The organism is Pseudomonas sp. 3JA, assembly GCF_036961705.1.
GTDB classification, from domain to species: Bacteria; Pseudomonadota; Gammaproteobacteria; order Pseudomonadales; family Pseudomonadaceae; genus Aquipseudomonas; species Aquipseudomonas fluorescens_Q.
Window position 1 is genome coordinate 1 of sequence record NZ_JBAMDJ010000007.1, and the last position, 57,671, is coordinate 57,671.

A 57,671-nucleotide genomic window follows, 5' to 3' on the forward strand; every position below is an offset into this window, starting at 1 on the left:
AGGGGGAGCGAATCTCTATCAATATGCCCCTAACCCATTGGGATGGATCGATCCATGGGGATGGGCACCATGCGGCTCAACGACTAAAAAGTTACAGGCTCACGCCAACGCAGCGAAAAAAGCCGTGTACCGTAACCCTCAACGCTCATTGACTTTAAAACAACGAGCGGCGGTCAAACGCGCCTATGACAGAGGCGACTTCGGACAGGCACGCTCTCGCTACCGGCGCTATGTAGGTCAAAGGATCGATGCCGAATTCAAACGTAGGGTGCTGGCAGATCCGTCGCTTGCACATCTGAATGTCGCGAAATCAGGACAACGCCTGCCCGATGTGTATGATCCGAAAAGCAAGTCCTGGTGGGACTTGACGACGAAGACTGATTGGAAAAAAGGCACCCATCAACGGCGTTATGGCGATTGGGGCAATGGTTATGAAGGAGTGTTGTGGTGAGTGACAGAATCCCATCAAAAACATTATCTGGCATTGAGCAGGACGGCCTCGTCCTACCTGAGAAAACGCTTTTCAAAAATGAGTTCATTGGTGCCACCAAATTAAAGAACTCAACACTTTCCTACCCGATTTTTGACAACTGTCTATTGGAAAATTGCGAATTCGAGAAAACCGACTTCTCCAACTCAAGATTTTTCAACACAACAACCGTAGTCCAATGCACATTCAGCAATGTCGACTTTCGGGCAACAGGTCTAAGTGACAGCAGATTTGAAAACTGCACCTTCCTGAAGTGCGATTTTCGACAAACCGCACTGGTCGATTGCCACTTCAGCAACTGCACATTCAGCCAATGCAAAATCATTGACAACTCGCTCAACGCAAAAAAAATGACCCATGTTAAGTTCGCTGGAAAGCTCCAAGAAGTGAGCTTCATATCCGACCAGCCGAACACCCCACTGCTTGTCGATTTTGAGCTTTGCAAACTGGATTACGTCATCTTTCAAAACTGCGACCTTGAGAGCATCGTCCCACCTACTGATGCCCAACACATTTTCTTCAAGGACGTGTCAGCACGTGCGAAAAAGGCGCTCGATCACCTATCGTCTCAACCAGACAGCCCGATCAATAAGCTACTGAAGCGACGCTTGCAAAAGCTCACAACACAACGAGGGGCCCTTTTCAATATCAAAAATCTGGAAAGCTATGAAGGCTTGGAGTTTTCATCGCTTTTTATTTCCCATCTCAAGGGCTCTGAATAGCCCCCCGACAGCCGCCCCCGCACTGGAAAGGCTTAAATAACTTACCCACGAGCCTGTGAAGCGATTGCCTCACGAGGCTCGCTCAGGTCTACGTATGAGTATTGGATTTCAAGAGGACGTTACGAATCCAGAGTCATCAAAAAGGAGCCGGCCGGCCCAGTTGCTCGTTGGAACGTCGAGATTTTGAGCGAAGAAACGCGAATCGACGCAGGCAGGAACTAGACCCAGCGAGGCATTCAAGACCATGATCTTAAAAGAAATTTACCTTTATCCCGACCCGGGCGAATTTAGCGACGAAATCATTCATCCGTTTCGCGACCAAAGCCGATCGATTTGCAATTTCCTTGAGCGCCGGCTGAGTGCAGAAAAATTCGAAACGCCGAACTTCAAGAAAATCTGCTTTGTCGGAACACGCCAAGCCGTCAATGAGCCCTATGTAAACTCCAGCGGCGCGCTCATCGTCAACGTCAGCTTGGATACCGAGCATTATAAAAAATGCACATCGGTAAACGAGCTCAATGAATTCTTTATGAAACTGTTGCTGGAAGGCCTGGAGAAATGCCGCCCGCACATCACCTTGCCCGACGATCTGCTGAAAAACGCGATGGATGAGTTCCGCGGGAACCACTATAAAAACGAGTGGACCTTCAAGCAGAAAAAAATAAAAGGGTCGGACTATGTCTGCGCCCTGGAATGCCAGTTAACCCTCGACTGCTTCCTCATGAACCTTAAGGTCTTGAGGAAAGACACACCGGTACTCGACAAAGAGATTCTGCGAACCGCGCCCGACGAAATAGCGTTCGGTCCGTACCTCAAAGACCTCAAGGAAGAAGGCGGCAGAATAAAAGTCATCGACAAGTCGGGCGTGGCCTTCTACACCACCACGGTTTCTAGCCTGGACAAACTTTGACAGCTCTTCAAAGGGCGAAATACCGATCGAGCCAACACCACAGGGCCTGATCCGAAACGCAGATCCCGTGGCCAGAGACTGCTCCCGCTGGGCGGCGAAGCCGCCCAAAAAGGCCGGCGCACTCCTACAGAAAAACCGCGGTGCCACCGAGCGAGAACAAGCTCCTTTGCCCCGAATCCTGAGCATTACGAAGGCTTGTTTATTCTCCTTCCGCAACGCCTCCACCAAGCTACGAATCCTTGCGCCATTGCCTACAACTACGCCAGAATCCGCCCGCTTGTGCGCCTTGCCTATGGCTTCTATCGTTTCCCTGCCACTGCCCATCAGTGGTCGGGCTTGGCGGCCCGGTACACGAAAGGCGCAACAGCCCCTCAATATGACTGCGATGCCTCTGGCATTGGCACTCCTATGTTATGGCGGGTTGCGCAAGGATCCCTTCGGGGATGCCGGGTTCCTTTCGTTCCGGTCCGCCAACCTTGTGTAATCCGTCACCCCATCTGCTTGGCGGCAGACGGTGATGGTTCCTCTTACGAAAGGAGCTCCACAATGTTCAAAATTACACCAAATCCCCCCGAAACAGATCGCACCTCTGCGTCCACTCAATCCAAAACGAAGAAACAAAACGAAGCAGAAAAGCGCGCCCTGGATTACTACCTGCTACCGAAACCGGAAAAGTCCGAAGATGCATCCCAACCGGGCCAGCTCTTCACCGTGGTAAAAAACACCGACAACGAATGCCTGCTCGCCAACCTCAGCGAAAACCTGGCGTCCGCCGACGCGATGATCAGCAACCTGGCCTTCGACCTGGAAGGCCCCCGCCGCCACATCGCCCTCGGCGTCCAACAACTGATTGAACTGAGTTCATTGCTGGCGAACCGAGTACTGGACAACGTCGATCCACGCTGACGCCAAGGGCCATTCATCAGATTTAATTGCCGGTCCACTCAAAGGCGAATAGCCTTATCCCTGAGCGCGAAACCAGTTGCCTCCCAGCGGCTATAACTGGCGTAGGAACCCCGTCGATGGTTGGGACATCAGCGTAGGGTGAGACCTCCACACCCCTGCTTGAGGGTGTGTATATGAATATCAAGCTAAAAATTCGAGGGCTACTGTCACCAGTAGCCCTTTTCTTTGCCTGTCACAAAAGCGTCTAGCGCTTGTGCAGCAGTTCGCCATGGAGAAAGTTGTTCGCAACAGTCCGGCTCAACCGATAAGACCAGATAGGCCGGGTAGGTGATGCCCGGCCCACGCTGAGAGGAAACGCAAAACTGTCGCAACCGACGCAGCTCATCGTCACATCGCTATTCGGGACTACGCCCGTAGGAGCTGTCGAGTACAACGAGGCTGCGATCTTTCTCTAGACACTTGAGTCTCAAGCGAAAGATCAAAAGATCGCAGGCTTCGCCAGTTCCTACAGAGCCGGGCGGGAGCAAGCTCCCTCGCCACGGACCGCGTACATCTTGGGGCCAGGCATGTAATATGCTGCTGCCTTCGCGAGCAAGCTCGCTCCCACAGAGAAAATGTCACCACCAGGACGACACACCCCCTAAGGCATCACGTAACTGAGCCGCCTCCATACGCCGCTGCCCCGGATCAAACGCCAGCGCCATTCGCAGCGCCGGCCAGCAACGCCGGGGCAGGTTGTGCGGCGCCTTGAGCGCGCGCTCCAACCGGGCATCGCGAGCCTGGGTGGAAGGTAACCGCTGGAATGGGTGTTTGCCGCTTGCCAGCTCATACAACACGCAAGCCACAGCGTAGACATCGGCACCCGCTGAAAGGGGCTCACCTTCAAGCAGTTCAGGCGCCGCGTAACCAGGGGTCCATGCGTTAAGGCGTTCACGGTTCAGGTTTGGCAGGTACTGAGAAGGCCCTTCTTCAGCCAGACCCAAACCGAAATCGAACAGGCGCAGGCCTTCTTCGCTCAACATGATGTTGCTTGGCTTCACGTCGCCATGCAGTACGCCACGGCCGTGGGCGTACGCCAGGGCATCCAGCAGCGGCACGGCGATAGCCTTGAGTTCGGGCCAAGGCAGCCCGAGGGGCCTTTCGCAAAGCAGTTTGTCCAAGGTCAGGCCACGCATCAGCTCCATGGTGATAAAGGCCCGTCGTTGGGCTGTATCCACTTCGAAGGTGTAGGGGCGCAAGATATTCGGGTGGTGCAATCGCCGCGTCAGGGCGAACTCGCTGTAAAGCAGCGCACTCGCATCGGGTGCCACGTCGAATGCCTCGCTGAGCATCTTCACGGCAAGGTACGGATCGGGATCAGCGAATTGTTCGTGCAGCAGATCCCGCGCGCGGTAAACAACCGCCATGCCGCCCGCCCCAAGCAAGCGTTCAAGGCGATAGCGTCCTGCGAGTATGCCCGGTGTTTCGCTGACGCAAAGCTGGCTGGATGTCACAGTCGGCACAGCGTTGGCGAAGGTGGAATACGTCGGTTGGTTACCCTCTTCATTCACGGGCGGACCACCACGGCCGTCAGGTTATCCCGTGCCGGGCCACGCAGAACGTCGTCGAAAAGATGCTCCAACACCACACGTGGCGAAGCCAGGTCCAAGGCACTGCCGAGGGCTTGCGCGCCAAGGCCTTGGTACAAGCCGTCACTGCACAGCAAAAACGTATCGCCCGGGTGAACATCCAGCTCCAACACCTCCAGGGTCAACTCTGGGGCGGCACCGACCGCGCGTGTCAGTGCCTTGGCCGCAGGATGGGCACATGCCTCATCGCGGCTGATGTGTTGCGTGTCGATCAGTTGCTGTTGCAGTGAGTGGTCCTTGGTCAGTTGGTACAGTCGTCGACCGCGCCACAGATAACAACGGCTGTCGCCCGCCCAGATGCAGACCCCGCGATTTCCTTCCAACAACAGCGCCACCACAGTGCTGCCGATAATGCCGGGATGATCTTCGGTGACGGTCAGCTCCTGGCTCAGTCGTCGGTTGGTCCAGCGCAGGCATTGGCGCACCGCTTTCGAACGTTCAGCCAAGTCCCGGTAAAGCGGCAGCTCCGTCAGGTTGGCAACGATCAGTTGGCTGGCAATGTCACCCCCCGAGTGGCCGCCCATGCCGTCGGCCACTGCCCACACCCCCTGTTGTGGGCAGTCGAGAAAAGCATCCTCATTACGTGGTCGGGTCTTGCCAGGGTCCGTGCGCGCGGCGCTGTACCAGGGACCGGCCTCCATCAAAGCTGCACCGGCAGGCGAAATGTGCGCAGCACGCTCATGTCGAAAGGGTTCGGCGTACGTTGGCTCGTCAGCAAATAGTTGGCGCGCAGGCCACCCAGGTCCGCCTTCAATACCCGGACATCGCGCCCGGTAAGGTATTCGCTCTGCATCAAGTCGAACAACCGAAACAACGACCACGGCCCGGTATTTTTCTCGATGCCCACGCCTCGCCCAACCATTTTGTCCAGCACTAGGGCGGTTCGACCATTCTGCGCGTCGCTTGGCCAGGTAAAAGCTACCGGCAGGATCGGACCGTGGCGGTATTCAAGCATCTGGTCACCGAAACGGAATTCAGCACGGCTTACCGCCGGGTCCAGAGTGTACGGCTCAAGCTTGAACTGTACTTGCGGCTCGGTCGGGTTTTCGGCGAAAAAGCTCCGGCGAATGGTGTGCGCTGTTGCCATTTGATCGAGATAGACCCGGGACATCGGCAAGCTCTGACCTTCGATGCTGCGCAGACGGTAGTGTCCCGCGGAGCCGCTGATGAAGGGTTGCAGGTAATTGTCGAAGAATCGATCGACTATGCCCTGGTCCTTGAAAAACTCCCGGAAGTCATTGAGCGCGACGTCGCTGGCACTGTGGGCACTGAACGGGTATCGCTTGTTGATCGCCTTGCCGTAAAAGCTGTACAGCTCGCTCTGATAACGTTGGTTCAGGTAACGATAAGAATCATTGAGTACCAAGCGCCAGCTGTCCTCAGCCATCACGTTGAACCAAGCACTGAGCGGCCGCGGCAGGCGGGCAGACGCACCGCGCAGGTGACTCAGCGCATCGCGCTGGCCGCCCATGCGGTGCCTGGCCAGCTCGAACGCCGCTTGTTCCGGGGCACTGGCGCGAGCCAGGTTCGCCAGTTGCAATTGCACCTCATCAATGGCCCGCAAGGCCTGGACCAGATCAGCCGTCGGACCATTGTCCGGGTCCAGCAGGCGATGCAGCGGCTCGAAACGTCGTCGCAAGGATTTTTGCGCGGTGTCCGGCAGGTTTTCGGCCAAGGACGCAGAGGCTTTCCCAGCCACGGCGGCGAGTTTTGTAACGGCATGTCCAGCATTCCCTGCCGCTCGCGTCAGGTCGTCGATTTGCTCGGCAACAGCCTGGATTCGAGTGTGGTCGCGCACTTGCACCAGCATCCGTAGAATCGGCGAGTGAGCCGAGGTCAGCCCCGCAAGTTGCTCGGCGCCCTCACCTGCATTACTGATGGTTTGCAGAGCGACCTGGCCGACCGCTTCGCTCCAGTGGTCGGCATAATCACGAAAATACAGCTGTTCGAGTTCGACCATCAGGCGACGCATGTCCATGCGGCTGAGGCCCTCGCCTTCACCCAGGACCCAGTTGTCCCGCAGTAATTCGGTGACCAAGGCCGCGCCTTGAACCGAAAAGTAGCGTTCGTAACCCTGACGGGTATAGAAACCGGGAATCACACGGTCCGTGCCGACCAACAACGCACCTTGCGAGCCCAGGTGTTGGCTGAGTCGATATTGCGGCAGATGGCTGGCCTGTTCGTGCAGCATTCTGTACACGACGGTTGCCAGGGACTCACGGCGCAAGGCTTCCCGGGCCTGGGCCACCAGCGGTTCGTTGAGAGCATGGATAAAAGGCAGCTCCAACAGGCGCTCGAGGTGGGCATTCAGGCCCTCCTGTAGCGCCGTGTTGCCGGGGTAACGAAGCGACCCATCGTTGGCCAGCCAGTCCTTGAGCCAGGCAACATCGCGACGCTCTTGCAGGCCCAGCATCAAGTACGCGCGCAAGCTGTTGAGCAGTTGCTCACGGTCATTCCAGTTGTTACGAACATGCGCCTCCAGCCTCTGCGCAACCTTCGGCAACAGTCGCTCCTGTAAATCACGCTCATAGGCGTTAGTCACTGCAGGATTGCTCGCCTCGCCCTGGTATAGGCCGACGCGTTCATGCAACGGCACCGCCCTGTAGGGTGGGAAAACCTGGGTGGCCTCGAAACGGATATCCAGTGATTCGAGCATCGAGGTCCAGTCATCAGCATTCGCCTGGACCGATTGCTGCTGGTCCCAGCGTTGCGTCAGCGTACGCAGACTGTCCAGTCGCTCGTGGTTGGCCGAAAAACCGTGCGCCCACAACAGCCCACACAGGCCAATGACCGTCAGCGCCCCGAAATACATAACTCGCTGCCCCCAATGGAGACGACGGCGCTCGCGCTGAACGAGGTCGGTCAGATCGGCTTCCGGAAAAATCACCCGACTGATCAAATGCTTAATGAACCGTGAGCGCCCACCAGGCGCGGTATTGGTTCGACCCGATGACGATGCGCTAGTCAGATAGAAACCCCGCAACGTACCGACGCTACCGGTAAACGCTTGCTCAACCAGCAGACACAGGCCGGTGCCGAGTTGTCCAAGTTGGTGAGGAAAATCAAGCATGCAGCTACGGCGCAGCGGGTCGCGCTCCTGATGCATGCGCATGATCACCTGGCTGTTGAGGCGATGCAGCAGCGCCTCGAACTCGGCACGTAACACGGCCACATCACAGCCACGCTGGTCCCGACTGAAACTTGCACCCAATACCTGGTCGTTTTCCTCGCGAGTCAGTGAGTCAAAGAACTCGTTGAAACCGGGCACGTTGTCCGCTTTGCTCAGGACCAGATAAACCGGGACATCGACGTGCAGTCGCTGTTGCAGTTCCTGCAGGCGGCCACGAATCTGGCGGGCCAGCGTAGTCACTTCGTCCTCGCTGCCGAGCAACAGGACCTCGGTCGGTACCGTCACCAGTACACCGTTCAACGGACGACTGCGGCGACGCTTGCGCAGCAGTTCGAGCAATACGGCCCAGACGCTGCTGTCGACATCACTGTCCGTTTGGGTCAGGTAGCGCCCGGCAGTGTCGACCAACACGGCGTGCTCGGCAAAATACCAATCGCAATAACGGGTCCCCGATGTGTCGCCGATTGGCTTGCGCTCAAGCTTGTTGAGGGGAAACTCCAGGCCCGAGCGGTCCAGCAGACGGGTCTTTCCGCTGGCAGGCGGGCCGATCATCAGATACCACGGCAGATCGTTGCGCCAGCGTTCGCTGCGGCCGGGATAAAGGCTCGATGACCTTAGCGTGGATAATGCCTGCTTGAAGCGCGAGCGCACTTCGCGCTGCTCATCCTCAATCCTGGCCAGATGCAGGGCCCGAGCCTGCTCGGGGGCGTTTTGCTGGAGATTCGTGCTTGAACCGCCGCGCCCACTGACGAAAACCATGGCCAGGCCCCAGCCCAGCAGAAGCACGCTGACAGTCAGCAACCGCGCCGTCGGGCTTGCCCAGAACTTGTAGTCATTGACGGCCAGGAGTGGCCCGGCGAACCACACCAGCAACGCGATACAAAGCACCGCCAGCAGCGTCCAAATCCACGTCTGGCGCCCCCAGGCACCGGCTTTCCTGAAAAGCAATTTCATGACACGTCCCTGTTTACGGCAGCGGCTGAGCGGCGACCGACTCTGACAGTTGATAAGGTTGCAGTACGCTTCGGCGTTGCTCGTCCAATACCCAGGCGAAACTCGAGTACATCACCCCCAGGCAGACCAGCGTAAAAACCGCCACCGTCCAGGCCGGGACAATGCGCACCGGGTTGCGTCGCGCGCCATCGTAGCCTTCCCAGCGAGGCGACAGTTCACGAGGGATGTCGCCGCGTGCCTGGCAGATCAGCCGATACAGAGCATCGCGCCGACTTTCGAGTTCGAGCATCCCACGGGTCTGTACCCGATACTTGCCCTCGAAGCCCAGGGACAGGCACAGATACAACAACTCGAGCATCGACAGGTGCTTGATGGGGTTTTTCGACAAGCGCTCAAGCAATTGAAAAACCTTCTCGCCGCCGAAGGTTTCGTTGTGGAAAGTGCTGAGCAGGCTTATCTGTGACCAACCACCTCCACGGCCCCACGGCGTGGTGACGATCGCCTCGTCGATCGCTGAGCAGAGCACGTACCGCGCTGCGATCAACTGACTGTTTTCAACACCGCCCTGCAAGGCACAGGCTTCGAACTGCTCCAGGCCTCGCCTCAACTCCCCTTTAAGAGCTTGCAGGTCCTCGCGTTCGCGGCCGTGCTTGAGTTGCACCATTTGCGACAATAATCCGGAAGCCGCCGCGACCAGCGGATTAAGGCTGACATTGAAGGCCTGGGACCGCGGCAAGTGCGCGGCGTAGATCATTCGCTCTTGTAACTGTTCGAAACGCGGCGGCGCAGCAGCGTTGGTCAAGGGGCCGGAAGCAGGACGTTGCCCATGGTGGTCGAGCAGGACGGTTGTTTCGTCCTGGGGATTTTCCTTATCCATTTCGTTCAATTCCTGATGGCCCAAAAATTCAGTTCAAGCTCGGCGAAATCACCGCATACATGGAATGCGAAGCCTGCCGAGCGCTTAAGTTGCGCCAGGTCTTCGGAGCTGGGCTCCAGGATGAAATAGGTTTTGTTGGCATGGAATGCGATCTGCCGCGGAGCCACAGGCAAAGGCCTGATCTTGATACCGGGCAGATGCAGGTTGACCAACTGGCGGATGCGCTCCACCGAGCCAACCTTGAGGTTCGACGGCAGTCGATGGCGCAACTCTTCGCTGTCACAGTTGGCGCTAGCCGCCAGTACGAATGAAGCCGTATCCAGCAGGGTGAGGTCCTGCATCGGCGAGACGGTGATTCCATATTGGCGCGGCTGCAATTGCAGTTCGATAGCGTGCTGCTCGAGCACCATCGATAGCACCTGGCGGATCGCTTGCATCAGGCTGCGAAAACATGCGCCCTGGTCGCTATGCTGGTAGCGGTTGGTGCGTGGTGGGCGCTTGCTGTCACTGGAGAACGTCGCCAGTTCACCCAACAGGGCCAGTAGCATTCGGTAGAGCGTTTCGGGATGTACTTGCTCCAGGTCCAGATAATGACGCAGCAACAGTTCGCTACGGTTGATAAGCTGCAGCATCATGAAATCGCCGACTTGCGCACCACCGGCCTTGCCATTGAAACGGATCCGCTCGGCAAGGCTGTCACCCCGATGGGCAAGCATGCCGATGATCTCCTTGAGACACGACAACAAATAATGGGATGAACGAGCCTGGATGAAGGTCGGCACAAAGTCCGGGTCGAGCCTGATCACCCCATCGGCCGTGGTATCGAGCACCTCACAGAGCTTGAGCTTCACAAACGCATGGTCGCTCTGTTGCTCGCCCAACAGCAGGCGCAGGTTTGGCCGGCCACAACTGATCTGGCTCCCGCCGGAATCGCCGGCATTGGAGTCGGTCACCTGCGCGTCGTAGATGGTGTAGCGCGCCAGCACGTCAGATTGCTCCGGACGACGGGACTCGATGTGATTGCCGGTCACCAATGGCAGCGCGAGGTAGATCGGTGCATTGCTGGTATTGGACGGTACCTCCAGGACCAACGGCTCGGTGTTGCCACCGAGCTCGAACAGACTGCCGTCCGGCAGGACCCCACTGGCCTGGCTGACCACCAGTTGGCCCATGTTGAGAAATTGCAGGTCGATTTCCAGCGCCAGGAATCCCCAGGCGTAACTGGCCAGCAACCGGGTACGAACCTTCAACTGGTGATCGAAATAACGATCGTTGTGTTGCAGATGTTGTGGACGCAACAACATGCCTTCTTGCCAGATGACTTTATCGTGATTCATCGGTCATCTACCTTGGCCTGTCTTTCAAGCATGTTGGCGATCCCATCCTGGTCGAGAGTCAGGTTCGCTTCGGTCAACTGCGTCGCAGCCACTGGCAGTGTGTAGCGCCAGCGGGCGTGTGACAGGTCTCGGTACGCCGCGAGTATGCCGACGTAACGGCCATCCCCAGTGATACCGAGCCTGAGCTCGACGGTTTCACCTGGGCGCAATTCCAGCTCTTCGCTGGAAATCAGGTCGGGGGCCAATGTTTCCCTCCCGCGCTCATAGAGGCTGAAGAAATCCGAATTTTCAAAGGCTACCGGATGCCTGAGTGCGAACAACCGCACCACCACTGGCGATGGCCGCCCATTGAGGTCGGGGTTGAGCTGATCACTGGCCGTCAGAGTGAGGTTGAGCTTGGTCATCGTCGAAAAGGGCGACAACGTGGTGCACCCCCCCAGCAGCAGGGTCATGGCCAGCGCCGTCAAAGTCTTGAACAAGTGCATCGTGCAGTGCGACATGGACGTCATCCGTGGTGATCGATTTGCAGGCTGGCAATCAAACGAACCTGTTCTTCATAGGTCTGGGCCAAGCACAGTTCGCCTTTCAACTCCGAGCGAGTGCGCAAGCGCTGCTGCAAACCATGGATGCTCTGCTTGAGCAGCAGCGCGGCGTTGATCGCCAGAGTTTCGCGGGCCTCCCTATCAAGGCTGTCGTGATCCACGCCCAGGGCAATAGCGAAGCGCTCCCAAAAATCTTCTCCAGGGTGATCAATAGCGTTGGCGGGCGGGATGGGCGCAGGCCTTGGTTCAACGAGCTCTTCGACCAACTCCGGCACCAGCAGGCTTTCCGTGTCGATACGTGCATAATCTGGGCGCCCAAGGGTGTCTGGTGGTACGGCAGTGGGATTGATCAGCTCATCGATGTCCAGCAGGACCCGCTCCTGTTGGTCCAGTGCTTTCAGCGGGTCGAGCTCCAGAAAAGCATCGTCCGGAATGAGACTGTCGACCGGCGTTGAGCAACCGGCTTCGACACCGCTGTTCGACGGCCCGACGACCAGCCGCGCCAGGACCTCGAATTCGCCCATGATGTAGGCGTCTCCGTCCTGTATCCGTACCGGTTCGCCCTTGGGCAGGCGTACGCCGCTTTCGCGGTGGGTCGTACCGTTGCCACTGGTATCGGTCAGGAAAAACGCACCCTCACGGAAGCTGACCTGCGCGTGACACTTGGACAGCAGGCGGTCGCGGTCAGGGATCATCCAATGGCAACCCTCGCCCCGACCGATCACTCCGCCGGCCGGTCCGAAGGTCTTGTGAAACAGCCGTACAGGGACGAACTGGTTGGCGTTCAGCATTTCGAAAACAAGATCCATCTATTAAAGGCTCCTTGGATCACTTACCGCGATTGACCGCCTGTGGATCACCCAGGGGGCGATAATCACTGTCGTTGAATTTGTAGTTGCCACTACAACCGCCGAGGGCAGATGACACGAAGAGCGTCAGCAGGACGGCTCGCCAGGGGAAAACAGGCATCCAAATTTCTCCAGAAATGAAAGGGCCGGGCTGGAATGGCTACGAACAAGGTAAGGATCAATCATTGAAATCACTACGCTGAACGTTCAGGCGCGTAAGGCGATAGATCAGCGTGCGTAGCGGCAAGCCAAGTTCACGGGCGGCACGCGCCTTGTTGCCTGAACTCTCACGCAGGCCATCGATCAGCAGGCCACGTTCGATCTGCTCCATCCTTTCACGTAGGCTCACGCGGCCCCGTTCGGCTGGGGTCTGGATGTGTAGCGCAAAATGCTCGACAAACAGTTCGCCGCCCTCGCACAAGAGCACGGCCCTTTCTACGATGCTCTTGAGTTCACGGACGTTTCCTGGGAAGTCGTAGGCGGCCAGGTGATCGAGCGCAGCGTCTGACCAGCGCACCGGATCACGCTGCAGGAGTGTGCAAGCCTTGTCGGCAAAATGCCGCGCCAGCTCAATGATGTCGCCGTCGCGCTGGCGCAACGCCGGTAGCGGAATTGGAAACTGCGCAAGACGGTAATACAGGTCTTCGCGGAACTTGCCCTCCTCCATCAGTTGCTTCAGGTCGCGGTGGGTGGCGGCAATGATGCGCACGTCGACATGGTGAGTGACGTTGGACCCCAACGGCCGGATTTCGCCTTCCTGCAACACTCGCAACAACTTGGCCTGCAGGGATAACGGCATATCGCCGATTTCATCGAGCAGCAGCGTGCCGCCGTTGGCCGCATCGAACAGCCCGGCGCGGTCCCGGTCGGCACCGGTGAACGCCCCCTTGCGATAGCCGAAAAGCTCACTCTCCAGCAAGTTCTCGGGGACCGCTGCACAGTTCTGCACGATAAACGCCTTGGATCGACGCGGGCCGTAATCGTGAAGGACCCGGGCCACCACCTCCTTGCCGGTACCGGTTTCACCCCGCAGCAGGACGGTGTAGGGGCTGTGCAGTACTTTGCTGAGCAATGAGCAGGTCTTGCGCATGGCCATGCTCTTACCAATCAGGCCGTAACTGATGGCGCTCGGCAGGCTTGTGGTATCAGGTATCGACTCGTCGACAGGACCGCGCAGGCGCTGTAACAGATGCATCTGGCCAAGCGCGAAGGTTCCAAGATGTCCCAGGGACTCAGCGATCCCTTGCAGGTCGAGGTGCTGATTGCTGGCGCATAGCAACAAGCCTCCGACCCCATCCTGCGGATTGCCCAGGGGAACGCAAAGCAACGACTGCCAGGGTGTGGCCCGCGGCGGCAGGAAACCGGTTTCGTGCACGCTGTCGCTTAACGCATCGAGGCACACCACACGGTTCTGGCACAGGGAAAACTGCAACAATTGCTCAGCGTGGTAGTCGGAAGGCAGGTTTTGCGGGTCACGAAATTGCAACTGGCCATCCAGGCTCTCGGTATTCATTTCCAGACGGGTGCGAGTGACATCGAGCAGGTACAACTGCACCAGTTCACAGCCACTGAGCCGCGCTACGCCCTGGATGAACTTCCCCACCAGCTCAGCACCGTCCGCCAAGCGCGAAAGATCGGAAAACTGCGCCAGAAGCGCTTCGGCATAGTCCAACGGTTGCGAAAGTTTCTTGAACATGGCGCCCACCTCAGGAGAACTCACACGCGACGCAGGCATCGCCGTTGAGCACGGCGTGTACGTGCCGTAGCCGTTCACCACCGGCCATGGCGGCGAGCAACCGGTCGACAATCAGCGGCATCAGGTGCAGGTCAAGCAATTGGTCAATCAGTCGTGCGCCACGATCATTACGACTGCAACGCTCAACCAGGTGGTTCACAAGGTGCCCGCAATAACTGAAACCCAATTGACGACGGTGCAGCCGCTCGCCCAAGCGGTCGAGTTTGACTTCCACCAGTTCACGTAACACCGGCCCGTTGACCGGGTAGTACGGCACCACACACATGCGCGCCAACAGCGCGGGCTTGAAATGTTGACTGAGTATCGGGCGAATGGATTCTTCAAGGCATTCGGCACTTGGTTTTGCGCCGTTTTCGCACAGCTCGTTGATGCGTTCGCTGCCCAAGTTCGACGTCATCAGGATCAGCGTGTTGCGAAAATCAATTTCCCGCCCTTCTCCGTCGTTGGCCAAGCCCTTGTCGAAGATCTGGTAGAAAAGATTCAACACATCCGGGTCGGCTTTTTCGACCTCATCGAGCAACACCACTGAATAGGGCTTTTGCCGCACGGCTTCGGTGAGCATGCCGCCTTCGCCAAAACCGACGTAGCCCGGCGGCGCGCCAATCAGCCGGGAAACCGTATGCTTTTCCTGGAATTCGGCCATGTTGAGCGTGGTGATAAAGCGATCACCGCCATAGAGCAGGTCGGCCAGGCCATGCGCCGTTTCAGTCTTGCCGACGCCACTGGGTCCCACCAACAGAAATACCCCCACCGGGGCGTCGGGTTTGCTCAGGCCCGCAGCGGCAGCACGCATCGCGCGATCAAGCGCCCGCACAGCCGGCTCCTGGCCACGAATACGAGCACGCAGTTCCGTCGCGAAACTGGCGACTTTCAAATTGTGCTCTCGCGCCAGTTGTGCCAGCGGCACACCGGTCCAAGCACTGATGACCTCGGCTACCAGTCGCGGGCAAACTTCGAAGCTAACCAGGCGTTCATGGACTTGCGCAGCCACCAACGTGCCGTATGTTTCATGCAGCGCCGCTTCCAGGGCTTCGACGCTGAGGGGGTGATCCACCGAGGCTTCCCGGGCCTTGGCCAATTGCTGACGAAGCGACAGCAGGCGTTCCGCAAGAATGCGTTGCTCGGTCCATTGGATTTCCAGCGTTCGGCGCTCGTCTTCGATGGCCTCCAGACGTACCTCCAGCGCTTCCAGCGCCTGAAGATCAATCGATAGGCCTGCCTGCGCATCACGACGCAGCGCTTGGCGCTGGCGCTCGCCTTCGGCCAACTCGCCGCGCAACCGCTCCAGGCTTTGCGGCGCAGCGGCCAGGCCGATGCGCACGCGGGCGCAGGCAGTGTCCAGCACATCCACAGCCTTGTCTGGCAACTGACGACCAGTCAGGTATCGGGCCGACAATTGCGCCGCCGCGACCACCGCATCATCACGCAGGTAAATGCCGTGACTGTTCTCGTAGACCCGCGCCAGGCCACGCAGGATGGTTACTGCCTCACCGACGGTCGGTTCGTGCAATTGCACCGGTTGGAAGCGACGGGCCAGGGCCGGGTCCTTTTCAAAATATTTTTTGTATTCCGCCCAAGTGGTGGCCGCGATAGTACGCAGCTCGCCCCGGGCCAAGGCCGGCTTGAGCAGGTTGGCCGCATCGGCGCCCCCGGCATTGCCACCCGCGCCAATCAAGGTGTGAGCCTCATCAATGAACAGGATGATGGATTTTGGCGAAGCCTTGACCTCGTCGATCACCCCTTTGAGACGACGTTCGAATTCACCTTTTATGCTGGCGCCGGCCTGCAGGAGCCCCATATCCAGCGAAAGTAGCTCGACGCCCTCGAGCGCTGAAGGTACTTCTGCGGCGGCGATGCGCAACGCCAGTCCCTCGACGATGGCGGTCTTGCCCACCCCTGCTTCGCCTACCACAATTGGATTGTTTTTGCGGCGACGGACGAGAATATCGATCATCTGCCTGATCTCACCGTCGCGACAAAGCACCGGGTCGAGTTGACCCTCACGAGCCTGCCGGGTCAGGTCATGGGTAAAACGCGCCAGTAGGGAATCGCCCGGCTTGGCGGAGTGATCGACGATCGATTGAGTCTGTTGCGACAAGGCGAAATTTCTCAACCGATCGACATTCAGTCGGGTGAGCAACGCCTGGTAAGCACTCCCTGCATAGCGAAGAGGGTTGCGCAGCAACGCCAGGATCAACGCGGCTTGTCCGACCTGGCTGCAGCCCAACTCGAGATTGGCCACCAGCAATGCATCCTGCAACCATTGCACCAGCTCTGGGGCGAATACCGGATTGCGTGAAGCACTGTGCCCCATCCGTGGTTGCAGCGCAGCGCTCAGTTCATCTGCGTTTACCTGGGCATCCTGCAAGGCTCGCGCTAGCAGCCCCTGCGGACGCTCCAGCAAGCCCAGCATCAAGTCTTCCACCAGGACTTTATCTGCGCCACGGGCGACGCATCGCTCGGCCGAGCGCTCCAGATCGCTTCTGGTTTCGGCATCCAACGCCTGAATCAGTTGCTGAAGGTCTACGTTGATCATGTCATTCATTCCTAATGAATTTTGCTGCCGAGGGTCACCACGCCATCGGCGCGCTCGTGCCCCAACCAACTGGTCCATCCCAGGCGGCAGATGTTCTGTTCTCCAATGCACAGCTCACGAATGTCCTGCCGGCGCAGGACCAGGCGAATGTCATATTCGAGGGGATCACGCAGGGTGAAACGCACCAGCGAGCACAACGGCTGGTAACCGATGCCGATGGGCAGGAATTCGTGAAAACGCTGCCAGTCCAGTTCGCTGATATGGATCCGGAACTTGCCGCTGCGATCGCGCACCTGTTCACCCAACACCAGGTCTTGGCTCAGCAGACTATTGGCACTCCCGAGGCGGTTGCGCTGTTCGCTAAGGACTTCCACACGCCGCTCGATGCACTGCTCAAGGTTCAGTTCGGCGTGCTTGAAGTAATAACGCAGCACGGCCTCGATCAGAGCTGCCGAATGAGCACGAAGACTCAGCAGCCCCAGATACGGCAGCAGACGCTTCCAGTTCAGTTGACTGGCCTTGCGAATGTCTTCGCCGCCCAGGCCGATCAGCGCAAACAACTGCTCGGAAAACGGGTCTCTAGCTCCGCTCTGAAAACTTGCGCAGTAACGATACTTGCGCCAGATCGGCAGCATCAGCCGTTGAAGACGGTGATGGAAGACGTCGAGGAAGTCGCGCGTCGGATTGCCGTCCTCCTCCCCCAGGGCCTGCTCACCATAGAACGCCGGTAGCGGCGACCCTGCCCCTACCAGGCTGATCAGGTTCATGCGCAGGCGCGCTCGCACCTGGCCGTGTTCTTCAAAAAACTCCACCCGATCAATGTCGCTGGCGGGGAACCCCAGGCTTGGGTTGGCCTGGAACTCCAGTCGGTCATACAGCGCCTCATCATCCAGGTCTGGGTGAGCCTCGCGCAGTCGATCAACGACCAACAACACGGCCTGAAATAGCGAGTACTCGCGTATCCCTCGCGTCAGAACGCTTATAGAAGCGGCTGCTGGCCCATGCGGGGTGTCCATTGATAGACCTCTCCTTGTGTGCTGTTCACCCGCAGTTCGTGGTACGAATTGAGGCTGGCATAAAGCGCGAAGAATTCGTTGAGAACCGAAGCGAAGACGAACAAGTCGCCCTCGCCGATGTAGCCCTGGGGGTCGATGGTCAGTTCGGTGCGCAAGCCACGAACTGGCAAGCCTCGATGCAGGCGGTCGACATGCTGGTGCCTGATCGACTTGAGCCCGTCCAGCAAACGCTTGCTGACCTTCTCTGTCTGCTCGTCGTAGTAGCGCGGAAAATCATAGGTTTCGAGAATCACCTTGAGCGCATTGACGTCCGCCAGCGACAGGTAGTTGAGTGACATGTTGCTGATCAGCTTCCAGAGGAAATCGCGATTGAGCGGGGGAGCGAAGCTCGACGTGACCGGCCCGATGTTGCGGAAACTCAGCGACTCAGGGCTTTTTTCACCAGGCTGGTCGATGTCACCCGACTTGAGCTGGCGCGGCAGGTTCTGGTTGGTGCACATCAACTCGATCGACAGGGTTTCATGAGGGTGAGTGTGCCGGACACCGAAGCCCAGGCAGGTGTCCAGGCCACCGTGCCGCAATGAAGGGCGCTGACGAACGCTGTAGTAGGGTCGGCTGTGGGGCACATCGAAGCTTGAATCGTGCTCGAAGGATTCGAACGGCACATAGGCCTGATAACCCAAGCCGCCGGGGTTCCAGCCGGTGACACTTTCGACTGAGAACACGCCGCAATGCTCCTGGGCATAATCGGCCGGCAGCAACAGGTATTCGTCCTGTTTGCTGTCCAGGCGGATTGGCTGGGCGTCATGCTTGAACAGATTGACGATCGGCGTGCAGTGAAGTTTTATGTTGTCCAGTGTCGGGCGCATCCGCTGGATACCGCTTTTGCCAATATCGAAGCGCAGTTCCAGGCCCCGCATCTGTTCGACGCTGCCGCGCGGAGCAGCGTTGATCACGTCCAGGCCATTGACGTCGACGAACAGGAACTTGTCCTGGAAGGCGAAGTATTCCTGCAGGTAGCGATAGCCGCGAAAGGTATTCAGCGGATACGGGATCAGCGCTTCCTCTTCAGCAAACCCTACCGGCTGGACACGATCGGAGGGCATCCTGAACATCATAGGGCTGCCATCTGCAGCCCGCAGGGCATCGCCGGAGCCGTCCAGTGGGATCAGCTCGATACCTTCAAGGTTACGCAAGAGGCTGAGGTAGAGCATCTGGCTGATGTAACGCTCGCCGGTCAAGTGCAGACGCAATTGGCTCAGTTGCAGTTCGCCCAAATGACCGTCGCAACACATCTCCAGGCGCAGGCTCAACAGCGACCCATCCCCTTTCACTGAATAACTCAACCTGGTCAGATCAAGCGCCAGCACTTCGGTTGAGTAACACGTCAGGAAACGGCAACGCACCTGCTGTACAGGCTTGCTTTCGACCGGTGTATCACGTTCCACCCGCAGTGCGGGGCCGGACCGCTGTAGTGGATCGAACTGCAAGATGCTGAAGGCCGGCAATGGCCGCATGTAGTTCGGCCACAACAGCTGCATCAGCGAATGGCTCAGCTCCGGCAATTGGTCATCGAGCTTCTGGCGCAGCCGCCCGGTCAGGAATGCGAACCCCTCCAGCAGGCGCTCCACATCCGGGTCCCGTCCGGCCTGCCCCAGAAAGGGGGCCAACGCCGGGTTACGCTCGGCGAAATGTCGACCCAGCTGCCGGAGTGCCGTCAGCTCGCTCTGGTAGTAATGATTGAACGACATGTATGGCTATCCTTGTCTGACCTTGACCTGACCGCTGCCGTCCAGGCACGCGGAAAAACTGACCTGTCGCCTGACCCCCTCCACATCCAGCAAAGCGTCGATGCTGAAGGACAGGCGAAGCGGATCGGCATGACTTGGTATTGAAACGACACAGACGTTCCTGAGGCGTGGCTCGTAGACCTTGATGAACGCCTCGATCGCCTTGCGGGCCTGGCTTCCTGCGTCGTGCAAGCTCAAGCGCGTGTCATTAAGATCCGGCAGCCCATAATCGGATAGCGTCTGCACGCTACCCGCCCGGGTACTGAGCATCTTGGCCAGATGCGCAGCCACCGATGTCACGACACACATCTCACGACTCAAACCCGTGCGCTTATCTAAATCACCGGCCAGGCGCTCGAAAAGGCTGCCATACATCATCAGCGCGCCTACGCCTTGTCCAGCTTGCCAACCAACGACAGCGTGAAATCGGCCCCCATGTACTTGAAGTGAGGCCGTACGTTCAGGCCTACGCGATACCAACCTGGTTCACCTTCAACGTCGCTGACAATGATCTTCGCTGCGCGCAGCGGACGGCGGCCACGAACTTCGGCGCTAGGGTTCTCCTGGTCGGCCACGTATTGGCGAATCCAGTTATTGAGTTCACGCTCCAGGTCCGTGCGCTCCTTCCATGACCCCAGTTGCTCGCGCTGCAGAACCTTCAAGTAGTGAGCCAGTCGATTGACGATCATCATGTAGGGCAACTGGGTGCCAAGCTTGTAATTCAGCTCGGCATGCTTATCCTCGGCGCCGTTACCAAAGAACTTCGGCTTCTGCACGGAACTGGCGGAGAAAAACGCGGCATTGTCACTACCTTTGCGCATGGTCAGGGAGATGAAGCCTTCCTCGGCCAACTCGTATTCGCGTCGGTCGGACACCAGCACTTCGGTCGGGATCTTGGTTTCGATCTCACCCATGCTTTCGAAGTGGTGCAACGGCAGGTCTTCAACCGCGCCACCGCTTTGGGGGCCAACGATATTCGGGCACCAGCGGAATTTGGCAAAGCTGTCGGTCAGTCTCGTACCGAACGCGTATGCCGTATTGCCCCACAAGTAGTGCTCGTGGCTATTGGCAACGGTTTCCTTGTAGACGAATGACTTGACCGGGTTCTCTTGCGGATCATAGGGGGTGCGCAACAAGAAGCGCGGTACGGTCAGCCCAAAATAGCGAGCATCTTCCGATTGACGGAAGCTCTGCCACTTGGCGAACTGCGGACCTTCGAAGTGGTCCTTCAAGTCCTTGAGGTCCGGCAGGCCAGTAAAGCTTTCCAGACCAAAGAATGTCGGACCGGCCGCGGCGATGAACGGCGCATGGGACATGCAGGCGACACTGGACACGTACTGCATCAACTTCACGTCCGGCGAGCTTGGCGACATGAAGTAGTTAGCGATGACCGCACCCACCGGCTGCCCGCCAAACTGACCGTATTCAGCGGTGTAGATATGCTTGTAAAGGCCTGACTGCATGACTTCTGGCGAATCCTCGAAGTCGTCCAGCAAATCGTCCTTGGAGACGTTGAGCATTTCTATCTTGATGTTTTCGCGGAAGTTGGTGCGGTCCACCAGCAACTGCAAACCGCGCCATGCCGACTCCAAGGCCTGGAACTGTGGGTGGTGGAGGATTTCGTCCATCTGGCGACTGAGCTTGGCGTCGATCTCGGCGATCATGCGATCAACCATGGCCTTCTTGACCGGCTCGCCGCTGTTTTGCGGCTTGAGCAACTCTTCGATGAACGCAGACACGCCTCGCCTGGCAATGTCGTAGGCGTCATCGTCCGGGGTCAGGCGAGTCTGGGCGATGATGTTCTCAAGAATGCTGTAATCAGCGCTGTCCGGGCTTTGCTGCTGTAGGGCATGAGTACTCATGTCTCGGCTTCCTTGGCTGAAATAATCAAGCGTTCTTCGCTGCGGAGTTCAGACCCAGCTCATCCAGTACGCGACGGCGGGAATCGTCATTGCCGAGTACGCCTTCGATGGCCTTGCGAAACGCTGGCGCGTTACCCAATGGCCCTTTGAGCGCCACCAGGGCGTCACGCAACTCCATCAGTTTGCTGAGCTCCGGCACTTGCTCGACCAGACTCGCCGGATTGAAATCCTTCATCGAGTTCACACGCAGCTGTACTGCCAGCTCTTCAGTTTCGCTTTCTTCCTGAAGACGATTCGGTACGCTGAGGGTCAGGTTCAGCTCCTGCTTGGCCAACACTTCGTCGAAGGTCATCTTGTCGATGCCAATCGGCTTGCGATCCTCGATCTTGCGTTCATCCCTGCGGTGGGTGTAATCACCGATCGCCAATAGTTTCAACGGCAGTTCAATGTCTTCCTGGGCACCGCCGGTGGCAGGTTTGAAGGTGACGTTGATGCGTTCCTTGGGGGCGATCGAGCCTTCTTTGGCCATGACTTTCTCCTGACAATTTTGGACCCGAAGGCCTATTCAATGACCCGTTCCAGGTCGAGGTGACACAACCTGCGATAGGTCTCTTCCTTGCACTCGCGTATGACGTGGTTCTGAGGCAATAACTCGCAGCAGCTGTGCAACAAATGCAGCACCTGTAACTCCAGGGTGGGCTCCCAGGTATTCAGACCGGCGTGTTGCAATGTCTGGTCGAGGACCTCGAGCTGGACTTTCGCGAGTTCGTATTTCCTCGCCGAGAAGCACAAGCGAGCCATCGCGAACCGCCAGAGGAAACACTCGCGTGCCCCACGAGCGTTTTGCATGCCTTGCTTGAGTAACTGGACGGCGGGTTTGAGGCCATCCGTGGACAGGATCGACTGGGCCTCTTCCAGTGTCAGTTCCCAAGGCGCATCGTTGTGGGTGGTATCGATTTCGGGCGCCGCGCCAGGTTTTTGCAGGTGAGGCATGACCTGGGACGCTATCCACGCCCGCGTGGCGGGATCGGCGAACGGCGTACCGTCATGCCAGCGCAATTCGATAACCCCCGGCAGGCGCTGGATGAATAGCGCGAAATGAACCTCCACTTCACCCATGGCCAACTCGGCGTTCAACCCTTGTAAGCACTCCCAGGCAAGCCGCTGACCGTCGAGCCAGAACGGAGCCTTCGCCAGGCTGGCCTCGATCTCCACCAACAGGTTCGCGTAATCGCCTTGGTGGAGACTGTCCTGATAAGTCTTGAGTTTGTCCGCCGGCACCCCACGCAGCTGCGTGATCTGCTCGGCGTTGCGCTCGGGCATGACGTCAATGGTCAGCCAGGTCAACGTACGATTCAGGCGCAGGGCCCGAACGTCGGTAGCTTTTTGTTTGAGCCACCAGTTGCATAACGACCCCGCGTTCTCCTGCTGGGCACGCAGGGCCTTGTGGGCTTCTTTTTCGTTTTCAATCGGAGCACCAGGCATGAGCAGTTGGCTAGCAACTTGCTTCACCTGAGCCACTACCGTCCCAATGGCACCCGCCTGCGGCAGGTTGTCAGTGGCACGCTGGATCATCGTGTTGAGGCGCCGACACAACGGGAGCAGCAAAGGCGCGTCGTCACCCAAGTGGGCGGTGCAAACGGTATCGAGTCCTTCAAGTTGCTCTGTCAGAAGGCGGAACAGCGGCAGTTGCTCCTTGATCGCAATGTCATCACCCAACGCCTGCTCCAGGCGAGGCACCAACCAATTGATGCTGGCGGCACGGGTTCGATTTTTGATCGGATGAATGTCAGGCCAATGGTTTTTACACAAGTGGTGCAAAAGACAGAGACCTGCCAGCAGCCCTTGGAAAGATTCGCGCTGATACAGCGCCCAAACCAGCCAGGCCGCCACCCGCAAGTCCTTCGACTGGCTACGCAGTAGCGCTTCACTTCCTTCACGGATCTTCAGCCAGTCGACCTGACCGCTTTCGTGCATCGACTGGGCTTTGCCCAGCTCGCTTTCCAACGCCTCGTATTCATTCGAAAAACGCACGTCCGCACCCGCAAAACCCTCTTTGGAGATGGGCGTTTTGGCGAGAGCCAGATAATGGGCGGACAGCTTTCCGGAATACGACATTCACGACCCTGTTAAGAAAATTCAATTTGTGACATGGGCAGTTTTGGCAATATGGTTATTCAAGGTAAATATTCGATTTCGCTTGTAGGAAGTTTTACCAAATGCAATCCGGCACAACTCAAAACTCACACCCCCAACCAGCGGAACGCAGCGAAGAATGCCAAAGCTTTAAAAATAAAAAAGTAGGATCTTTCCTTTTTTTTCAAAAAATTAGCCATACTGAAACTCCCAATGCAAATTTTCTCTGTCAAGTTCCAAACTCCATCGACCCAACTAAAATCACTTCAAATCATTTCATTCTCAAGTCCCTACTTGCTGCGAAGAAAACTCCTACATCCTTTTCTTTTTTTACAAGTCTCTGCACGTTCCCCCCATCAAGACTGCTTCAATGCAATCAGGAGTCAAAGCCAACGCCCAAGGACCTGCGAATGTTCCACACTTCTGATTTGCGAAACTTTCATCTCACAATTCCTGACCTCGAACATGACCTCCAAGTGTTGGCCTTCGAAGGCTTCGAAGCCATTAGCACACCTTATTCGTTTGATATCGAACTCGTCAGCGAACAAAGCGATATGGATCTGGAATGCTTGTTAAACCAGCAGGCATTTCTTGCATTCAACAAACAGGGAAGCGGTGTTCACGGGCTGATCTATCGTGTTGTACAAGGAGACACCGGAAAACGCCTGACGCATTACAAGATAAGACTGGTTCCACGATTGGCTTACTTGGAACACCGCACCAACCAACGCATTTTTCAACACGTCAGTGTGCCGCAGATCATCACATCGATCCTCAAGGAGCACGGTATTCTCACCGACGCCCATCGCTTCCAGTTAAGTGCAAGTTATTCGCCTCGTGACTACTGCGTGCAGTATCGCGAATCCGACTTGCACTTCATTGAACGCCTGTGTCACGAAGAAGGCCTGCATTATCATTTCCAGCACAGTGAATCGAGCCATCACCTGGTATTTGGTGATGACCAGACCGTATTTCCCCGACTTGAGCACCGCACTGTTTATAAACACGGCAGCGGCATGGTTGACGACGAGCCGGTTATTCATCGATTTGGCCTGCGACTGGAGACCCGGACCAGCCGCGTCACGTGCCGTGATTACGACTTCAAGAAGTCGACATTCCTGCTGGAGAGCAGCTGTCAGCCCGGCATCGAAAAAATCCGACCAGACTTGGAGGCCTATGATTATCCGGGCGACTTTACCCAGGAAAAACGCGGCAGGTTATTGAGCCGGCGAGCCCTGGAACGCCATCGCATCGACTACCGCCAGGCCGAAGGAAAGAGTGATCAGCCGGCACTGACGACGGGGCACTTCCTGACATTGAGCGGGCACCCTCGTCAGGAATGGAATGATCTATGGCTCCTGACCGAAGTGCATCACGAAGGCAAACAGCCGCAGGTGCTGGAGGAAATCACCCTCAGCGACACTGGCAGGACGGGAGACCATTTCAATCAGGGCTATCGCAATCACTTCGTTGCCACGCCTTGGGATGCGACTTTTCGTTCGCAACGGGTTTACCAAAAGCCACGTGTATGGGGCAGCCAGACGGCAATCGTCACGGGGCCCAAGGGTGAAGAGATCCACTGCGACCTGTATGGCCGGGTCAAAGTCAGGTTTTTCTGGGATCGGACGGGGGACTTCGACGACGGCAGCAGCTGTTGGTTACGAGTCGCCTCCAATTGGACGGGCAACCGCTACGGAGGCGTCACGATTCCGCGGGTGGGCATGGAGGTGTTGGTAACCTTCATCGAAGGTGATCCCGACAAGCCCTTGATCAGTGGATGCCTGACCAACAGCGCCAACGCTACGCCCTACCCGTTGCCTGCGCACAAGACCCGCACCGTATTTCGTTCTTGCAGCTCGCCGGGCAACAAAGGCTTCAACGAGCTGCACCTGGAAGACCGCGCTGGTCAGGAGCTGATCTATCTGCGGGCCCAGCGCGATATGGAACAGAAGATCGAAAACGACAGCCGACTGGAGATTGGCAACGAGCGGCGGGAGACCATCAGGGGCAACAGCATCACCGCCCTGCACGCCGAGGAACATCGGACCACCGCCGCCGACCGTACGGTCCAGGTCGAAGGCAATGACTACCTGCGCGTCGCCAACCGCCATACCTGTGTCGATCAGACACTGGCCGTCGAAGCCGGGCAGCAAATACATATCAAGGCCGGCGCTCATGTGGTCCTTGAAGCAGGTGTCTCTCTCAGTTTGAAAGCCGGGGGCCAGCACATCCTGATCAACCACAGCGGTATCTACAGCAGCAGTGAAATCCAGCTCGGCGGCGCCCCCATGGCCGGCGCTACCGCTTCATCATTCACGCCTGGCTTGACGGACCCCTTGGCGGTTCCAGTCCCACTACTCGCCCCCACTCAACGCGCTCTGATAACGGCCAGCAAAGCAGCGGGATTGGACTTTTGTCCGATCTGCGAGGCCTGCCGAGAGGGTCTCTGCCCAATGGAAATCGCCGCCGCATGACTCGCTCACTCCCCCATCAATGGTTGATCGAACAACAACGCCTCGGCCACACCCTGTGTGTCGTCCTGGACTCAGAAAATGAGCACCACACGCGACAGGCATTGCTCAAGAGCAGTCGCCCCGACCAGTACCTGAGCGTGTACAGCCAAACGCCGGTCTCCGACCTCGCTGACGCCGGACCCTTTGTCTTCACCTTCGATCGGCCCGGCGACGAACACATCAATGAATTGATCGACCGGCCGGACAGCCGCTGGGGATGGCTCGCCAGCCTTCCCAAAGAGGGCCTGCCAACACTGGTGGAACACTGGCGTGAACGGCTGATCATCGGAGAGCGCCCCCATCAGGCGCTGTACCGCTTCCATGACAACCGTGTCTTGGCCCGGGCGCTCCAGCACCTGCCCGTTGAAGCCTATCCGGCCTATCTCGGGCCAGCGATCAGTGTCTGCTATTGGCAGGGCACTTGCTGGGCAAGCACCTATAACCCGGCTCCGGGGGCATATCCGCTACCCGATTCGCCTCTTTGGCTGCAGGTGCCTGTTACTCCGCAGCAAGCGATGCAGACGCGCCTCCTCAATGCCCGCCGCTTCCTGTTGGCCGAGCATGTCCAGGCCTTCGCCTCCCTTGCCGAGCAACAGGACCCGGTGGCGTGGTTGCGTGCCACGCTCGAACAGGCCGAGGCCTGGCACTGGCAGGCGCCCGAGCAGTTGGAGTTTTTACTGACTCAGCGCCTGCAAACACCCGCCCAGGCGCTGGCGCCGTACTGGCAAGTACGTTCAGCTGAAAGCCCCGATGAGCATTTTGAACGGGTGCGCCTGACGGCAGCGTTTTGGCAGGGAGATACGCCGCCATGAAACAGGCTTTGTGCATTGCAAGTTTGATCGGCCTGGCGATGACGGCAGGTTGTGCCAACACACAGCCGAACACGTTTACTTTTACGGCAGATTTGCCGCCTGACTTTGCCTATCAGGCGGCGGTGTACTACGTGCCCGCCCCAGGCGAAACCTGCACCGTCGAGACCCGGTATAACAAGGCACCGGTGTTCAATAGGGAGTGGCGCAAGGCATACAAAGCTGATTCCGAAATCGTTATTCGCCGAACCCGTATGGGTTGCCCACTGGTGATCAATCGCATTGAGCTCGAAATCAACTCCGCCTATGGCAAGGATTGGAGTGATATCAGTCAAGATACGGCCAACGTCGTTATTCGCGATGAGCTGGAAACGCAATACAAAGGCACGTTCAGCGAAGCGGGTGAAAGCACTTTTTACGGCCAATGCCAGTGGTTATTCCGTACCTCAGGCAAGCCCCGCATTCTCAGAAAAATCCTCGACTGCAAAAAAACCAACCCGCAGGGCGAGCTTGGGCGTGGGCGTCCTTTCGCGGCGTACACCCTTGACCAACTACCGGGTAAAACCGTGACGATGAAGATCAAATTGGCGGACGAGGAAAGACCCGCCATTGGTGACACTTGGGTGAAGGTGCCTAACGGTTGGAAACGCTGCATGGGCAAACACTTTGAGGACCAATACGCATTTTGTTATGGCAATTACCAGGACTTCAGCGGTTTTCAAATGCCCGACGGACAGAAATGCACTATTTACCCCGGTTGTACGGAATAAGGAGATTCGCGTATGACGTCATTGCAAAAAGAATTAGAGTCACGGCTGAGCCATCGCAATCTGACCTGCCCTGTGGGGGGTAAGTGGAGCAGTTTTCAGCTCGTCGATGAGTTTGGCTCTGGCGAGCCTTATGCAGGGCTGGCTTATGTCGCTACCGATTCAGAAGGACAAGAGTACCCTGGCAACCTGGATGTCATGGGTGCTGGCAAGGTTACCAACCACCATGCGGGGCCGATTGTCCTGCTTTTTGCTCAGAAGTATCAGGGTTTTGAAGATATCTACTCATTTCTACAAACAAGACCCCACTACCCCCTCCAAATCACCGAACTACAAGTCCGCGCCGAGCAGACCCGCTACCTGAACCCAAACGCCACACGCACCCGGGAAAATCCCGCACAAACCTGCGCAGACGATTTCTTCCAGGTGGAAGTACGGCACCTGGTCAAACACGTCGCACATTTGCCCCCCGAGGTGTACCGCCATTACCCACTTCCTGCAGGACCGGCACGGCTGATGGGCGAACATGGCAAGCTCGGCGTAGCGTTGATGCCACAAAAACACACGGTGCTGGAAGTTCGCCCGTTACGCGCCTTGCGGCCCATGTTGTCCACCGCTCCCGAATTCTGTGCGCTGAATTTGTACCAGTTGGCGCTCATGTCGACCCTGACCTATTGCCCCTTCGGCCAGACACCTGACAAGGCTCCGATAAAAACGCCGGTGAGCTTCACCGAGCAACCAAGCGTGGGCAACTGGTTCGCGGACGCATTGGCCAAGTTCGAAGAGCTCGGGGAGTTCTATCCGGAGCAGACAAAACCCTACTACCCTCTGTATGAAGACGTGCCCTACTCCAAGCGCTTGGAGATCGTACCGTTCGATCCGGCCCTCTACGCAGTCAACGATCCGGAGTTGGGCGTACATCAGGAACATCCGGCCAAAGTCCATTTTCTCGACGATACCGATAAGGAAGAAAGCACTGATACCCAGGCCTACATCACCCACAATGACGAGTTGGTCCTGATCGCGGTACGTGGCACCCAGCAGTCCGCCGACTTTCTGCGGGATGCGGACGCGCTTCAGGTGCCGTTTGAAGAAGGTGTCGGCCAGGTGCATCGAGGGTTCTATGGTGCAGCAAAAAAAACTGCGGCCTTCGTGACGAGCTATCTGGAAAAATTTTATGCAGGGCAAAAACTGCTGATCTGTGGTCACAGCCTGGGGGGAGCGGTGGCGTTACTACTTTCAGAGATGCTGCGGCGTAGACCGGAAGGCTACACCCTCCAGCTCTACACCTACGGCGCACCCCGCGCCGCCGACGCCACCTTCACAAAAAACGCCGAAGCCCTGGTGCACTACCGAATGGTCAACCACAACGACCCGATACCCAGCGTCCCAGGCAGTTGGATGAATACCAAGAGCGGTGTTTATGGCACAGGGTTGGCCCTTACGTTCGCCAATGTACCGGTCGGCCTTTCCGTGTTCGTGGCGGGCATCACCAACCTGACGGGCGAGCCCTACGAACACCACGGCATCTTGCGGCACTTCCTGCCGGTGGAGTTCGATCGCAAGGAGCGGTCTTCGATCCTGTGGATGCCCCATTGCGACACCATCACCCAACACGCCGCCTGCGAAGTGGTCCTCGAGCATAAACATGGCCTACCGGACCGCCCGGCCTTACTGGCCCAACTCATCCAGACCGGTGATCACTTCATGGTCCCCAGCTACATTCCCGCTTGCTGGGCGACCTTGCGCCGCTGGCAGGAAGCGCAAATCGAGGGAAGCACATTGGCGACAAAACGCGAATATGAGTGGATCGATCATGCGCTGACGCGGATTACCCAACAGTTGCGCGATGAAGAGCGCTACCTGGCAGGACGGCGCGCGCCTAATGGGCGTAGCGAAAGCGCCATCAACATTGCGCTCATCCGTGAGGTCGACAAGCTGCACAACACCCGCGCGCGCCTGGCGACGCTGCGCACCGCGTCGGTCAGCGAAAAAGACGTTTACGGAAGCCTGGTGGAACAACCCGAGCAACTGGCACACAACCTGGCCCGCTGGCAGGCACACCCGGAGAACAGAGTGGCAGAGCAGCTGGCGATGGCACCAACCCTGGATGACGACGGTGAATTGATCCGCGGTGCCCATGGGTATGCGATCGGTAAACCCTATACGCTGGATCTCGACTCCATCATCTGAGCGACAGCTGCTCCGCCGAGTGGGAGCAAGCTTCCTTGTCATGGACTGCGTACGCCTTCAGGCCGGGGATGTATGTGATGCCGCCATCGCGAGCAAGCTCCCACAGGAGGTTGGCGGTGGGTGTCCATGATTGAAACGATGCACTGAATGGCCGGTCTCGGGGGGGACCGGTCATTTATTTACTCTCCCACCCTTGCCCTGAGCAGTCTGATCGCTGCTACGTTTTCCAAACGTTCTAAGCCAGCCTCTTCCGGGCACACCGCATTCACCGACCTGCGACGGCTACGCCGCCGAGCGGGAGCAAGCTCCCTCGCCACAAGATCACCGCCTCGCCATTGAAGCAGCCATGCCCCAACCCTGCGCACACCCGCGCCAACAAGGGGCGATTTACGGTCAAACTTATTGGCCATTTCGATCCCCTTTTGGCCTCTCCTGCCGTTCTCTGAAACGTCGCGCGCCGCAAGACTGTGAGCAGCCGAATCAGCCTTGCGGAGAACAAAAACATGCTGACGATCTACTCAGACGATCACCACCTGCACCACGGGCGTTGCGAGTTGATGGATGGGCAATTGATGCCCTGCTTCGAGATGCCGTCCCGGGCCGATCATGTGTTGGAGCGGGTCAAGGCGCGGGGGCTGGGGCCGGTGGAGGCGCCGCAGGATTTTGGCCTGGGGCCGATCCAGCGCATTCACAGCGCGGCGTATCTGGAATTCTTCAAAGGCGCCTGGGACCGTTGGGCCAAGTACAACCGCGACGGCGATTTGTTGCCCTTCACCTGGCCGGCGCGAACGCTGCGCTCGGTCATTCCCACGAGCCTGCACGGCCAGTTGGGTTATTACAGCTTCGATGGCGGTGCGCCGATTACCGCCGGTACTTGGCAGGCGGCCTACAGCGCTGCGCAAGTGGCCCTCACCGCCCAGGCGGAGATCCAGCGCGGTGCGCGCAGTGCCTTTGCGTTGTGCCGCCCGCCAGGGCACCACGCCGCTGGCGATTTGATGGGCGGTTATTGCTACTTGAACAACGCCGCCATCGCCGCCCAGGCCTTTCTCGACCAGGGCCATCAGAAGGTCGCGATCCTGGATGTGGATTACCACCACGGCAACGGCACCCAATCGATTTTCTATGAGCGCAGCGACGTGTTGTTCGCCTCGATCCACGGTCACCCCGAGGCGGAGTTTCCGTTCTTCCTCGGGTATGCCGACGAGCATGGCGAGGGCGACGGCGAGGGCTTCAATTTCAACTACCCTTTGCCAGCCGGCTCCGGCTGGGATACCTGGAGCGCGGCGCTGGAGCAGGCCTGCGGGCAAATCCGGGGTTACGACGCCGATGTCATCGTCGTGTCCCTGGGTGTCGACACGTTCAAGGACGACCCCATCTCGCAATTCAAGCTCGACAGCCCGGATTACCTGGCGATGGGCAAGCGCATCGCGGCGCTCGGCAAGCCGACGCTGTTCGTGATGGAAGGCGGCTACGCGGTGGCAGAAATCGGCATCAATGCCGTGAACGTTCTTGAAGGTTTCCAAAGCGCCCCATGAGGAATCACAGCATGAATAGACTCAAGCGTTTTATGGCTCCAGCCGTGTGCGCCGCGCTGCTTTGCGGCGCTGTCCAGGCCGAGGAGCGCACCCTGCGCGTCTACAACTGGTTCGACTACATCACGCCCAAGGCCCTGGACGATTTCAAGGCCCAGAACAGCCAGGTCAAGCTGGTCTATGACATCTTCGACACCAACGAGGCTCTGGAGGCCAAGCTGCTGACGGGTAATTCCGGCTATGACGTGGTGGTGCCGTCCAACGTGTTCCTGGCCAAGCAGATCGAGGCCGGGGTGTTCCAGCCCCTGGACCGCAGCAAGCTGCCGAACTGGAACCACCTCGATCCCAAGCTGATGAAGCTGATCGAAGCCAACGACCCGGGCAACAAGTTCGCCGTGCCCTACATGTACGGCACCATCCTGATCGGCTTCAACCCGGACAAGATCAAGGCCGCCCTGGGCGACAACGCGCCGGTGGACAGTTGGGACCTGATCTTCAAGGAAGAGAACATCAGCAAGCTCAAGCAGTGCGGCGTGGCGCTGCTCGATTCACCGTCGGAGATCCTGCCCCTGGCCTTGCAGCACCTGGGCCTGGACCCCAACAGCAAGAAGCCGGCGGACTACGCCAAGGCCGAAGCGCTGATGATGAAGATTCGCCCGCACATCACCTATTTCCACTCGTCCAAGTACATGGCCGACATCGCCAATGGCGACATTTGCGTGGCGGTGGGTTACTCCGGCAGCTTTTCCCAGGCGGCCAACCGCGCCAAGGAGGCCAAGAACGGTGTGACGGTCGATATGCGCCTGCCCAAGGAAGGCGCGCCGATCTGGTTCGACATGCTCGCCATTCCCAAGGGCGCCTCCAACCCAGGGGACGCCTATGCGTTTATCAACTATTTGCTGCAACCGCAGGTGATCGCGCCGGTCAGTGATTTTGTCGGCTATCCGAACCCGAACAAAGACGCCACGGACATGGTCGACCCGGCGATCCGCAACAACCCCAATCTGTACCCGACCGAGGCGGCGATGACCACGCTCTATACCTTGCAGCCGTTGCCAAGGGACGCCGAGCGGGCACGGACACGGGCCTGGACGCGGATCAAGTCGGGCCAGTAGCTCTGCCTATAGCAAGGTTTGTCTGGCCCGGGGATAGGGTGGCCTCTTACCCGGGCTGACACTGCGCCCTATACATAGTTACCACCCTCCCTGTTTTGCCGCGCCCTAGCATGGCGTTCCCGAAGCGTTCGGCTTTGGGCATGCCATGTATCGCGAGACAGGGAGACTCAGATGACCCAACCCTTAACCCCTACACCCGCCGCGCCCGACGCCAGCCTTGGCGACGCGGTGCTCAACCAGTTACTCGCCGGCCCGACCTCGCCGGAGGTAGCCGCCGCCCTTCTGCGCAGTGCACTCAAGAAGCTCTATCCCCATTTGCATCTGGACCCGAACAATACTGTGATCGGTGAACCGGACTGGGAAATCGTCGACGGCCAGATCGTTGAGCGGCCCACGCGTTACCAGACACTCAGCAACATGCTGGCGGCACGGATGAATGAGGACTATGCGACGCTGCTAATAGAGGGCTTTCACTTTCTGACCCACCTGCCACTGACGACCCCCGAGGTGCACCTGCCGGTGCGCATCGCTCAGATCGGCAGCCTGATCAATGAACTCGCGCCCGTCATGGTGTCCGCCTGCCAGGAACAGCAACTGGTGTACTGGAACGCCACGATCGGCACCGCGCCGCCGCGCTGGCATGAGCTCTCCAGCCTGCTGCACAGACTCTGGGACGTTAAGCAGGTCAAGGGCTGGACGGACTCCGACTGTGCCATGGCCAGGCAACTGTTCCTGTACCCCGACCTGCAGGACCGCAAGACCAACGACCCTTATGACACCCATGCGTACCTGATCGACATCGATGAGGTGGATGGCGACAAGTTGACACGCATGGTCGACAACTCCCTGGTGGTGCTGATCGGAACCGTCGACAAAAAACAGACCATCCTCGCCTACTCGCTGCGTCGCAGCTACGAGAAGTTCGACTCGCTGCAAGCATTGGAGCAGACCCTGCCTGATCATCTGGGCAACGTGGAGGGCAAGAAGATCCAGTGGCGCTTCTTTGAGCCCGAAGGCAACATTTTCGATCACAAGGCCTGCGGCTTGATTGCCACCCAGGTACAGATCCTGGGCTCTCCCGAGATCCTGAAAGGGTTCATGGCCGACGACAGCGAGCAGCCCGCGCTCAGAGGCACACAGACCGACACCGGTCCTGATGCGGCCTGGTACGAGAAGCAGATGCCTGACTGGCTCCAGCAAGCATCGACGTCCGACCAGATCCTGTTCGCCCAACACATGAAGAACCTGTCCGCGCTGAGCAGCTCCCATGCCGGCAAGACCTACCTGGACGATATTCCCCCCATCAAACACTATGCGCTGAACGCGTTGAAACAACAGATGCAATCGGAGCATGCCGACGCCGCGACGCTCGACCCGCAACGGATCGAACTGCAAATCCGCAGCCCCGTCGTCTGGGGCACCTTCGTTGTTCCCGGCAAAATCGAGATCACGCGGCTCAACCTCGTCGACCTGGCGCTACAGAACCTGATTGCGCTGCCCCTTGGCGACAAGGTGGTCCGGTCTCTCGACGGCGACAAGCTGCCCGGATGGATGACGGTCGATTACGTCGAAAATCTGGTGACCAAGGTCGATATCGGTCGCGTTTATCCCGAACTGGTCAAGAGCAAGCTACTGGGCGATACCGTCGAATCGACCCGCCGGGAAAATCTCTACACGGCTCAGCTACGCATCCAGTTACCCATGCTGGCGCTGGAGAGCAAGATTCGCGGCGATTGCAACATCGACGAGCGCGGCTACCGTTACATCGCCGCCGTGATGGAGACCGACGAAGCCGAGCGCAAGGTCGACGGGCAGACGATCGTCATGCGCGAGCTGGCTTTCGTCTCCGGCCAGTCCCAGGGCACTGCGGGGGACGTCGTGACCAACATGTTCGTGATCGGTCCGCAGGATTTCGATGCAGGTCCCTGCGTGCTCTATCGCCCGCTGCTGGAACCGCAGCTGTGCCAGTATCCGACGCCGAGCAATCTGATCTACGCCATCCGGCAGACTCCCTCCTTGCGTCAATCGGTGCTGGCCTGGCTGCCCGACGGAGTACGCGAGAACTACAGCCGATACCTCTTTTCCGGGCCGATCCCCTCGCCCTGGATGATCGTCGAATTCGCCACCGACCCCTTCTCTTCGTGGACCAACAGCGCCCCCGTCAGCTTGAGCAACCAGACTCTAGGGGCGGATTTTCTGCCGCGGTTGTTCAGGTCCAATGCCGAGGCCCTGACCGCCCTCGCTGATCGTCAGTCTGTGTCCAATAGCGAGAACCGCTGGGAAACCTTCAAACAGGCCAGTTGGTTGATTTTCAACCTGGCCCTGCCCTACCTCGGGGCTGCGGTAGGCACCGCCATCTGGCTTTGGCAAATCCTCGATGACGTTGAAACGATGACACAAGGCGACGAAGAAACCGACAGTCAGGCCACGTGGGAAGCGTTTGTCGACTTGTTGCTGAACATGGCCATGGCAATTACCGCACATGCCATCGAGCGCGCCCGGGAGAATACTGGCAGCCGCGTGACAGAAGCCCCCCCGGTCGTGCCCGAGCTGGAAAAACTGGCCAAGCCTGCGCCCATCATCGAGCAATTCATACCGCCCAAGGACACCAGGCTGCCCGCCGAGCACTACGACACCATTCATTCCAGTGGCGCCTTGGCGGGCAAGTCCGGCGAGCATGCCAAGCTGCTCAGGCCCTTGAGCGTCAACAAGCCCGAGCACGCCGAACAGCTCAAGAGCGAAGGCCCGCTCAAGGGCCTCTACCAACAGGGCGATGATTGGTTCGCCAAAATGGCCGACAAGTGGTTCAAGGTAAAAGTGGAAGGGGACCATGTGTCCATCGTCGACGAAAAAGACCCCTCCCACCCAGGGCCGGCGCTGATGCGCCATGCCCACGGCGAATGGCATGTCGACACGCGCCTGCGTCTGCGCGGTAGCGGATCGAAAGGTGCCCGGCAGGAGGTCATCGCCGATGCCAGGCGCCGTGGCACTCAGCTGCTGGCGCAGTTGACTCGCTTCGAAGAAAAGAAAATCGAAGGCCAGAAGTTGCTGACCATGGATGCCAAGGAGCTGGGTAAGGCGTCCGGCTCTGCCAAGGAGCTCAAACGCATCATCTATTTGAGTACGTTGAAGACCCAACGGGAAAGCTACGAAGAAGCGTTGAAGATCCTGACCGAATGGCCGGTCTTTCAATCAAGGCCCGACGCGCCTCAAGTCCGACTCGGCTACTTGAATGCGCAGATCAATTTCACGTTCGAGGAAATAGACGCGCTGAAGGCTCGCTTCACCCCCGCCCTGAGAGAAGCCCTGGACATGGCCACTTCGACGATCGAGGAAATCGAGCAGCAACACGTCGATGCTGCCGACGCCATGATCCGGGTCGGTGACGACATGATCGAGCGCCTGGATTACATGGAAACCCGCTTCTACCGACTCAAGAAGCAGGGGCGCGAAGGCTTTGAATTCCTGCGCCAGCACCGAGGGAAAATGCCGGCCTACAAAAGCGATGCGATCCGCCTGATCCAGTTGGACATGTATCGCCACCTCTGCCTGTCGCTCGATAGCATCCACACCGTGCCTGAGGGGTGGGCAGATCTCAACCAAGTGGTCGATAACATCACGGTTGCGTTCCAAAGCCTGCACGACGCCATCGAGGAGCGAAGTGTGATCAGGCTGGACGAACAGATCGATGCATTTGGCAGCCTGACGGAACAGTTCACCGCCATCGAAGAACATCTCGAATACCTGGGCGATGAATATAAGGCCAGTGTGCGCCCGGCAGAACTCAATCGACTGATAAAGCAGATTGGCCAGACCAAGAAACGCGCAGTCCGTCACCTGGCCTGGGCCCTCGATGAACGAAGCAACCGGCGCAGCCTCGGCAACCCGTACGAGCAGCGCCCCCGGCCTCGGAAAAAGTTCATCAGGGCGCGTTTCTGGGGTCTGGTCAGTGGCGAACCCCGGCTCTCGAAAACCAAGGAAGAGACGGGCTGGGTCGATGTGAAAAACCCGCTTTCAGAAAAAATCATTGCCACGTTTCATCGCAAGGAAACTGGTGAGTGGGTGCCTCACGTCATCGCCGAAGCGCCGGCGCCCGTTCCTGCGCTGGCAACCAGCATCACCAAGGGCAAGGCCCTGATTGACGGGCTGGCAGCGTTCAAGACGCAAATCCAGGAATACGCCAACAAACCCAGTCGATCACCCACCGGCATCGGGATGATTCTGAATGCACACGCAGGCCGCATGGAGAAAGTCGCCGTGGCGATCACCAAGGCGCTGGACAATGCCTCTAACGAAACGGTGGGTGTGTCGGCCCAGGAGCGGCAGTTGGCCGAGTCCACCCGCAAAGCACTCAAGCAGGCGTCCAAGACCCTTTATGAGGAAGGGTTCGAAGGCATCCTCAAGGTCATCAAACAACGGCCACCGACCATGAGTGGCTTGATATGGCTAAAAAGCCGGAACCAGATTTCCATCACTCGGCAAAAGAACCGGCAACGCCTCCGAGGTCCTGTTTATGGCTATCTGGACCGGTACGAGATCAAGGACCTGAAAGAGAACAAAACGCTGTGGTTCGCCGACTTCCGTTATTCCACTGACTGGGCGCCTGCCCATGCTTATCTGTCGGCGCGTTTGAAAACACCGGAACAAGTCAGCCTGGGCCGGGCCGCCGACTCGACCAAGGAATTGACCCAGCGGCAACTGATCGATCTTTACCGCAGTGAAATCGCCGTGGACCAGGCCAAGGAGGTGTTCTTTCCAAAACGACTGTCGTGACGGACAAAGCCAGGCGTCTGTCGACGCCCGGCGCTCATGTCGGCCAGGCCTTCGCCAGACGCGCCAGCGCGGCATCGATCGTCGCTGGTGGGACCGCCGCGAACCCCAGCACCAGCCCCGCCCGTACCTGCGTCGGGGCAGTGGCAGGCAACCAGTAGCTGCTCAAGCCATTGACCTCGACGCCGGCTTCGGTGGCCCGGGCGATCAGCTCGCGCTCGCGCTCGATGTTGTCCACCGGCACCGTGACGTGCAATCCGGCGACGACCGTGGGCATGGCGCCGACGCCGTTCAACGATTTCGGCCAACCGGCCAACAGCGCATCACGCCGGGCCAGCGCAGCGCGGCGCATGCGCCGGATGTGCCGCTGGAAATGTCCGGCGGCCATGAACTCGGCCATCACCGCTTGGGTACTGACTTCGGAGTGGCGCACGTCCACGGCGCGGCGGCGGGCGAACGCATTGACCAGGCCCGGCGGCAACACCAGGTAGCCCAGGCGCAAGGCCGGGAACGCCACTTTGCCGAACGTGCCGACGTAGAGCACACGGCCCTGGCGATCCAGTGCCGCCAAGGGTGCCAGCGGCGCACCGCTGTAGCGATATTCACCGTCATAGTCGTCCTCGACGATCCAACCATCGTTGCGTTCAGCCCAGGCCAGCAGCTCCAACCGCCGTGCGAGGCTCATGACCACCCCGGTCGGGTATTGATGGGACGGCGTGACGTAGGCCAACCGACAATGGCTCAACGTATCGAGCGCCGAACAATCGAGGCCTTCGCTGTCGACCGGCACGCCTTTCACCTCGGCACCGGCCACGGCGAACGCATGCCCGGCCGCGCGGTAGCCCGGGTTTTCCACAGCCACGACGTCGCCGGGGTCCACCAACAGCTGTGCACAAAGGCTGATGCCCTGCTGCGCGCCGCTGGTGATCACAATTTGTTCAGCGGTGCAGTGCAGGCCACGGGAGCTGCGCAGGTAGGCCGCGATCAGGCCGCGCAAGCGTGCGTCACCTTGCGCGTCGCCATAACACAGTTGCTGCAGATCCGGCTTGCGCCAGAAAGCCGCATTCAGCTTGGCCCAGACGTCGAATGGGAACAAATCGAACGCCGGAACGCCGACCCTGAACGCCTTGGGTGGGCCACTGGGCGGCTGGGGCAAATGGTGTTTTTCGACGCGGTTCAAGGCATCGCTGTGGATAACTTTACTGGATGGGCCCACAGGCAAATCGAGCCAATCTGTGGATAAAGCTGTGGGTAAGCCTGTTGAAAACCCTGTGGGTATTTTTGTGGATATGTTTTTCAGCGGCAGTGTCGTCGAAGACAGTTTCGCCACATAAGTCCCATCGCCCACGCGCCCTTCGATGAAGCCCTCGGCATAGAGCTGGTCGTAAGCCCGCACCACGCTGTTGCGGGAAATCGCCAAGGCCGCCGCCAGGTCACGGCTGGCGGGCAGACGCGTGCCACTGGCCAGGCGCCCGTCCAATACTCGCGCGCGTAACGCCTGATACAGCTGACGACTGAGCCCCTGACGGCGGTCCAGCTCGATTCCGGCGGGGTTGAACGACAGGGGTGGTACGGCGGTGTTCATGATGATCCTCGAAAATGGACCTATCGAATTTGTCATAAGTGGCTCTTACAACAGACCAATAGCCTGCCTAGGATGCTCCCATTCGCCAAGGAAAATCGTCATGTACAACCCAAAAGCCTTTGCCGTCGAAGACCTGCCCCAACTGCATGGCATGATGAATGATTGCCGTCTGGCCGTATTGATCACGCACGGTGAACACGGCTTGCAGGCCAGCCACTTGCCGCTGTTGCTGGACACGCAACAGGGCCCCAATGGCAGCCTTTACGGGCACATGGCCCGGGCCAATCCACAATGGCGCGACCTGCAAGCCGGCGCCGAAGCCTTGGTGATCTTCGCCGGGGCCGATGCCTATGTGAGCCCGGGTTTCTACCCCAGCAAGGCCGAACACGGCAAAGTCGTGCCGACCTGGAACTACGTGGCGGTGCACGCCTACGGCGCGGCCGAGGTGTTCAGCGACCCTCATCGTCTGCGCGACCTGGTCGGCGCCCTCACCGATCGCCACGAAAGCGGTCGCGCCCAGCCGTGGACAATCGACGATGCACCGGCTGAGTACATCGACAGCATGCTCAAGGCTATTGTCGGCTTCGCCCTGCCGATCCAGCGCCTGGAGGGCAAGCGCAAGCTCAGCCAGAACCGCAGCCCGGCGGATGTCGCCGGCGTGCGCAACGGCCTCGCCGCCAGCCCCGACCCGCAGGACCAGACGCTCGCGCGGCTGATGCCTGATCCATCGTCCAAGGAGTGAATATGAGCCAGACCGAAATCCGCCTCGTCAGCGCTGACGATCACGCCGCCTGGCTGCCGTTGTGGCAAGCCTACTTGCGTTTCTACAACACCGAATTGCCGGACGCGGTCAGCCAAAGCACCTGGAAGCGTTTACTCGACGACCGCGAGCCAACCCACGGTGCCCTGGCCTGGAATGGTGACACGGCGGTGGGCCTGGTGCATTTCATCTACCATCGCTCGAACTGGAGCATCGAAAACTCCTGCTACCTGCAAGATTTGCTGGTGACGCAACAGAGCCGCGGCACCGGTATTGGCCGCCAGCTCATCGAGTTCGTCTACCGCACGGCCAAGGCCGATGGTTGCTGCAAGGTGCACTGGTTGACCCACGAAACCAACGCCACCGCGATCCAGCTCTACGAGCGCATCGCCGAACGTCCTGGCTTCATTCAATTTCGCAAAGCCCTGTAAGGAGCGCAGCATGTCGACTTCACTCGCCGATTGGAAAGGTGTCCCGGCGCCGTCTACGCAACTGATCGAAGGGCGTTTCATCCGCCTGGAAAAACTCGACCCGGCCCGCCATGCCGACGGCCTGTGGCAAGCCCTTGAAGGTCCCGGGGCCGACCCGAAGCTCTGGGATTACTTGCCTTACGGCCCGTTCAAGGACCGCGGCGCTTTCGATGCCTGGCTGGACAATCATGCGGCTAATACCGACCCGTACTTCTTCAGCGTGATCGACCGCGCCAGTGGCGACGTGCAGGGCATTCTCAGCCTGATGTCCATCGTCCCGGCCCAGGGTCGCATCGAGATCGGCCACGTGACCTTCGGCGCGCCGATGCAGCGTTCGCCGAAGAGCACCGAGGCGGTGTACTTGTTGGCCAAGGAGTCTTTCGCCCTGGGTTATCGCCGCCTGGAATGGAAGTGCAACAACGGCAACGCCCGCTCGAAATACGCCGCCGAACGGTTGGGGTTCACCTTTGAAGGCGTGTTCCGCCAGCATATGGTGGTCAAGGGGCAGAACCGCGACACCGCGTGGTACTCGATGCTCGACTCGGAATGGCCGGCGATTGGGGCGGGATTCGAGCGGTGGTTGAGTGAGGAGAATCAGCGCGAGGGTGGGCAGGTGCGGGGGTTGGCGGAGTGTCGGTCATAGGGTGTGGGTGACTGAGGGTCCGCTATCGCGAGCTTGCTCGCGATAGCGGCGGCACAATCGACATCACCGCCCGACCATCACGAGCAAATCATCATCACTCAGGTTTAGGCTTCACCTCACCAATCTTCTTGAGTGAATCCGGGGTCACACCTCGCCTTGCGTACTGCCAGGCCCAGTCCGGAATGGCCAGGTGGCTTTCCACGTACACGGCAAAATCCAGGCGGCTATGGCCCAGGCGATCGGTCGGAAAATCGAAGTTATACAGATACTGCTGGGCCCGCCGTTGGCCGATGGACAGCAGACGCTGGATAATCTGGTTCGCGCGGAACTCTTCCGGCGCAAGGCTGCCTCTCAAGGCCAGGGCAAGATGCAACTCGGAATTCAGTGCCCGGGGTTCGGCCAGTGTCTTTCGGATGGTGGCGTCGCTGAAGTGCGGCCCGATCAGGTCGGCCCAGATCTGGCTGGCGTAATCCTTTCGGAGTTTCTGCAGAGAGCTCCACAGATTCGGGGTCTCGAATAGCAGGGCAACCCTGGCGTTGGACGGCGGCTGCCCGGCAAAACTGAACAGCTTGGCGACCGCAGGGATGTCGTTGTCCATGATGTTCCCCCACGCGCCTCCCAGAAATTCCAGGAAATCCGCCAGTTCTTCATGACGCGTGACGATGTTCTCCAGGTTCCGGTCGTCAAACAACTGCATCCAGTCGACATCGATGCTTTCGGTGCGCTGCAATTCGCTGTAGCGGGTGTTCGCATACTCCGCAAGAAGCTGGAAACGCCTATCGGACAAGGCCGGGTTACGTAGCCACCGGGCCACTTCGCCGACCCGCAACAAACCGCCCAGGTTATGCGCAATGATCGGCGACCTGAACAGAAAATTCGCCCGTCTCAGCAAGACGGGAAAACGCCCGAGAGCGGTCTTGAACAAATTGACAGTCCTATCGGCCCTGTCCGTGTAAATGAAATGATCGAACAGCTCCGAAGTATCACTGACGTACTTGCCAGAATCGGCCACCAACAAACTCTTGGCATCATCCAGATCATCGCTATTGACCAGGTAGGCCCCATCGAGCAGGGCTTCAAGCTGGTCTTCGTCCAGATGACCGTGCAGCGCTTCGTCATACAGGATATAAGCCGAACTGTTATTGGGATGGTGATTGACCAGTTGCCTTGCGGTCACGCCGTACTCCAGCAGGATATGGGCCACGTCAGGAGTGATCAGGAGGAACTGGTCATCAAGCAGGGCCTGGATCAGTTCAGGCTCAACGGGCCCCTCCAGGATGTCCTGGAACAGTTGGTCCATGGATTGTCTTTCCTGCCCTGTGAAGGGAGCGTTGATGCTTGGCACCAATCTGGCCGGAGGCCGATCAGACAATATACGCCCGACTTGCTCGAGGATTTCTGGCGGCAACCTGGTTCCAGGGTGTGCAGTGATCGCCGTGCGCACCGAACTGTTCGCATACAAGTCCAGATAACGCAGGACCGGTTGAAACAGGCGAAGCGGATTGGGCGCGCCATAAACAATCCGAGTGAGATCGAGCATCGCCGCCTGCCCCATCAGGTTGACCAGCGAAGGCGCATTTTCAAAAAGCGCTTCCTGGATCCGGGTGGCTTGCGGCGGCAGGTAATGGCCTAGCTGCGGATGCTGATCGACATAATCGGCCACTTCGTTTCGCAAACCTTGCATCGAAAACGTTTCCTGCGCTTGCCCTTCATTCAAGCCACGCGTCATAGCATTGAAGAAACAATCGCCGTCGGCAGGAATCTCGACGATCTCTTCGCCCAGCACCACGCTGTAATGATTCTGCGCCGTTCGACGCAACACCACATCGGTGTCTGCTCGATCCGGATGGCCATCCATTGGAAAAATGGTTTCGTCCTGCCCAGGGCTATAGCGCACCGACCAGACACGCTCAGGCGTCAACTCATCGATGATCAACAGGCTACGGTTCTGTGGCCAACTCGCCAGACGCGTCATGATCGACGGGACCAGGTCCATGACCTGGGTGTTCCAGGTACCCGGGGTCCGAATCGAAGCGGCAACGGTAGAGAGCGCCATGGCCGGGATCTTGGGCTTGGATGGTCCGGGCTGAGGCGATGAGTCCGCCGGTCGTTTACCGCCTCCCCGACCAAATCCCACGGTGCGCCATTCTCCGTCCGACATTCGCGCCACCGTACTTCTCATGACGCCGCTGGAGCGGATGTTCAACCCTGTCAGCGGATCGACGAGCACGGCCTCGGTGGCGTTCAGCTTCGTCTGGTCGTGGACCCGGAACACCGTGCCATCGGGTTGGCGTACGTACACGGGGCGGGCTATCACGCGACCTGTCGCCACGTCGCTGACCGTCGCACGATAGAAGCCCCGGGCGTCCGCTGCCAGACCTTGTATCACCGAGGTATCCGCCACGGCATAACGGCCGTAGATCGCGCTGTCCAACGGCAATCCGGTCAGCGCCTCCTCCGGACTCTGGCGTGCCGTCACCGCGCGGAAAAACGACTGGCTTCGCGTGGGCACCGCCACGCCTGCGGACAGGCGCCATCCACCGTGGTTCGCTATGGTGTGCACCAGCGCCAGGGTTCTCAAGTTCAGCGGAATGGCCCCGGTCCTGAATATCAGCAAACCGGTCTTGATGGCGCTCTTGAGCATGTGGATACCGGGCGCCAGGAACAGCCCGGCCAGCTCCAGGACAATCTCGATCACCATCTGTCCGAACCGGCCATAGGTTTGATGGCGAACATCCCGGTTGCTGTTGGAGCGGTGATCGGCATGGGCGCTGTGAAAGTACACGTGCGCTCGATGCAGCGCCTCGAACAGGTCGCCGGTGATCAACGCGCCGCGAATCAACGGACGACCACCCTGCTGCCCCAGTGTCCGCTTGATTTCCGCCGGGTTGCTGGTGGAAATGCGTGCCCGGAAATATTCTTGCCAGTCCTCACGGGGCAACAGCTGCGCAATGCCATCGCTCAGATCGGCAAACTCATGGAAGTCTTCCCCCTCGGGCGCATCCGGGAAATAAACGCCAACGGTGCCCTTGATATCCGGCCCCGCCTGATCGGAAAAGATCAGCGCGCCATCGATGCTGGTCGCATTGCTCTGCCTGGCCTGCTGCCCGCCCGCCGCCATGCTGCCACCCAGCAAAAGACCGTAGACATGAACCGCGCACCCCATGACCGGCGCGCGGTGCCTGGCTGATGGCGAGCGCAGGACGGCGTCGAGCCAGAGGGCGAGCTTCTTTGCCGGTTTCGGAGGATTGAAAGCCTTATCGATCAGGCTGGCCTTGAACACCTCGTCGCCCTTGAGCGAGGCCTCGTAGCCTTTGAATTTCAAATTGGCGAGGTACGCGGTCTGCCAAGTCTTTTTATAGTCCGGTTTATTCATCGCCTCCTTGAGCATGGCTTGATAACTGCCACCGGCATCGATGCTCGTCACCATCCGCGCCAGTTCGCGCCCGGTCAACGTGATGAAATAGCCGTTGGCCGGATTCCGGATGCGTTGGCCGTCCTCATCGACCAGGTAAACGCTCAACACTTCGCGCATGCCGTTCGGGTATTGAGCCGGGCGCAGGTTGTCGAGCAACAGTTGGGTCAGGCTGGTGCTGCGCGACTGCCTTGGGTTGGCGCGTTGGCCATAGAAGAACGTGACCAGGCTCTGGTCCGGATCGGGATCGATGCCGGGGTGCACGGTTTTTTGCAGGTACTCCTTGACCTTCTGGCGGGTGAACTGCAACAAGGTCTGGATATCGCTACTGCCCAACTGATAGGCCGCCTCCAAGACCTGGGTTTCCAGGCTGCGATAGGTCGATTTTTCCGTACGCGTGGCGGTCTTGTAGAAATCGCCACGGCTGTTTTCAACCAGGATTTCCTGACGGACCGCCAGCGGCCCGGCCAGCGACAACATGGGCAAGTCCAGCGCATCTTCAGCGCTCAGGGCAAACGCCGTCAAAGCGACCGTCTCGTTTCCCGGAGCATTCAAATACCTTTCCAGGGCGGTGCTTTGAATCTGCAACAGGTCATCTGCCGCCACTTCAAACACAGACCCGGACAATTCGGAGGCAATATCCCGGATCGCACGTTTCTGTCCTTCGTAGATGGGGCTCACTTTATTGATCAGGTCTTGGACAGAATTGAATCGCCGTATTCCGCCTTCCAGGGAGTACAGGAACAGATAGGGCTGATCGGTCCGTTTGATCACCATCGCCGCCGGCCATTTCTTCGGCGCTGCGGTGCCCATGTCGAGCATGACGGCGTAGACATGGGGAATGGGGGCCCGCAGCAAGCGGTTTCTGTCGGCCATGGAAGGATGGGTGGTGATGAGGTCCAACAGGCGATCTTCCTCTGCCTGCCAGGTCCGTGCGTCCGGGCTCGATTGGGTGCCTGGATCGCGATCGATCCTGTACAGGTCGAACAAGTGCAAAAAACGTCGGGACAGCAGATGAGCGAGTGCCGCGTGCGTGGTGGGCGCCGGGGTTGGCGTATCGAGAACGTCTGCGCCGCTGCTGTTACGAAAGCGCGTGAGATCGTCGCGCCATTGTTGTTTCAATTCTTCATTGCCGGTGGGCTGGGCGATATAGAACACGGCCTCCAGGGTCGCTGCCGTTTTCGTGTCCAGCGGGCTGGAAAAGACGCTGTCGGCCTCCTCCACCGAGTCTGGGCGACTGAAGAACCCGACGCTGCCGACCGCGTAAGTGGGCGGTGTATCCGTCACCAGGCAGTCCAGCATCACGTCGGAAAAACGCTGCGACGAGGTCAATGAACGGCTGCCCGTCGCGTCAACGGTAAAGTGGTTCACATACCAGTGATCCGGGTCGATGTCTTGAAGCAGCGATCCACGGAATTTCTTCTGCGGGATCTTCGCCTTGATCCGGCTGGCCAGCAGATTCTTGAGCACCGAGTCGAACGTTGGAAGAGCGGCAAACAAGCGCGCCAGTTTCACCTGATTGGTGTCCAGCAACGCCAATTGCCTGGCCTGTTCCTTTTCACGGGCACCGAGCAGATTGCCCTGGGCATCCACCTCAGTTATGACGGGCTGGCCGATGCCCTGGTAGCCGGGCGCAATGCCGGCGCGCAATTGCTGCAGAACGTCTGGCGCAAGGGCCTTGCCGTTGACCCGCAGTGCCGAGAAGTCCAGGGACATGTGACTGATGTGGGGATAAATCCAGCCCTCGCGGGGGGAGTGACCAGAGGAAGATCCGCGGCTTTGATGAGCGATCAGAAAGCCTTGGGTCACGGCGTCACGCAAAGGCACCGAGGTGCTCTGGGTGGCGGCGGCCGAGTCGATAGTCTCGACTTCTTGATACGTGACGTTGACCTGCGCATCGCCGGTCAGGCCCCATTGACCTAGCCATTGATCGGCGAATACATGCGGTTGAAATCGAGCACCGTTGGCTAACAGGGTGATGGGCTTCAGGCGTGCGGCAGGAAGAGGCGACGGCGCGCCAGGTTCATGTTCAGAAAAGGCAGACATTGAGGTGTCCCGGTTGTGATAAGGACTGGGACCCTATCGCGCCGTTCGACCGGAAATGACATACATATGTATAGGGGTGGCTGGCGGGCTCGGAGAAAAGCGTAAGGCGGGATGTCTTCCGAATCGTGCACTCAGGAGGCACCTTTGGGGTGCTGCTTGCAGAATTTCATCCGTGGCGAGGGAGCTTGCTCCCGCTCGGTTGCGCAGCGACCGCAAAATCTTGGGGCTGCTGCGCAGCCCAGCGGGAGCAAGCTCCCTCGCCACAAGGGGCCCACGACCCGAAAGGATTCCAGCCGATCAGGGTAGCTGTTGCGCCAACACCGCAATATGCTCCGGCCCGATCCCGCAGCAGCCGCCCAAATGGCTCGCCCCGCGCTTCTGCCAGTCAGCCGCCCACTGCAGATACCCCGGTGGATCGAGGTCTTCGCGCAGCGGATCCAGACCGTCGTTGGCCGTGGCTTCCTTCGGTTGCGGCGGGAAGGCGTTGGCGTAGGCACCGATGTGGATCTTCACGCCCAGGCGCTCGAAGGTGTCTCGCGCCGCATCAATGGCTGCGCCGATCACTTCCGGCTGGCTGCAGTTGAACAGCAGCGTCTCGACGCCCAGCTCGGCCGCGACCACCGCCGCGTCCGCCACCGGTTCGCCGGAGCGCAGGCGCGGCACTTCGTCGGTGTCTTCATCTTTCAGCGTGAACGAGAGCCAGAACGGCTTGCCGTCCTGCGGCAGCCCGGCGTGAATCGCCCGCGCTTCGACGGTAGAGCTTTGAGTCTCGGCCAACCACAAGTCAACATGGGGCGCCAGGCCGGTCACCAGGGGAGCCAACAGTTCACTGGCGCGGGAAGCATCGAACAGGTCTGGGCGATAGGAACCGAACAACGGCGGCAGCGACCCGGCCACCCGTACCGTCTTGCCCGAAGCCTGCACCGCCCGCCGCGCCAGCTCTCCAGCCAGGGCGGCCAGCGCCTGGCCTTCCGCGGCGAAACGCGCCTCGCCAATATGGAACGGCACCACGGCATAACTGTTGCTGGTGATCACGCTGGCGCCGCTGGCGATGTAAGCCGCGTGCACCGCCTCTACCGCCTGGGGCGCTTCGCTCAAGGCCAGGGCCGACCACTCGGGTTGCCGGAACGGCGCGCCACGGCGTTGCAGTTCGCGGCCCATGCCGCCATCGAGAATGACTGTCGTTGCTGCGCCCATATGCGATTCACTCATAAGCTTATGAAAAATACTCACTACCGGAGTTGTTCTTATAACTATTTAATACGCACCATTCGGTTCACTACAACTTATTTTTCTACCCCAGGGATCTCACGTGAAATTACAACCATTGCTGGCCCTGGGCCTGACTCTGCTGGCCGCCTCGTCGCAGGCGTTCGCCGGCGCCACGCTCGATCGCATCGAACAGAAAAAAGAACTGGTCGGTGTGTTGATGGAAAGCTACCCACCCTTCTCGTTCCTCAACGATCAGAACCAGCTCGACGGTTTCGACGTCGACGTGGCCAAGGCCGTGGCGCAGAAACTGGGCGTGAAGCTGCGCCTGGAAACCCCTTCCTGGGACGTAATCGCGGCCGGGCACTGGAGCGGGCGCTATGACATCTGCATCTGCTCCATGACCCCGAGCAAGGCCCGCGCCGAAGTCTTCGATTTCCCGGTGCAGTACTACGCCTCCCCAGCCGTCATCGTGGTCAACGCCAAGGATGACCGTATCCACGGCGCCAAGGACTTGAGCGGCAAGAAAGTCGGCCTCACCAGCGCCTCCAGCTATGAAAGTTACCTGAACAAGAACCTGGTGATCGAAGGCGCCGAAGACACCCAATTGAGCTATCCCTTCGAGGACGTGCAGGTCGCCCCGTACGACACCGACAACGTAGCGTTCCAAGACCTCGGCCTGGGCGCCGGGGTGCGCCTGGATGCGGTGTTGACCAACCTGGTGACCGCACAGCCGCGCCTGACCGAAGACAAGCGCTTCAAGCTGGCCGGCGAACCGCTCTATTCCGAACCGAACTCGGTGGCCATCGAAAAAGGCGATGCCCAGTGGGACAACAAGGTGCGTGAAGTCTTCGCCCAGTTGAAACAAGACGGCACCTTGAGCAAACTCTCGCAAAAATGGATCGGCGCCGACATCACCCAATGACTTCTTTTCCACCCCCTCAGCCACCGCCAACGGTGGCTGAGTCTCGCCTGCAAAAAATCTTCGGTTTTCGCACCCGGTTGTACCTGACCTGGGCGACGATGCTGGTGCTGTTCGCGAGTTTCTTCCTGAGCTTCGACCTGAAGTTCTCCATCATCCTCGACAAACTGCCGAACCTGCTGGGCGTGCACCTGGCGCCCAATGGCTTTTTGCAGGGCGCGGTGCTGACGTTGTTCCTGTGCCTGTGCTCGATCGTCGCGTCGTCACTGCTGGGCTTCATCACCGCTCTGGCGCGGCTGTCCAGCAGCGCGGTGGCGTTCGGCATTGCCAGTTTCTACGCGTCATTCTTTCGCGGCACGCCGCTGCTGATCCAGATCCTGCTGATCTACCTGGGCCTGCCCCAACTGGGCGTGGTCCCGGGCGCCATCGCCGCCGGGATCATCGCGCTGTCGCTGAACTACGGCGCCTACCTGAGCGAAATCTTCCGCGCCGGCATCCTCGGCGTCCCCCACGGCCAACGCGAAGCCTCCCTCGCCCTGGGCCTGAGCGAAACCGTGATCTTCTGGCGCGTCACCCTGCCCCAGGCCATGCGCACCATCATCCCGCCGACCACCAACCAGTTCATCTCGATGCTCAAGGACTCCTCCCTGATCTCGGTGATGGGGGTTTGGGAAGTGATGTTCCTGGCGCAGTCCTATGGTCGTTCCAGCTATCGCTATATCGAGATGCTGACGACGGCGGCGATTATCTATTGGTTGATGTCCATTGCGTTGGAACTGATCCAGGCGCGGATGGAGCGGCATTATGGGAAGGCGTATCTGAATAACCGCTGAGCCGTTACCAGCGTTGCCGGTATGACTCACCCACATGGGTTACAAATCGGTTCATGCACATAGGTAACAGTTTTTAACTGCACACCGAGCCTAGGCGAGGTGCCTAGCGGTAGGGGCATTGATCCGTCAAACACCGATCTCAAATAGAAAGGTCCGAGCAGGCTGTAAGGCAAAGCTTCGAACCATGAAAGCCAACGAACCGCCACGCTGATCGCAGCATGAGCAGCCTACAGATTTCATCCGCCGAATCTTGCCTGCGGCGAGAAAATGGCTGGCATCGCCGCCCAGGTGGAATTCTTAAAGTGCGACCTCCTTCACGAGAGGTCGCATTCGATGCCTACCCAATACCTGTTCCTGCCCCTACACCTCGCGCTGGCCATAGCCTTGGCACTTGGCTGTGCCGAGGTTTCGATGGCTCAACAACCTGTCGAGATTTTCACGACTGCCGAGCAACAAGCGCAACTCAAGGCCTTCGCCGAAGCTGCTGACACCAAACGGCACAACGCCAATATCGCCCGCAGAGGCGGCGAGAAATGGACTGGCAAAAACGATCTGGTCGTCATCAGCGGAAAAGGAAAATTCCCCGGGATCATCGACGGTGGTGGTGGAAAAAACGTCCTACAACTGGACGCCGCCCAGCATCCTATATTGGCTGAGACCCGCAATTTTCAGGCTTTGCAGGTCACTCAAGGCGAATGGGAGCACACCGGAAATTTTGCCGGTTGGGGAGTGATCGAAGCACAGACCAAACTTGTAAACACCGGCCATATCGACGGGCAAATCGGGGTTCTCGGTGCGTTCGATAACAAGGGGGTCGTCGCCAGTCGCGTAATCGTCGAGCCAAGCGCCCATATGACCAACTCAGGCACAGTAAATGGCGCAGTCCATGTACTTGAGAAGGCCAGCTTCAGCGGCAACGGATCTGTAGGGTTCCTGAGCGTGGCAGGCCAGCTGAAGGTCGGTCCTGAAGTCGGTGCACCCTCGATCAGCGGAAACCTTGAACTGTTGAAAGGCGCTGAATTGATCTACGGCATCGATGCTGCTGGCGCCAGCACCACGATCAATGTCGCAGGCACTGCGACGCTGAACGATGCGACCCTGAGAATCGACGCCGTACAGGTTGAGGACATGGGCACAAGCGAGCACACCGTGATCCGTGCGAAGCAGATCGAGGGGGCGTTCGGCACGATCATCAACAATCTCCCCTTCATGACCGCAACCCCGCACTACAGCGGGACGGAGGTTGGCCTGACGTATGCGCGCAATGGCGTTCCACTCAACGCTGCAGCAAAGAACGAAAACGCAGAAAGATTCATCGGCAGTATCAAAGAACCGCAAACGGCCACGCCACTGCCGCCCAAGACTGTCGACAATGTAGCGGCTGCTGAGGCACCTACAACCCAAGCAAAAGTCGATGATCCGGCACAACGTCCCCGCCAAGCGTCGCCAGTCGCCAGCATTGAACCGAAACCCACCAGCCTGCCGCACAACATCCCCGTCGCGAAACCCAACGCCGCCATCAACGCCCTGCTCGGCAGCAACTTAGTCACCGCCGCCGATGCCCTCGACCAGTTGAGCGGCTACGACACCGCCGACCTGGGCAACGCTACCCTGAGCAGTGTCGCGCCCATCAGCACCGGCATGCTCGCGGCCATGGGCCAGAACACTCCGCAGGGCGCCCACGGCAATGGGCAGCTCTGGGTCCAGGCCATCGGCAACAGTGGCCGCGTCGGTAAGCATCTGGACGATTACGCGCTAAAGCACTCGACAACAGGTTTGCTGTTGGGAACCGACTGGGCGATCAACCCGACTTGGCGCCTGGGGATCATCGGCGCCAAGAGCGAGACGCGGCTGGACGGTCATCGATTCGAGGGCCGGCTCGACAGTTGGCATGTCGGCGCCTATGCCCTGCGTCAGGATGGGCCGCTGGCGCTACGCCTGGGCGCGGTGTATGGCGATCACGACGGCAGCACCAAGCGCCACGTGGCTTTCAACGGTTTCAGCGATCGACTCAAAGGTCGTTACGACGCCAACACGCAGCAGGTTTTCGGGCAAGTCGGCTACAACCTGGACGTCGGGCATTTCGATATCGAGCCCTACGTCCAACTGGGCTACCAGCACTACCAACGCGATCACTTCAAGGAGAAAGGTGGCGACGCGGCGCTGCAGTTCGAGAGCCAGACCCAAGACCACTACACCAGCGAGCTGGGCCTGCACCTCGCCCGCCCTTTCGTTCTTGACCAGGGAGCGCGGTTGACGCCGCGCCTGAATGTCGGCTGGAAACACCTCTATGGCGACGTCCGAGGCAGCTCCCGGCAACGTCTGGTCGACGGCGGCATGACCTATACCGTCGAGGGCATCGAGCTGGACCGGGACAGCTTGCTGCTGGAAGCCGGCCTGGACCTGGCCGTTTCGCCACGACACACGTTGGGGGTGAGCTACAAGGGTGAAACCGGCCAGGACAATCGCAACGGCGCGCTGATGGGGCAGTGGCGGATGATGTTCTGACAGGCAAAAAAAAGGGGAGCACATGCCCCCCCGAGGTTAAAACGTTGTATCGAGACTGTTAAATCAGCCTTCGATCTCGATCAGGATCTCGCCCGGATTGACCCGGTCGCCCTTGACCACATGAATCGCGGTGACCTTGCCGGCGATGGCCGCCTGCACTTCGGTTTCCATCTTCATGGCTTCGGTGATCAGTACGGCCTGACCGGCCTTCACCACATCGCCCTCCTTGACCAGCACATCGACGATGTTGCCGGGCATGGTGGTGCTGACGTGGCCCGGCGCAGTGGCTTGCTTGCGCTTGCTGCTGCCGCCGCCGACAAATTCATTGAGCGGTTCGAACACGACCTCTTCGGGCATGCCGTCGATGGACAGGTAGAAGTGTCGCTTGCCTTCGGCCTTGACGCCCACCCCGGTGATGTCGACGCGGTAGGTTTCGCCGTGAACGTCGATGACGAACTCGGTCGGCACACCTTCACCGCCCACCGAGCTCACGCTACCCGCCTCAGGGATCGGCAAGAGCACTTCCGGAGTCAAGGTGCCGGCTTCGCGCTCTTCCAGGAACTTGCGACCGATGTCCGGGAACATGGCGTAGGTCAGTACGTCCTCCTCGGACTTGGCCAGCGCACCGATTTCACCGCGCAGCTTGGTCATTTCCGGCTTGAGCAAATCGGCCGGACGCACATCGATCACGTCTTCGCTGCCGATGGCCTGGCGACGCAATTTCTCGTTCACCGAACCTGGCGCCTTGCCGTAACCGCCCTGCAGATAGAGCTTCACTTCGTTGGTGATGGTCTTGTAGCGCTCACCGGCCAACACGTTGAAAAACGCCTGGGTACCGACGATCTGCGAGGTCGGGGTCACCAGCGGCGGGAAGCCGAGGTCTTCGCGCACCCGCGGGATTTCCGCTAGCACTTCATTCATCCGGTTCAGCGCGCCCTGCTCTTTCAACTGGTTGGCGAGGTTGGAGATCATCCCGCCCGGTACTTGGTTGACCTGGACGCGGGTGTCCACCGCGGTGAACTCGCTTTCGAACTGGTGGTACTTCTTGCGCACGGCGTAGAAGTACAGGCCGATTTCCTGCAACAGTTCCAGGTCCAGGCCGGTGTCGAACTCACTGCCTTTAAGGGCCGCAACCATCGACTCGGTACCGGGATGGCTGGTGCCCCAGGCGAAGCTGGAGATCGCGGTGTCGATGTGATCGGCACCGTTTTCGATCGCCTTGAGCTGGCACATCGCGGCCAGGCCGGCGGTGTCGTGGGAGTGGATAAAGACTGGCAGCGACTGCTCGCTCTTCAGCGCCTTGACCAGCTCGCCAGTGGCATAGGGGGTCAGCAGGCCGGCCATGTCCTTGATCGCCACCGAGTCGCAACCCATGGCTTCCATTTGTTTGGCCTGGGCCACGAACGCATCGATGGTGTGCACCGGACTGGTGGTGTAGGCGATGGTGCCCTGGGCATGCTTGCCGGCAGCCTTCACCGCTTCGATGGCGACTTTCAGATTACGCACGTCGTTCATCGCATCGAAAATACGGAACACGTCGATGCCGTTGACCGCCGCTTTTGCCACGAACGCCCTGACCACGTCATCGCTGTAGTGGCGATAGCCCAACAGGTTCTGGCCGCGCAGCAGCATTTGCAGACGGGTGTTGGGCAGTGCCGCGCGCAGTTGGCGCAGACGTTCCCACGGGTCTTCCTTCAGGAAGCGTACGCAGGCATCGAATGTCGCGCCGCCCCAGACTTCCAGCGACCAATAGCCGACTTTGTCGAGCTTGTCGCAGATCGGCAGCATGTCTTCGGTGCGCATGCGGGTGGCAAGCAGCGATTGGTGGGCGTCGCGCAGGATTGTGTCGGTTACGTGGATCTTCTTGGACATTGTCATGGTTCCTTACAGGCCTGCGTGGGCGGCAATGGCGGCGGCGATGGCCAGGGCCAGCTCTTCGGGTTTGCGCTTGATCGAGTAGTTGGTCAGTTCCGGATGGCTTTCCACGAAGCTGGTATTGAACTGGCCGCTGCGGAATTCCGGATTGCGCAGGATCTCCTGGTAATACGCTGCGGTCGTCTTGACCCCCTGCAGGCGCATGTCATCCAGGGCTCGCAGGCCACGGTCCATCGCCTCTTCCCAAGTCAACGCCCAGACCACCAGTTTCAGGCACATCGAATCGTAGAACGGCGGAATGGTGTAGCCGGTGTAGATCGCCGTGTCGGTGCGCACACCCGGGCCGCCAGGGGCGTAGTAGCGGGTGATCTTGCCGAAGCTGGGCAGGAAGTTGTTTTTCGGGTCTTCGGCGTTGATACGGAACTGCAACGCAAAACCCCGGTGCACGATGTCTTCCTGCTTGACCGACAGTGGCAGCCCGGACGCGATGCGGATCTGTTCGCGAACGATGTCGATACCGGTGATTTCTTCGGTGATGGTGTGTTCCACCTGCACCCGAGTGTTCATCTCCATGAAGTACACCTCGCCTTCGGCGAGCAGGAACTCCACGGTGCCGGCATTCTCGTAGCCCACGGCCTTGGCCGCGCGCACCGACAGGTCGCCGATGTAGGCGCGCTGCTCGGGCGTCAGTTGCGGGCTGGGCGCGATCTCGATCAGTTTCTGGTTGCGGCGCTGGATCGAGCAGTCACGTTCGAACAGGTGCACCACGTTGCCGAAACTGTCACCGAGGATCTGCGCTTCGATGTGCTTGGGATTGACGATGCATTTTTCCAGGAACACTTCCGCCGAACCAAACGCCTTGGTGGCTTCGGAAATGACCCGCGGGAAGGCCTGTTCGAGTTCTTCGCGGCTGTTGCAGCGACGGATACCACGACCGCCGCCGCCGGACGTGGCCTTGAGCATCACCGGGTAACCGATCCGATCACCTTCGGTCAGCGCTTCTTCAATGCCCGATACGTTGCCTTCGGTGCCGGGCGTGACCGGTACACCGGCCTTGATCATGCTGCGGCGCGCTTCGGTCTTGTCGCCCATGCGGCGAATCACTTCCGCCGACGGACCAATGAATTTGATGCCGCGCTCGGCGCAAATGTCTGCCAGTTCGGCATTTTCCGAGAGAAAACCGTAGCCGGGGTGCAAGGCATCACAGCCGGTTTCCACCGCCAGGTTCACCAGTTTGCGCGGGTTCAGATAGCCGGCCAGCGGATCGGCGCCGATGCTGTGGGCCTCGTCCGCACGCTTGACATGCAACGCATGGCGGTCCGCGTCGGAGTAGACCGCGACCGAGCGAATGCCCATCTCGGCGCAGGCGCGCACGATTCGAACGGCAATTTCACCACGGTTGGCGATCAGGATCTTTGTTATCAATTGGAGGTTCCCTTGAGCCGGTGATACCACGGCCTGGGGGCCAGGCCGACGCGTGACCAGATGTAACAATTGGTCGCAGCCCCACACTAGTCCTGGCTGTTGATTAACAAAAATGAATAATTATTGGGTCGTGCATAAGTAAAGACTTATAGTTGTGCTAATCGTCCCGGTCGAGAGTGCTTAGAAAATGCGTAAGTCATTGATGCGTATGACATTGCGTCAATTGCAGATTTTCAACGAGGTGTGCGACCTGAGGTCCTACAGCCGTGCAGCTGATGAAATGTCTCTCACACAACCGGCCGTTAGCCTACAGATTCGATCCCTTGAAGAGCTGATTGGCCAGCCACTGTTTGAGTATGTAGGCAAAAAACTCTACATGACCGAGGCCGCCGAAGCGCTGCAACGCGCCAGCCGGGACATCTTCGGGCGCCTGGAAAACCTCGACATGCAGCTCTCGGACATGCAGGGCTCACTGCAAGGCCAATTGAAGCTGGCGGTGGAGTCCAGCGCCAAGTACTTCGTCCCGCACCTGTTCGCCGCGTTCAAGCGCCAGCACCCGGAGGTCAACCTGAACCTCACGGTGGTCAATCGCGGCCAGGTCATCCGTCGGCTCTCGGACAACCGTGACGACTTGGTGATCATGTCCATGGTGCCTCAGGACATGGGGTTGGAATTCCTACCGTTCCTCAACAATCCAATCGTGGCCGTGGCACCGCCGGATCATCCGCTGTGCCACATAGGCCCGCTGCGTTTGCAGGACCTGGAGCCCTATACGCTACTGCTGCGTGAGCCGGGATCAGGCACGCGGCTGGCCTGTGAGGAGTATTTCAAGGAGAAACGGGTGCATTTCACCCAGACACTGGAAGTGGCCTCGGCGGAGGCCCAGCGCGAGTGCGTGGTGGCCGGGCTGGGCGTGGCACTGTTGACGCGCCACGCCGTGAGCCGGGAATTGTCGTCCGGCGCACTCATCGAGCTGCCGGTGGAGGAGTTGCCGCTGTATCGCAGCTGGTGCCTGGTGCAAGCCCGGGCCAAACGCCTGTCACCGGTGGCTCACGCCTTCCTGGCGTTCGTTCGCGGTGAGCGCGCTCAGATCATCGGCCTGGTTGAGCGCTTCGACGGGAAGCCGCCGGCGTTGCCTGCCAGTAATTGAACTCTGCCGCGTCAGGAAATTCGCTGATTTCGGCCAGGAGCTGGCGCTGTTCATAGCGGTCTTCGATGGCACGACGGAACGCCATGCGGCGCTGGTCTTCCTGCTGACGACGGGTTTTGACGGCGCTGCGTTCTTCGTAGGACTGGGTCATGTCGAGACTCCCAAGACGTATACGGGAGCTTTACGATGACGGCGCGGGATGACGGTTTGGCGGCGCGTGCGTTACAGAACGATGAATTCGGGTCGGATGACACCCTGTGGCGAGGGAGCTTGCTCCCGCTGGGTTGCGAAGCGACCCCGAACGATTATCCAGACACAGCAGGTTTGCGACTGCTGCGCAGCCGAGCGGGAGCAAGCTCCCTCGCCACAGAAGCCCCAGGACCAGGGCTCAGTCATCCAGCGCCTTCACCGACTTGGGCGACAGCCGCAAGCTGCGAAGGCTGCGCTTCACACTCTTGAGGTGGTTGACCAGGCTTGGACCACGAGCCATGGCGACGCCCATCGCCAATACGTCAATCACCACCAGGTGGGCAATGCGCGAGGTCAGCGGCGTGTAGATCTCGGTGTCTTCATGCACGTCGATGGCCAGGTTCACCGTGGACAGTTCCGCCAATGGCGTCTGGCTCGGGCACAAGGTGATCAGTGAAGCGCCGCTTTCGCGCACCAGGTTCGCGGTGATCAGCAAGTCCTTGGAACGCCCCGACTGGGAAATGCAAATCGCCACATCGGTGGGTTTCAAGGTCACCGCTGACATGGCCTGCATGTGCGGGTCGGAATAGGCTGCAGCCGTCAGTAGCAACCGGAAGAACTTGTGCTGGGCATCGGCTGCTACCGCGCCCGACGCGCCGAAGCCATAAAACTCGACACGCTGGGCCTGGGACATGGCCGTGACGGCTTTTTGCAACGCCACCGGGTCGAGCTTCTCGCGAACCTCCATCAGCGTATGCAGGGTCGTGTCGAAGATTTTCAGGCTGTAGTCCGCCACTGAATCGTCTTCGTGGATCGCAAACTGACCGAAGCTCGCACCGGCGGCGAGGCTTTGCGCCAGCTTGAGTTTCAGGTCCTGGAAACCCGAGCAACCGATGGCCCGGCAGAAACGCACGATGGTCGGTTCGCTGATGCCGACGCTGTGGGCAAGATCGGCCATGGAGCTATGCATCACGGCCGCCGGATCAAGCAGTACGTGATCGGCGACTTTCAGCTCCGACTTGCGCAGCAAATGGCGTGACTGGGCGATGTGTTGCAACAGGTTCAAGGGGCTGGACTCTTGTTATGGGCAGGTGCTGGGATGTAGCAAGCTTGTAGTTATACTACAAGAATTGGCTTTTTGCCTGCCCCAATACGTAACCGGGTTAGCCTGCTACCCCTTGTTTTCGCGGAGAACGAGCCATGTAGCCACCCAGGAAGGCTCTGATGCGCGAGAAACCTCACTCATCCCTGAACCAGAGGCCTCCGAAAGCGGCTGACTGGTTAGGGAAACGCTGGAAAGACTTCCAAATTGGGTGAAGCACTTGTCTCACACGCACCGAACGGTTGAATTGCGATGAACCAGAGGGTGGTGCGCAAACGGTAATTGAGCCCAGTCGAGGTGCGTCTCACTTGCTCGACCAACTTAAAATGCTGCCCGCCGCCTATCAATCACACAAAACCCACCTCCCAAATAATATTATTTCCGCTGATTTTTTCCGTTT

General features: G+C 59.1%; 40 protein-coding genes and 1 pseudogene. 18 read left to right on the top strand and 23 right to left on the bottom strand.

Annotation, left to right across the window (positions count from 1 at the left end; all coding sequences use genetic code 11):
* The 4 genes and pseudogenes from V7773_RS07195 to V7773_RS07210 all read left to right on the top strand — a co-directional run.
* Positions 1-451, top strand: a pseudogene (locus V7773_RS07195) (RHS repeat-associated core domain-containing protein); the annotation flags it as partial.
* Positions 448-1,212 (top strand): pentapeptide repeat-containing protein, encoded by a 765-nt coding sequence (locus V7773_RS07200; RefSeq protein WP_336072820.1) that lies wholly within the window; start codon positions 448-450, stop codon positions 1,210-1,212. The pseudogene V7773_RS07195 and the gene V7773_RS07200, both read left to right, overlap by 4 nt.
* A 244-nt stretch (positions 1,213-1,456) precedes the next feature.
* Positions 1,457-2,122 carry a hypothetical protein gene (locus V7773_RS07205; RefSeq protein WP_336072822.1) on the top strand — a complete coding sequence of 222 codons (666 nt, stop codon included), beginning with the start codon at positions 1,457-1,459 and terminating at the stop codon, positions 2,120-2,122.
* Positions 2,123-2,668: 546 nt separating this feature from the next.
* Complete coding sequence (locus tag V7773_RS07210) at positions 2,669-3,028, top strand: DUF6124 family protein (RefSeq protein WP_336072823.1); 360 nt, start codon at positions 2,669-2,671, stop codon at positions 3,026-3,028.
* A gap of 617 nt (positions 3,029-3,645) precedes the next feature.
* Here V7773_RS07210 and V7773_RS07215 read toward each other — a convergent pair.
* Genes V7773_RS07215 through tssA form a run of 16 tightly spaced genes read right to left on the bottom strand, consistent with a single transcriptional unit; the run spans position 3,646 to position 23,422 of the window.
* Positions 3,646-4,578 carry a serine/threonine-protein kinase gene (locus tag V7773_RS07215; protein ID WP_442963447.1) on the bottom strand — a complete coding sequence of 311 codons (933 nt, stop codon included), beginning with the start codon at positions 4,576-4,578 and terminating at the stop codon, positions 3,646-3,648.
* Positions 4,575-5,300 carry a PP2C family protein-serine/threonine phosphatase gene (locus tag V7773_RS07220; RefSeq protein ID WP_336072824.1) on the bottom strand — a complete coding sequence of 242 codons (726 nt, stop codon included), beginning with the start codon at positions 5,298-5,300 and terminating at the stop codon, positions 4,575-4,577. Before V7773_RS07220 ends, V7773_RS07215 begins: the two co-directional genes overlap by 4 nt.
* Positions 5,297-8,740 (bottom strand): type VI secretion system membrane subunit TssM, encoded by a 3,444-nt coding sequence (tssM, locus tag V7773_RS07225; RefSeq protein WP_336072825.1) that lies wholly within the window; start codon positions 8,738-8,740, stop codon positions 5,297-5,299. Before tssM ends, V7773_RS07220 begins: the two co-directional genes overlap by 4 nt.
* A gap of 13 nt (positions 8,741-8,753) precedes the next feature.
* Entirely contained in the window at positions 8,754-9,617 is an 864-nt protein-coding gene (icmH, locus tag V7773_RS07230) for a type IVB secretion system protein IcmH/DotU (RefSeq protein ID WP_336072826.1), read from the bottom strand.
* 5 nt (positions 9,618-9,622) lie between these two features.
* The gene (gene tssK / locus V7773_RS07235; RefSeq protein ID WP_063323749.1) at positions 9,623-10,954 is read right to left on the bottom strand and encodes a type VI secretion system baseplate subunit TssK; all 1,332 of its coding nucleotides are present in this window, start codon (positions 10,952-10,954) and stop codon (positions 9,623-9,625) included.
* Positions 10,951-11,454 (bottom strand): type VI secretion system lipoprotein TssJ, encoded by a 504-nt coding sequence (gene tssJ, locus V7773_RS07240; RefSeq protein WP_336072827.1) that lies wholly within the window; start codon positions 11,452-11,454, stop codon positions 10,951-10,953. Before tssJ ends, tssK begins: the two co-directional genes overlap by 4 nt.
* Positions 11,455-11,459: 5 nt before the next feature.
* The gene (gene tagH, locus V7773_RS07245; protein ID WP_336072828.1) at positions 11,460-12,305 is read right to left on the bottom strand and encodes a type VI secretion system-associated FHA domain protein TagH; all 846 of its coding nucleotides are present in this window, start codon (positions 12,303-12,305) and stop codon (positions 11,460-11,462) included.
* A 19-nt stretch (positions 12,306-12,324) separates the two neighbouring features.
* A complete protein-coding gene (locus V7773_RS07250; RefSeq protein ID WP_336072829.1) occupies positions 12,325-12,465 on the bottom strand; it encodes a type VI secretion protein in 141 nt (46 codons plus the stop codon).
* A 57-nt stretch (positions 12,466-12,522) separates the two neighbouring features.
* The gene (locus tag V7773_RS07255) at positions 12,523-14,040 is read right to left on the bottom strand and encodes a sigma-54 interaction domain-containing protein (protein WP_336072830.1); all 1,518 of its coding nucleotides are present in this window, start codon (positions 14,038-14,040) and stop codon (positions 12,523-12,525) included.
* 10 nt (positions 14,041-14,050) lie between these two features.
* Positions 14,051-16,636: a type VI secretion system ATPase TssH gene (gene tssH / locus V7773_RS07260; RefSeq protein ID WP_336072831.1), complete on the bottom strand. Its 2,586-nt coding sequence runs from the start codon at positions 16,634-16,636 to the stop codon at positions 14,051-14,053.
* Positions 16,637-16,647: 11 nt separating this feature from the next.
* A complete protein-coding gene (gene tssG / locus V7773_RS07265) occupies positions 16,648-17,652 on the bottom strand; it encodes a type VI secretion system baseplate subunit TssG (RefSeq protein ID WP_336072832.1) in 1,005 nt (334 codons plus the stop codon).
* The gene (tssF, locus tag V7773_RS07270; protein WP_072348065.1) at positions 17,616-19,403 is read right to left on the bottom strand and encodes a type VI secretion system baseplate subunit TssF; all 1,788 of its coding nucleotides are present in this window, start codon (positions 19,401-19,403) and stop codon (positions 17,616-17,618) included. The genes tssG and tssF overlap by 37 nt, the downstream gene beginning before the upstream one ends.
* Positions 19,404-19,409: 6 nt before the next feature.
* Complete coding sequence (gene tssE / locus V7773_RS07275; RefSeq protein WP_442963448.1) at positions 19,410-19,820, bottom strand: type VI secretion system baseplate subunit TssE; 411 nt, start codon at positions 19,818-19,820, stop codon at positions 19,410-19,412.
* Between the two features lie 8 nt (positions 19,821-19,828).
* Positions 19,829-21,304: a type VI secretion system contractile sheath large subunit gene (tssC, locus tag V7773_RS07280; protein WP_336072835.1), complete on the bottom strand. Its 1,476-nt coding sequence runs from the start codon at positions 21,302-21,304 to the stop codon at positions 19,829-19,831.
* Positions 21,305-21,329: 25 nt separating this feature from the next.
* Positions 21,330-21,833 carry a type VI secretion system contractile sheath small subunit gene (gene tssB, locus V7773_RS07285; protein WP_092413345.1) on the bottom strand — a complete coding sequence of 168 codons (504 nt, stop codon included), beginning with the start codon at positions 21,831-21,833 and terminating at the stop codon, positions 21,330-21,332.
* Between the two features lie 32 nt (positions 21,834-21,865).
* Positions 21,866-23,422, bottom strand: coding sequence for a type VI secretion system protein TssA (tssA, locus tag V7773_RS07290; RefSeq protein WP_336072836.1), 1,557 nt, complete (start codon positions 23,420-23,422; stop codon positions 21,866-21,868).
* A 428-nt stretch (positions 23,423-23,850) separates the two neighbouring features.
* On the opposite strand from tssA, the gene V7773_RS07295 reads away from it, so the two are divergent.
* The 7 genes from V7773_RS07295 to V7773_RS07325 all read left to right on the top strand — a co-directional run bounded on the left by V7773_RS07295 (position 23,851) and on the right by V7773_RS07325 (position 37,142).
* The gene (locus V7773_RS07295) at positions 23,851-25,914 is read left to right on the top strand and encodes a type VI secretion system Vgr family protein (protein WP_336072837.1); all 2,064 of its coding nucleotides are present in this window, start codon (positions 23,851-23,853) and stop codon (positions 25,912-25,914) included.
* A complete protein-coding gene (locus tag V7773_RS07300) occupies positions 25,911-26,765 on the top strand; it encodes a DUF4123 domain-containing protein (protein WP_336072838.1) in 855 nt (284 codons plus the stop codon). Before V7773_RS07295 ends, V7773_RS07300 begins: the two co-directional genes overlap by 4 nt.
* Positions 26,762-27,532, top strand: coding sequence for a hypothetical protein (locus tag V7773_RS07305; RefSeq protein ID WP_336072839.1), 771 nt, complete (start codon positions 26,762-26,764; stop codon positions 27,530-27,532). Before V7773_RS07300 ends, V7773_RS07305 begins: the two co-directional genes overlap by 4 nt.
* Before the next feature lie 12 nt (positions 27,533-27,544).
* The gene (locus tag V7773_RS07310; protein WP_336072840.1) at positions 27,545-29,722 is read left to right on the top strand and encodes a lipase family protein; all 2,178 of its coding nucleotides are present in this window, start codon (positions 27,545-27,547) and stop codon (positions 29,720-29,722) included.
* 503 nt (positions 29,723-30,225) lie between these two features.
* Positions 30,226-31,257 (top strand): histone deacetylase family protein, encoded by a 1,032-nt coding sequence (locus tag V7773_RS07315; protein WP_336072841.1) that lies wholly within the window; start codon positions 30,226-30,228, stop codon positions 31,255-31,257.
* An 11-nt stretch (positions 31,258-31,268) separates the two neighbouring features.
* A complete protein-coding gene (locus V7773_RS07320; RefSeq protein WP_336072843.1) occupies positions 31,269-32,369 on the top strand; it encodes a polyamine ABC transporter substrate-binding protein in 1,101 nt (366 codons plus the stop codon).
* A gap of 171 nt (positions 32,370-32,540) precedes the next feature.
* Entirely contained in the window at positions 32,541-37,142 is a 4,602-nt protein-coding gene (locus V7773_RS07325) for a dermonecrotic toxin domain-containing protein (RefSeq protein WP_336072845.1), read from the top strand.
* A 34-nt stretch (positions 37,143-37,176) separates the two neighbouring features.
* Here V7773_RS07325 and pdxR read toward each other — a convergent pair whose 3' ends face one another.
* Positions 37,177-38,724, bottom strand: coding sequence for a MocR-like pyridoxine biosynthesis transcription factor PdxR (pdxR, locus tag V7773_RS07330; protein ID WP_336072847.1), 1,548 nt, complete (start codon positions 38,722-38,724; stop codon positions 37,177-37,179).
* 100 nt (positions 38,725-38,824) lie between these two features.
* Here pdxR and V7773_RS07335 point away from each other — a divergent pair, with 100 nt between their 5' ends.
* Genes V7773_RS07335 through V7773_RS07345 form a run of 3 tightly spaced genes read left to right on the top strand, consistent with a single transcriptional unit; the run spans position 38,825 to position 40,597 of the window.
* Positions 38,825-39,466, top strand: a complete 642-nt coding sequence (locus V7773_RS07335; RefSeq protein ID WP_336072848.1) for an FMN-binding negative transcriptional regulator — start codon at positions 38,825-38,827, stop codon at positions 39,464-39,466.
* Between the two features lie 2 nt (positions 39,467-39,468).
* Positions 39,469-39,915: a GNAT family N-acetyltransferase gene (locus tag V7773_RS07340; RefSeq protein ID WP_092147675.1), complete on the top strand. Its 447-nt coding sequence runs from the start codon at positions 39,469-39,471 to the stop codon at positions 39,913-39,915.
* Between the two features lie 10 nt (positions 39,916-39,925).
* On the top strand, positions 39,926-40,597 hold the full coding sequence (locus V7773_RS07345; RefSeq protein ID WP_336072849.1) for a GNAT family N-acetyltransferase: 672 nt from the start codon (positions 39,926-39,928) through the stop codon (positions 40,595-40,597).
* Between the two features lie 94 nt (positions 40,598-40,691).
* On the opposite strand, the gene V7773_RS07350 is transcribed toward V7773_RS07345, so the two are convergent.
* A complete protein-coding gene (locus tag V7773_RS07350) occupies positions 40,692-46,058 on the bottom strand; it encodes an OTU domain-containing protein (RefSeq protein ID WP_336072850.1) in 5,367 nt (1,788 codons plus the stop codon).
* Between the two features lie 297 nt (positions 46,059-46,355).
* The gene (locus V7773_RS07355; RefSeq protein ID WP_336072851.1) at positions 46,356-47,255 is read right to left on the bottom strand and encodes a homocysteine S-methyltransferase family protein; all 900 of its coding nucleotides are present in this window, start codon (positions 47,253-47,255) and stop codon (positions 46,356-46,358) included.
* A 115-nt stretch (positions 47,256-47,370) separates the two neighbouring features.
* Between V7773_RS07355 and V7773_RS07360 the strand changes: the two genes are divergently transcribed.
* The 3 genes from V7773_RS07360 (at position 47,371) to V7773_RS07370 (ending at position 51,530) form a co-directional block, all read left to right on the top strand.
* Complete coding sequence (locus tag V7773_RS07360; RefSeq protein ID WP_063323723.1) at positions 47,371-48,192, top strand: ABC transporter substrate-binding protein; 822 nt, start codon at positions 47,371-47,373, stop codon at positions 48,190-48,192.
* On the top strand, positions 48,189-49,022 hold the full coding sequence (locus V7773_RS07365) for an amino acid ABC transporter permease (protein ID WP_336072852.1): 834 nt from the start codon (positions 48,189-48,191) through the stop codon (positions 49,020-49,022). The genes V7773_RS07360 and V7773_RS07365 overlap by 4 nt, the downstream gene beginning before the upstream one ends.
* Positions 49,023-49,355: 333 nt before the next feature.
* Entirely contained in the window at positions 49,356-51,530 is a 2,175-nt protein-coding gene (locus V7773_RS07370; protein WP_336072853.1) for an autotransporter outer membrane beta-barrel domain-containing protein, read from the top strand.
* Positions 51,531-51,593: 63 nt separating this feature from the next.
* Here the strand turns inward: V7773_RS07370 and oadA are convergent, their stop codons facing one another.
* Positions 51,594-53,402 carry a sodium-extruding oxaloacetate decarboxylase subunit alpha gene (gene oadA / locus V7773_RS07375; RefSeq protein WP_336072854.1) on the bottom strand — a complete coding sequence of 603 codons (1,809 nt, stop codon included), beginning with the start codon at positions 53,400-53,402 and terminating at the stop codon, positions 51,594-51,596.
* A gap of 12 nt (positions 53,403-53,414) precedes the next feature.
* Complete coding sequence (locus tag V7773_RS07380; protein ID WP_063323719.1) at positions 53,415-54,830, bottom strand: acetyl-CoA carboxylase biotin carboxylase subunit; 1,416 nt, start codon at positions 54,828-54,830, stop codon at positions 53,415-53,417.
* 187 nt (positions 54,831-55,017) lie between these two features.
* Between V7773_RS07380 and V7773_RS07385 the strand changes: the two genes are divergently transcribed.
* Positions 55,018-55,980, top strand: coding sequence for a LysR family transcriptional regulator (locus tag V7773_RS07385; protein WP_336072855.1), 963 nt, complete (start codon positions 55,018-55,020; stop codon positions 55,978-55,980).
* Here V7773_RS07385 and V7773_RS07390 read toward each other — a convergent pair.
* Both V7773_RS07390 and hexR read right to left on the bottom strand, forming a co-directional pair.
* Positions 55,922-56,131, bottom strand: coding sequence for a PA3496 family putative envelope integrity protein (locus V7773_RS07390; RefSeq protein WP_063323718.1), 210 nt, complete (start codon positions 56,129-56,131; stop codon positions 55,922-55,924). The two genes, V7773_RS07385 and V7773_RS07390, sit on opposite strands and share 59 nt — an antisense overlap.
* 237 nt (positions 56,132-56,368) lie before the next feature.
* Positions 56,369-57,235 (bottom strand): transcriptional regulator HexR, encoded by an 867-nt coding sequence (gene hexR / locus V7773_RS07395; RefSeq protein WP_003187110.1) that lies wholly within the window; start codon positions 57,233-57,235, stop codon positions 56,369-56,371.
* Positions 57,236-57,671: the final 436 nt, after the last annotated feature.

Coding starts and splice junctions, on each gene's coding strand:
- tssA (WP_336072836.1), bottom strand. CDS start 23,422: ATGTCGTATTCCGGAAAGCTGTCCGCCCATTATCTGGCTCTCGCCAAA.
- tssM (WP_336072825.1), bottom strand. CDS start 8,740: ATGAAATTGCTTTTCAGGAAAGCCGGTGCCTGGGGGCGCCAGACGTGG.
- V7773_RS07250 (WP_336072829.1), bottom strand. CDS start 12,465: ATGCCTGTTTTCCCCTGGCGAGCCGTCCTGCTGACGCTCTTCGTGTCA.
- V7773_RS07390 (WP_063323718.1), bottom strand. CDS start 56,131: ATGACCCAGTCCTACGAAGAACGCAGCGCCGTCAAAACCCGTCGTCAG.
- tssK (WP_063323749.1), bottom strand. CDS start 10,954: ATGAATCACGATAAAGTCATCTGGCAAGAAGGCATGTTGTTGCGTCCA.
- tssC (WP_336072835.1), bottom strand. CDS start 21,304: ATGAGTACTCATGCCCTACAGCAGCAAAGCCCGGACAGCGCTGATTAC.
- V7773_RS07335 (WP_336072848.1), top strand. CDS start 38,825: ATGTACAACCCAAAAGCCTTTGCCGTCGAAGACCTGCCCCAACTGCAT.
- V7773_RS07305 (WP_336072839.1), top strand. CDS start 26,762: ATGAAACAGGCTTTGTGCATTGCAAGTTTGATCGGCCTGGCGATGACG.
- pdxR (WP_336072847.1), bottom strand. CDS start 38,724: ATGAACACCGCCGTACCACCCCTGTCGTTCAACCCCGCCGGAATCGAG.
- tagH (WP_336072828.1), bottom strand. CDS start 12,305: ATGGATCTTGTTTTCGAAATGCTGAACGCCAACCAGTTCGTCCCTGTA.
- V7773_RS07325 (WP_336072845.1), top strand. CDS start 32,541: ATGACCCAACCCTTAACCCCTACACCCGCCGCGCCCGACGCCAGCCTT.
- V7773_RS07300 (WP_336072838.1), top strand. CDS start 25,911: ATGACTCGCTCACTCCCCCATCAATGGTTGATCGAACAACAACGCCTC.
- V7773_RS07315 (WP_336072841.1), top strand. CDS start 30,226: ATGCTGACGATCTACTCAGACGATCACCACCTGCACCACGGGCGTTGC.
- tssE (WP_442963448.1), bottom strand. CDS start 19,820: ATGATGTATGGCAGCCTTTTCGAGCGCCTGGCCGGTGATTTAGATAAG.
- V7773_RS07205 (WP_336072822.1), top strand. CDS start 1,457: ATGATCTTAAAAGAAATTTACCTTTATCCCGACCCGGGCGAATTTAGC.
- V7773_RS07255 (WP_336072830.1), bottom strand. CDS start 14,040: ATGTTCAAGAAACTTTCGCAACCGTTGGACTATGCCGAAGCGCTTCTG.
- tssJ (WP_336072827.1), bottom strand. CDS start 11,454: ATGTCGCACTGCACGATGCACTTGTTCAAGACTTTGACGGCGCTGGCC.
- tssB (WP_092413345.1), bottom strand. CDS start 21,833: ATGGCCAAAGAAGGCTCGATCGCCCCCAAGGAACGCATCAACGTCACC.
- V7773_RS07355 (WP_336072851.1), bottom strand. CDS start 47,255: ATGGGCGCAGCAACGACAGTCATTCTCGATGGCGGCATGGGCCGCGAA.
- oadA (WP_336072854.1), bottom strand. CDS start 53,402: ATGTCCAAGAAGATCCACGTAACCGACACAATCCTGCGCGACGCCCAC.
- V7773_RS07310 (WP_336072840.1), top strand. CDS start 27,545: ATGACGTCATTGCAAAAAGAATTAGAGTCACGGCTGAGCCATCGCAAT.
- V7773_RS07345 (WP_336072849.1), top strand. CDS start 39,926: ATGTCGACTTCACTCGCCGATTGGAAAGGTGTCCCGGCGCCGTCTACG.
- tssF (WP_072348065.1), bottom strand. CDS start 19,403: ATGTCGTTCAATCATTACTACCAGAGCGAGCTGACGGCACTCCGGCAG.
- V7773_RS07350 (WP_336072850.1), bottom strand. CDS start 46,058: ATGTCTGCCTTTTCTGAACATGAACCTGGCGCGCCGTCGCCTCTTCCT.
- icmH (WP_336072826.1), bottom strand. CDS start 9,617: ATGGATAAGGAAAATCCCCAGGACGAAACAACCGTCCTGCTCGACCAC.
- V7773_RS07370 (WP_336072853.1), top strand. CDS start 49,356: ATGCCTACCCAATACCTGTTCCTGCCCCTACACCTCGCGCTGGCCATA.
- V7773_RS07210 (WP_336072823.1), top strand. CDS start 2,669: ATGTTCAAAATTACACCAAATCCCCCCGAAACAGATCGCACCTCTGCG.
- V7773_RS07320 (WP_336072843.1), top strand. CDS start 31,269: ATGAATAGACTCAAGCGTTTTATGGCTCCAGCCGTGTGCGCCGCGCTG.
- V7773_RS07385 (WP_336072855.1), top strand. CDS start 55,018: ATGCGTAAGTCATTGATGCGTATGACATTGCGTCAATTGCAGATTTTC.
- V7773_RS07295 (WP_336072837.1), top strand. CDS start 23,851: ATGTTCCACACTTCTGATTTGCGAAACTTTCATCTCACAATTCCTGAC.
- V7773_RS07365 (WP_336072852.1), top strand. CDS start 48,189: ATGACTTCTTTTCCACCCCCTCAGCCACCGCCAACGGTGGCTGAGTCT.
- V7773_RS07340 (WP_092147675.1), top strand. CDS start 39,469: ATGAGCCAGACCGAAATCCGCCTCGTCAGCGCTGACGATCACGCCGCC.
- tssH (WP_336072831.1), bottom strand. CDS start 16,636: ATGATCAACGTAGACCTTCAGCAACTGATTCAGGCGTTGGATGCCGAA.
- tssG (WP_336072832.1), bottom strand. CDS start 17,652: ATGGACACCCCGCATGGGCCAGCAGCCGCTTCTATAAGCGTTCTGACG.